This is a genomic window from Stenotrophomonas sp. STEN021 (genome assembly GCF_056760175.1).
This window is the reverse complement of sequence record NZ_JBRREH010000017.1, coordinates 1-55,866: the sequence shown is the minus strand read 5'-3', so window position 1 is coordinate 55,866 and position 55,866 is coordinate 1. Positions and strand designations below refer to the sequence as shown.

53 protein-coding genes and 1 pseudogene are annotated in these 55,866 nt (G+C 63.5%); 17 read left to right on the top strand and 37 right to left on the bottom strand.

Annotated features, from left to right (window positions below; all coding sequences use genetic code 11):
- Positions 1–17: 17 nt before the first annotated feature.
- Positions 18–1,319 carry a tryptophan--tRNA ligase gene (locus ACVOL0_RS05630; RefSeq protein ID WP_481548251.1) on the bottom strand — a complete coding sequence of 434 codons (1,302 nt, stop codon included), beginning with the start codon at positions 1,317–1,319 and terminating at the stop codon, positions 18–20.
- Between the two features lie 121 nt (positions 1,320–1,440).
- On the opposite strand from ACVOL0_RS05630, the gene ACVOL0_RS05625 reads away from it, so the two are divergent.
- Positions 1,441–2,268, top strand: a complete 828-nt coding sequence (locus ACVOL0_RS05625) for a hypothetical protein (protein WP_481548250.1) — start codon at positions 1,441–1,443, stop codon at positions 2,266–2,268.
- Between the two features lie 201 nt (positions 2,269–2,469).
- Here the strand turns inward: ACVOL0_RS05625 and ACVOL0_RS05620 are convergent, their stop codons facing one another.
- The 5 genes from ACVOL0_RS05620 to ACVOL0_RS05600 form a co-directional block, all read right to left on the bottom strand.
- Positions 2,470–2,691 (bottom strand): CsbD family protein, encoded by a 222-nt coding sequence (locus ACVOL0_RS05620; protein WP_481548249.1) that lies wholly within the window; start codon positions 2,689–2,691, stop codon positions 2,470–2,472.
- Positions 2,692–2,881: 190 nt separating this feature from the next.
- Positions 2,882–3,019, bottom strand: a complete 138-nt coding sequence (locus ACVOL0_RS05615; RefSeq protein WP_062170399.1) for an entericidin A/B family lipoprotein — start codon at positions 3,017–3,019, stop codon at positions 2,882–2,884.
- Between the two features lie 54 nt (positions 3,020–3,073).
- Positions 3,074–3,226: an entericidin A/B family lipoprotein gene (locus tag ACVOL0_RS05610; protein ID WP_282269037.1), complete on the bottom strand. Its 153-nt coding sequence runs from the start codon at positions 3,224–3,226 to the stop codon at positions 3,074–3,076.
- A 144-nt stretch (positions 3,227–3,370) separates the two neighbouring features.
- Complete coding sequence (gene rocF, locus ACVOL0_RS05605; RefSeq protein WP_481548248.1) at positions 3,371–4,291, bottom strand: arginase; 921 nt, start codon at positions 4,289–4,291, stop codon at positions 3,371–3,373.
- Between the two features lie 184 nt (positions 4,292–4,475).
- The gene (locus ACVOL0_RS05600) at positions 4,476–6,119 is read right to left on the bottom strand and encodes a mechanosensitive ion channel family protein (protein WP_481548247.1); all 1,644 of its coding nucleotides are present in this window, start codon (positions 6,117–6,119) and stop codon (positions 4,476–4,478) included.
- Positions 6,120–6,328: 209 nt separating this feature from the next.
- Between ACVOL0_RS05600 and ACVOL0_RS05595 the strand changes: the two genes are divergently transcribed.
- Positions 6,329–7,537 carry an NnrS family protein gene (locus tag ACVOL0_RS05595; protein ID WP_481548246.1) on the top strand — a complete coding sequence of 403 codons (1,209 nt, stop codon included), beginning with the start codon at positions 6,329–6,331 and terminating at the stop codon, positions 7,535–7,537.
- Positions 7,538–7,546: 9 nt separating this feature from the next.
- On the opposite strand, the gene ACVOL0_RS05590 is transcribed toward ACVOL0_RS05595, so the two are convergent.
- The 19 genes from ACVOL0_RS05590 to moaA form a co-directional block, all read right to left on the bottom strand.
- On the bottom strand, positions 7,547–8,212 hold the full coding sequence (locus tag ACVOL0_RS05590; protein ID WP_481544662.1) for a sulfate/molybdate ABC transporter ATP-binding protein: 666 nt from the start codon (positions 8,210–8,212) through the stop codon (positions 7,547–7,549).
- Entirely contained in the window at positions 8,202–8,885 is a 684-nt protein-coding gene (modB, locus tag ACVOL0_RS05585) for a molybdate ABC transporter permease subunit (RefSeq protein WP_481548255.1), read from the bottom strand. Before modB ends, ACVOL0_RS05590 begins: the two co-directional genes overlap by 11 nt.
- Before the next feature lie 2 nt (positions 8,886–8,887).
- On the bottom strand, positions 8,888–9,628 hold the full coding sequence (modA, locus tag ACVOL0_RS05580) for a molybdate ABC transporter substrate-binding protein (protein ID WP_481548245.1): 741 nt from the start codon (positions 9,626–9,628) through the stop codon (positions 8,888–8,890).
- A gap of 21 nt (positions 9,629–9,649) precedes the next feature.
- Positions 9,650–10,426 (bottom strand): helix-turn-helix domain-containing protein, encoded by a 777-nt coding sequence (locus ACVOL0_RS05575; protein WP_481548244.1) that lies wholly within the window; start codon positions 10,424–10,426, stop codon positions 9,650–9,652.
- Between the two features lie 7 nt (positions 10,427–10,433).
- Positions 10,434–11,645: an oxygen-independent coproporphyrinogen III oxidase gene (locus ACVOL0_RS05570; RefSeq protein ID WP_481548243.1), complete on the bottom strand. Its 1,212-nt coding sequence runs from the start codon at positions 11,643–11,645 to the stop codon at positions 10,434–10,436.
- Between the two features lie 44 nt (positions 11,646–11,689).
- Positions 11,690–13,021, bottom strand: coding sequence for an MFS transporter (locus ACVOL0_RS05565; protein WP_481544659.1), 1,332 nt, complete (start codon positions 13,019–13,021; stop codon positions 11,690–11,692).
- A 23-nt stretch (positions 13,022–13,044) separates the two neighbouring features.
- A complete protein-coding gene (locus ACVOL0_RS05560) occupies positions 13,045–13,935 on the bottom strand; it encodes a peptidylprolyl isomerase (RefSeq protein WP_481544658.1) in 891 nt (296 codons plus the stop codon).
- A gap of 3 nt (positions 13,936–13,938) precedes the next feature.
- Complete coding sequence (narI, locus tag ACVOL0_RS05555; protein WP_481548242.1) at positions 13,939–14,643, bottom strand: respiratory nitrate reductase subunit gamma; 705 nt, start codon at positions 14,641–14,643, stop codon at positions 13,939–13,941.
- Complete coding sequence (gene narJ / locus ACVOL0_RS05550) at positions 14,640–15,320, bottom strand: nitrate reductase molybdenum cofactor assembly chaperone (protein WP_481548241.1); 681 nt, start codon at positions 15,318–15,320, stop codon at positions 14,640–14,642. The genes narI and narJ overlap by 4 nt, the downstream gene beginning before the upstream one ends.
- Entirely contained in the window at positions 15,317–16,861 is a 1,545-nt protein-coding gene (gene narH / locus ACVOL0_RS05545; protein WP_481548240.1) for a nitrate reductase subunit beta, read from the bottom strand. The genes narJ and narH overlap by 4 nt, the downstream gene beginning before the upstream one ends.
- Entirely contained in the window at positions 16,861–20,604 is a 3,744-nt protein-coding gene (locus ACVOL0_RS05540) for a nitrate reductase subunit alpha (RefSeq protein ID WP_481548239.1), read from the bottom strand. The genes narH and ACVOL0_RS05540 overlap by 1 nt, the downstream gene beginning before the upstream one ends.
- 69 nt (positions 20,605–20,673) lie before the next feature.
- Positions 20,674–22,092: a NarK family nitrate/nitrite MFS transporter gene (locus ACVOL0_RS05535; protein ID WP_481548238.1), complete on the bottom strand. Its 1,419-nt coding sequence runs from the start codon at positions 22,090–22,092 to the stop codon at positions 20,674–20,676.
- 148 nt (positions 22,093–22,240) lie between these two features.
- The gene (locus ACVOL0_RS05530) at positions 22,241–22,615 is read right to left on the bottom strand and encodes a DUF7009 family protein (protein ID WP_481544652.1); all 375 of its coding nucleotides are present in this window, start codon (positions 22,613–22,615) and stop codon (positions 22,241–22,243) included.
- The gene (mobA, locus tag ACVOL0_RS05525; protein ID WP_481548237.1) at positions 22,612–23,181 is read right to left on the bottom strand and encodes a molybdenum cofactor guanylyltransferase; all 570 of its coding nucleotides are present in this window, start codon (positions 23,179–23,181) and stop codon (positions 22,612–22,614) included. Before mobA ends, ACVOL0_RS05530 begins: the two co-directional genes overlap by 4 nt.
- Positions 23,159–23,659, bottom strand: a complete 501-nt coding sequence (locus tag ACVOL0_RS05520; RefSeq protein ID WP_313494060.1) for a molybdenum cofactor biosynthesis protein MoaE — start codon at positions 23,657–23,659, stop codon at positions 23,159–23,161. The genes mobA and ACVOL0_RS05520 overlap by 23 nt, the downstream gene beginning before the upstream one ends.
- Position 23,660: 1 nt before the next feature.
- On the bottom strand, positions 23,661–23,921 hold the full coding sequence (locus tag ACVOL0_RS05515; protein ID WP_481544649.1) for a MoaD/ThiS family protein: 261 nt from the start codon (positions 23,919–23,921) through the stop codon (positions 23,661–23,663).
- Entirely contained in the window at positions 23,918–25,180 is a 1,263-nt protein-coding gene (locus ACVOL0_RS05510; RefSeq protein ID WP_481548236.1) for a molybdopterin molybdotransferase MoeA, read from the bottom strand. Before ACVOL0_RS05510 ends, ACVOL0_RS05515 begins: the two co-directional genes overlap by 4 nt.
- Positions 25,177–26,175, bottom strand: a complete 999-nt coding sequence (gene moaCB / locus ACVOL0_RS05505; protein ID WP_481548235.1) for a bifunctional molybdenum cofactor biosynthesis protein MoaC/MoaB — start codon at positions 26,173–26,175, stop codon at positions 25,177–25,179. The genes ACVOL0_RS05510 and moaCB overlap by 4 nt, the downstream gene beginning before the upstream one ends.
- An 8-nt stretch (positions 26,176–26,183) precedes the next feature.
- Complete coding sequence (gene moaA, locus ACVOL0_RS05500) at positions 26,184–27,164, bottom strand: GTP 3',8-cyclase MoaA (RefSeq protein WP_481548234.1); 981 nt, start codon at positions 27,162–27,164, stop codon at positions 26,184–26,186.
- 195 nt (positions 27,165–27,359) lie between these two features.
- Between moaA and ACVOL0_RS05495 the strand changes: the two genes are divergently transcribed.
- Positions 27,360–27,764 carry a ribonucleotide reductase subunit alpha gene (locus tag ACVOL0_RS05495; RefSeq protein ID WP_481548233.1) on the top strand — a complete coding sequence of 135 codons (405 nt, stop codon included), beginning with the start codon at positions 27,360–27,362 and terminating at the stop codon, positions 27,762–27,764.
- A 44-nt stretch (positions 27,765–27,808) separates the two neighbouring features.
- Here ACVOL0_RS05495 and ACVOL0_RS05490 read toward each other — a convergent pair whose 3' ends face one another.
- Together ACVOL0_RS05490 and ACVOL0_RS05485 are read right to left on the bottom strand one after the other, a co-directional pair.
- Positions 27,809–28,135 (bottom strand): hypothetical protein, encoded by a 327-nt coding sequence (locus ACVOL0_RS05490; protein WP_282269085.1) that lies wholly within the window; start codon positions 28,133–28,135, stop codon positions 27,809–27,811.
- Positions 28,136–28,338: 203 nt separating this feature from the next.
- Positions 28,339–28,959: a TetR/AcrR family transcriptional regulator gene (locus tag ACVOL0_RS05485; protein ID WP_481548232.1), complete on the bottom strand. Its 621-nt coding sequence runs from the start codon at positions 28,957–28,959 to the stop codon at positions 28,339–28,341.
- A gap of 151 nt (positions 28,960–29,110) precedes the next feature.
- Between ACVOL0_RS05485 and ACVOL0_RS05480 the strand changes: the two genes are divergently transcribed.
- Complete coding sequence (locus tag ACVOL0_RS05480; RefSeq protein ID WP_481548231.1) at positions 29,111–29,956, top strand: universal stress protein; 846 nt, start codon at positions 29,111–29,113, stop codon at positions 29,954–29,956.
- A gap of 583 nt (positions 29,957–30,539) precedes the next feature.
- Positions 30,540–30,971, top strand: coding sequence for a CBS domain-containing protein (locus ACVOL0_RS05475; RefSeq protein WP_481548230.1), 432 nt, complete (start codon positions 30,540–30,542; stop codon positions 30,969–30,971).
- A gap of 209 nt (positions 30,972–31,180) precedes the next feature.
- Here ACVOL0_RS05475 and ACVOL0_RS05470 read toward each other — a convergent pair whose 3' ends face one another.
- From ACVOL0_RS05470 to ACVOL0_RS05450, 5 genes are all read right to left on the bottom strand, one after another.
- Positions 31,181–32,446 carry a glutamate carboxypeptidase gene (locus ACVOL0_RS05470; RefSeq protein ID WP_481548229.1) on the bottom strand — a complete coding sequence of 422 codons (1,266 nt, stop codon included), beginning with the start codon at positions 32,444–32,446 and terminating at the stop codon, positions 31,181–31,183.
- Between the two features lie 162 nt (positions 32,447–32,608).
- Positions 32,609–34,201 carry an alkaline phosphatase D family protein gene (locus ACVOL0_RS05465; RefSeq protein ID WP_481548228.1) on the bottom strand — a complete coding sequence of 531 codons (1,593 nt, stop codon included), beginning with the start codon at positions 34,199–34,201 and terminating at the stop codon, positions 32,609–32,611.
- 11 nt (positions 34,202–34,212) lie between these two features.
- Positions 34,213–37,146, bottom strand: a complete 2,934-nt coding sequence (locus ACVOL0_RS05460) for a TonB-dependent receptor (RefSeq protein ID WP_481548227.1) — start codon at positions 37,144–37,146, stop codon at positions 34,213–34,215.
- A gap of 136 nt (positions 37,147–37,282) precedes the next feature.
- Positions 37,283–38,320: a FecR family protein gene (locus tag ACVOL0_RS05455; RefSeq protein WP_481548226.1), complete on the bottom strand. Its 1,038-nt coding sequence runs from the start codon at positions 38,318–38,320 to the stop codon at positions 37,283–37,285.
- Entirely contained in the window at positions 38,317–38,832 is a 516-nt protein-coding gene (locus tag ACVOL0_RS05450) for an RNA polymerase sigma factor (RefSeq protein WP_481548225.1), read from the bottom strand. Before ACVOL0_RS05450 ends, ACVOL0_RS05455 begins: the two co-directional genes overlap by 4 nt.
- Positions 38,833–39,191: 359 nt before the next feature.
- Between ACVOL0_RS05450 and ACVOL0_RS05445 the strand changes: the two genes are divergently transcribed.
- A complete protein-coding gene (locus tag ACVOL0_RS05445; protein ID WP_481548224.1) occupies positions 39,192–40,727 on the top strand; it encodes a TerC family protein in 1,536 nt (511 codons plus the stop codon).
- Between the two features lie 207 nt (positions 40,728–40,934).
- Positions 40,935–41,420: a TspO/MBR family protein gene (locus tag ACVOL0_RS05440; protein ID WP_481548223.1), complete on the top strand. Its 486-nt coding sequence runs from the start codon at positions 40,935–40,937 to the stop codon at positions 41,418–41,420.
- A 42-nt stretch (positions 41,421–41,462) separates the two neighbouring features.
- Here ACVOL0_RS05440 and ACVOL0_RS05435 read toward each other — a convergent pair whose 3' ends face one another.
- From ACVOL0_RS05435 to ACVOL0_RS05425, 3 genes are read right to left on the bottom strand one after another with little or no spacing between them, the layout of a single operon-like run.
- Positions 41,463–42,146 (bottom strand): Rossmann-fold NAD(P)-binding domain-containing protein, encoded by a 684-nt coding sequence (locus tag ACVOL0_RS05435; protein WP_481548222.1) that lies wholly within the window; start codon positions 42,144–42,146, stop codon positions 41,463–41,465.
- A gap of 20 nt (positions 42,147–42,166) precedes the next feature.
- The gene (locus ACVOL0_RS05430) at positions 42,167–42,841 is read right to left on the bottom strand and encodes a ChrR family anti-sigma-E factor (protein ID WP_481548221.1); all 675 of its coding nucleotides are present in this window, start codon (positions 42,839–42,841) and stop codon (positions 42,167–42,169) included.
- Positions 42,838–43,461, bottom strand: a complete 624-nt coding sequence (locus ACVOL0_RS05425) for a sigma-70 family RNA polymerase sigma factor (protein ID WP_481548220.1) — start codon at positions 43,459–43,461, stop codon at positions 42,838–42,840. The genes ACVOL0_RS05430 and ACVOL0_RS05425 overlap by 4 nt, the downstream gene beginning before the upstream one ends.
- A gap of 132 nt (positions 43,462–43,593) precedes the next feature.
- On the opposite strand from ACVOL0_RS05425, the gene ACVOL0_RS05420 reads away from it, so the two are divergent.
- From ACVOL0_RS05420 to ACVOL0_RS05380, 9 genes are all read left to right on the top strand, one after another.
- Positions 43,594–44,361, top strand: a complete 768-nt coding sequence (locus ACVOL0_RS05420; RefSeq protein WP_481548219.1) for a hypothetical protein — start codon at positions 43,594–43,596, stop codon at positions 44,359–44,361.
- Between the two features lie 83 nt (positions 44,362–44,444).
- Positions 44,445–45,401 carry an acyl-CoA desaturase gene (locus tag ACVOL0_RS05415; protein ID WP_481548218.1) on the top strand — a complete coding sequence of 319 codons (957 nt, stop codon included), beginning with the start codon at positions 44,445–44,447 and terminating at the stop codon, positions 45,399–45,401.
- Between the two features lies 1 nt (position 45,402).
- Entirely contained in the window at positions 45,403–46,680 is a 1,278-nt protein-coding gene (locus tag ACVOL0_RS05410; protein WP_481548217.1) for an NAD(P)/FAD-dependent oxidoreductase, read from the top strand.
- Positions 46,677–47,444, top strand: a complete 768-nt coding sequence (locus tag ACVOL0_RS05405; RefSeq protein ID WP_481548216.1) for a DUF1365 domain-containing protein — start codon at positions 46,677–46,679, stop codon at positions 47,442–47,444. Before ACVOL0_RS05410 ends, ACVOL0_RS05405 begins: the two co-directional genes overlap by 4 nt.
- Entirely contained in the window at positions 47,441–48,700 is a 1,260-nt protein-coding gene (locus ACVOL0_RS05400; protein ID WP_481548215.1) for a class I SAM-dependent methyltransferase, read from the top strand. Before ACVOL0_RS05405 ends, ACVOL0_RS05400 begins: the two co-directional genes overlap by 4 nt.
- Before the next feature lies 1 nt (position 48,701).
- Positions 48,702–49,250: a DUF2878 domain-containing protein gene (locus ACVOL0_RS05395; RefSeq protein WP_481548214.1), complete on the top strand. Its 549-nt coding sequence runs from the start codon at positions 48,702–48,704 to the stop codon at positions 49,248–49,250.
- Entirely contained in the window at positions 49,247–50,032 is a 786-nt protein-coding gene (locus tag ACVOL0_RS05390) for a DUF1295 domain-containing protein (protein WP_481548213.1), read from the top strand. The genes ACVOL0_RS05395 and ACVOL0_RS05390 overlap by 4 nt, the downstream gene beginning before the upstream one ends.
- Positions 50,029–51,105: an SAM-dependent methyltransferase gene (locus ACVOL0_RS05385; RefSeq protein ID WP_481548212.1), complete on the top strand. Its 1,077-nt coding sequence runs from the start codon at positions 50,029–50,031 to the stop codon at positions 51,103–51,105. Before ACVOL0_RS05390 ends, ACVOL0_RS05385 begins: the two co-directional genes overlap by 4 nt.
- Before the next feature lie 38 nt (positions 51,106–51,143).
- The gene (locus tag ACVOL0_RS05380) at positions 51,144–51,653 is read left to right on the top strand and encodes a lipocalin family protein (protein ID WP_481548254.1); all 510 of its coding nucleotides are present in this window, start codon (positions 51,144–51,146) and stop codon (positions 51,651–51,653) included.
- Between the two features lie 334 nt (positions 51,654–51,987).
- Here ACVOL0_RS05380 and ACVOL0_RS05375 read toward each other — a convergent pair whose 3' ends face one another.
- The gene (locus ACVOL0_RS05375) at positions 51,988–53,601 is read right to left on the bottom strand and encodes a CsgG/HfaB family protein (protein WP_481548211.1); all 1,614 of its coding nucleotides are present in this window, start codon (positions 53,599–53,601) and stop codon (positions 51,988–51,990) included.
- Between the two features lie 556 nt (positions 53,602–54,157).
- Between ACVOL0_RS05375 and ACVOL0_RS05370 the strand changes: the two are divergent.
- Positions 54,158–54,391, top strand: a pseudogene (locus ACVOL0_RS05370) (lipocalin family protein); the annotation flags it as partial.
- A gap of 20 nt (positions 54,392–54,411) precedes the next feature.
- Here ACVOL0_RS05370 and ACVOL0_RS05365 read toward each other — a convergent pair.
- A complete protein-coding gene (locus tag ACVOL0_RS05365; RefSeq protein ID WP_481548210.1) occupies positions 54,412–55,233 on the bottom strand; it encodes a hypothetical protein in 822 nt (273 codons plus the stop codon).
- Positions 55,234–55,866 lie beyond the last annotated feature (633 nt).

Genomic DNA, 55,866 nt, shown 5'->3' with positions numbered 1-55,866 from the left:
GTGCTCCTCCACAGGGTTTATTCCTTTGCCGCAGCCTCGCGCAGTTCACGCAATGCAGCCAGCACCGGCTCTACTTCCACTTCGACCTTGAACAACTCGCTCTGCAGCGCATCGCCCTGCTCGGCCTGCTTGAGCACGGCGATCAGCTGACCGGCATCACGCGGTGAATCGAAGCCTTCGCTCTGGATCAGCAGTGCGCCTTCGCCATCGAGCAGCTTGAAGTAGAAGCGACCATCCTTCTCGCGGTACTGCTTGAACAGCGGCAGCGCCGCCTTGGCAGCAACGGTCGCCTTGGGCTTGTCACCGGCGGCAGACAGGTCACGCAGGCCGACGGCGTGGCGCAGTTCCTTCAACAGCGGAATGGCGAACTGCTCGCGCAGCTGCTGGCCACGCTTGCGCAGGATGGCTTCAATCTTCTCGGGCTCGGCCATCAGCGCGTTGTAGCGCTCGCGCAGCGGCGACAGCTCGGCGTCGATGCGTTCGAACAGCTGCTGCTTGGCATCGCCCCAGCTGATGCCCTCGGCAAAGGCCTTGGCGAAGCCTGCGGTCTGCTCCGGGCTGGCGAAGGCCTGGTACATCTGGAACAGCGCCGAGCCTTCGGTGTCCTTGGGCTCGCCCGGCAGGCGCGAGTCGGTGAGGATGGAGAACACCAGCTTCTTCAGCTCCTCGCGCGGCACGAACAGCGGGATGGTGTTGCTGTAGCTCTTGCTCATCTTGCGGCCGTCCAGGCCGGCCAGGGTGGCTACCTGTTCGTCGATGATCACTTCCGGCAGAGCAAAGTATTCCTTGCCGTAGACGTGGTTGAAGCGCTGGGCGAAATCGCGCGCCATCTCGATGTGCTGGATCTGGTCACGACCCACCGGCACCTTGTTGGCGTTGAAAATCAGGATGTCCGCAGCCATCAGCACCGGGTACATGAACAGACCGGCGCTGACGCCTGCATCGTCGTCCAGCTGCTCCTCGCGGTTTTTGTCCACCGCGGCCTTGTAGGCATGGGCGCGGTTGAGGATGCCCTTGCTGGCGACCACGGTGAGGAACCACATCAGCTCGGTGGTTTCCGGGATGTCGCTCTGCCGGTAGAACCACACCTTGTCCGGGTCCAGGCCGCAGGCCAGCCAGCTGGCGGCGATCTCCAGGGTCGAACGCTGGGTGCGCTCGGGCTCCTGCGCCTTGATCAGGCTGTGCAGGTCGGCCAGGAAGAAGAAGCTCTCGATATCCGAGGCCTGGCTGGCGGCAATGGCCGGGCGGATCGCGCCGACGTAGTTGCCGAGATGGGGGGTGCCGGAGGGGGTGATGCCGGTGAGGACGCGGGTAGTCATGTAAACCAAGCTGACGAGCGGATGAACCAGGCCAGTGTAACCGCCCCAGCCTGTCCCCGCCCTCAACCCCGTTGCCCGCGCCTAGCCGTTTCAAGCCACGTACCCCGCCAAGGAGCCTGCCATGTACCGTTTTCTAGCCAGTGTGTTGTCGGTTGTCGCGCTATGCGGGTTCAGCCCGGTACGGCCGGCAGATGAGGGTCCGGTGCAGCTGTCGGTGATCGACCGCGACGACGGACAGGAGCTGGACCTGCACCCGCACCGGGGCCAGCAATGGGTCGCCGGCAGCCCGGGCCACCGTTACAGCGTGCGCATGCAGAACCGCAGCGGCCAGCGCGTGCTGGTGGTGCTGTCGGTGGACGGGGTCAATGCGATCACCGGCCAGACCGCCTCGCCCAGCCAGTCCGGCTATGTGCTGGAGCCCTGGCAGAGCAGCGAGATCACCGGTTGGCGCAAATCCAATGCAGAGGTCGCGCAGTTCGTGTTCACCAGCTCCAGCGACAGCTACGCCAGCCGCACCGGCCGCCCGGCCAATGTCGGGGTGATCGGCATCGCCGTATTCAACGAAGCGCGCCGGCCGGTGTACGACGTGCGCCCACTGCCGGCGCCAAGGCCCATGCCGCGGCCGATGCCGCAGTACGAGGACCGTGCCGAGGCCAGCGCCAACGCCAGCGGCCGCGCCGCCGAAGCCGCCGCGCCCAGTGCGATGGCCAAGAGCGAATCGCGGCAGCGCTTGGGCACCGGTCACGGTGAGCGTGAATGGTCGAGTTCGTCGTTGACCAGCTTCGAGCGTGCCAGCCGCGACCCGGTGCAGGTCAGCGAGGTGCGCTATGACTCGCGGCAACGGCTGGTGGCAATGGGCATCCTGCCGCGCGGCTATCCGCGGGTGGACAACTCGCCGCAGGCATTCCCGAATGGCTTCGTGCCGGACCCGCCGGCACGTGGGCGCTGATCGCAGCGCCAGCCATCGCTTGTATGTAGGAGCGGCGTAAGCCGCGAAGCTGACGCCGCTCAAGCTTTCAACAACCATGTCATCTGATGATGCCCTTGCTTCGCGGCTTGCGTCGCTCCCACAAAGGCAAAAAGAAACCGATGCCAAAGATCTGGCATCGGTTTCTGATTGAGGAAAATAGCTTCCCTCAATCACCCCACATCAGTGGTAATCGGGGTATTCCTTGTGCAGCGCCTTCTGGAAGTCGCGCACTTCGGTTTCGGCACGATCCTTGGCCCAGCCATAGCGTTCCTGCAGGCGACCTGCCAGGTATTCAGCGTTGCCTTCCGCCACCTTCAAATCGTCGTCGGTGATGTCGCCCCACTTGGCCTGCACCTTGCCCTTGAGCTGGGTCCACTTGCCGGAAATGATGTCTTTGTTCATTACGCTGCTCCTTCGGGGGATACGCGCTTGATTCGCGTGGGACCACCTTCGCTGCAGTGCTGTTGGCATCAGGTCCATGATTCGTTGTGAGTTGCTGACCTTGGTGAACATCGCTTCAGCCAAGCGCACGCGCGCATGAAAAAAGGCCGGCAAAGCCGGCCTTTTCATTCATCTGGATGATGCCGCCGGATCAATGCCCTTTGGCAGCACCCTCAACCTTCTCGCCAGCCTTCTGCACGTCCTTACCGGCACCAGCAACCGTGTTGCAGCCAGACAGCACCGCGACCGAGAACAGCGACAACAACATCAGGGCGACCAAACGCTTCATGTGATTCTCCTGTGGTGGTTCCATCGGTGCGGCCCACAATGGACCGCGTGTTCATCAGCACTTGCCGTCTTTACAGTCCTGCGCCTTGTCTTCGACCTTTTCCCCAACCTTCTGCATGTCCTTGCCAGCGCCGGCTACGGTATTGCAGCCGCTGAGCATGCCAACCGAGAACGCGCCCACCAGGGCCAGCATCAACAGTCGCTTCATCATTCGTCTTCTCCTCCCTTTCAAGGCAGATGCCGTGGCCGGTGACCGGCGGCGGGCACTTCGTGTGTGAAGACGAATCTGGCGGCTGGGCCGTGTGCTCCGCGTGAAGCCGCGCAGCACACGTTCAGCGATGTCGGCCGATTGTTAATCGCGCATCAGGGTGGACTTGCCGAACAGGCTCTCCACCAGGTCCACGGCCAGCTCGGCGGTGCGGTTCTGGTGGTCGAGCAACGGGTTCAGCTCGACGATGTCCAGCGAGCCCATCAAGCCGGTGTCGGCGATCATCTCCATCACCAGCTGCGCTTCACGGTAATTGACGCCACCCGGAACCGTCGTGCCAACGCCCGGCGCGATGCTGGGATCGAGGAAGTCCACATCGAAACTGACATGCAGGTGGGTATTGGCATCGATGCCATGCAGCGCGGCTTCCATCGTTCGCTTCATCCCTGCTTCGTCGATGTAGCGCATGTCGTAGACATCCACACGGTGCTGCTTGATCAGGCGCTTCTCTTCCGGGTCGACCGAGCGGATGCCGATCTGGTGCACCTGCCACGGTGCGATCGCAGGGGCGCTGCCGCCCAGGTGGGTCAGGCCTTCCGGGCCGAGGCCGCACAGGCAGGCCACCGGCATACCGTGGATATTGCCCGATGGGGTGACGTCGGAGGTGTTGAAATCCGAGTGCGCGTCCAGCCACAGCACGCGCAGCTGCTTGCCCTGCTCACGGCACCAGCGCGCAACGGCGGTGATCGAACCCACGCCGAGGCAATGGTCGCCGCCAAGCATGATCGGCATGCGGCCTTCCTTCAGCTCGGCGTAACTCGCCTCCATCAGCGCATGGTTCCATGCGACCACTTCGTCGAGATGACGGTAGCCCTGCACCGGGCCGGTCCACGGATTGCGCGGGCCATCCAGGTTGCCGATGTCGCGTACATCCACACCGCGCTCAGCCAAGGCCTCCGGCAGGCCAGCGATGCGCAGCGCCTCCGGCCCCAACCGCGCACCACGTGCGCCCGCACCCACATCGGTAGGCACGCCAATCAGCGACACCGGACGAAAACTGCTCATACCACCTCCGTTGCAAATGAAATCAGTTTAGCGAGCGACCGCAGAAAGACCTTGCGGCAGCGCGTCAAACCCGGAGTCCGATAACCCCCTACGCCTACTGCGCCAAGCCTTCTGGCCAGCGTACGCCCACCACATGTCAGCTGTTCGCACTGTCCGGTTCAGGCTGCCGCTGCCTGTACGCCAATCAGGGTGCTGGGGCTTTTGGATCCCAGTCCGCGGGCGCAACGATCTTGGGCAATTCAGGGTCGGCGATGTAGTTGGGCGACATGATCTGCACCCCGGCGGCGTTGAACGCATCCTGGATGTTGGCATGCAGCTCACTGAGTATCTGCGCGCGCAGCGGCAACTGAATGATGTGCACGCGCACCACATAGGCAACGTAGAAATCGTTGAGCGCGGTCTGCAGCACATGCGCGGCCGGGACCCGCTGCACATGCGCGGTCTTGCCCGCAGCCTCCAGCAACAGCCTATGCACCTGTCGCCAGGGCGTGTCGTAACCGATGGTGATGCTGGTCTCCAACCACATGCCCGCTGCCTGTGGGTCGCGCGAGTAGTTCAGCAGCTTGCCGCTGAGCACATGCATGTTGGGGAGACTGACCTCCACCCCGGTAAGGGTGCGGATGCGGGTGGTGAACAGGCCGATCTGCAGCACCTGGCCTTCGACATCGGCAACCTTGACCAGATCACCGACCGACATTGTCCGTGCATAGAGCAGGGTGAAGCCGGCCGCGGCCTGGCCCACGATGCTGGAGCCGCCAAGCGAGATCATCACGCCCAACAGTACGCTCAAACCCTTGAACGCGTCGCTGCTGGAACCGGGCAGATACGGATAGGCCATCGCCAGTGCGAACAGCCAGATACCTGCCACTGTGAGCTTGCGGCTGGGCTCGGCCAACTGGCGGTCAATGCCGAAAATCTGGAAGCGCCCGTTCTGTACGCCGCGGAACAGCATGCCAACGATCTGGCTGGCCAAGCGCGCCAACAGGAAAATGATGACCGCGGTGACCAGTCCCGGAATCGCTGCCACACCGGCCCACAACCAGGCCTTGGCCTGGGCGGCGATCCACACCGTCATCGCCGTGGCCCAGGGTTGGGTGTAATCGAACTGATGGAACACGTAGCGCAGCCATTCCTCTGCCAGCACCAGCACCGCCACCAGCAGCACCGCACGCGACAGCCAGTCGGCCAAAGCATTTGCCCCGTGCAGCATCTGCTTGACCGGTGCGCTGTGCAACGCACTCGCCCGCTTTCCAACCCATGCCAACATCGCCGCACGCAGCCTGCGCGCAGCCCATGCCAGCAACCAGATCAATGCACCCGCCAACAGCGTGGCGACAAGGCTGTACAGCACACCGCGGAGCACCCGCCCAGGTGCCCGCTCGCGTTCGGCAGCGGCAACCGCATCACCCAGCCGGCTGCGCACTTCCTCACGTACCTGGCCCAGACTCTGGCCCTGTGCGGTATCCACGTCGGCAGGGATGATGATGGTAACGACCTCGCCACCGAGCAGCAGGATCGCGCCATCGGCGGTGTCGTTGAAGCTGACCCCGGGCACGCCGGGCTCCTCAACGATCCGCTTGATGTTGAGCTCGGTGACCTGCGCCCGCTGCAGTGGCGAGCGGCCCATGAAAGCGCCGCGGAAAGTAAGGATGTCGCGGTTGTAGTAACGCGCCGTCGCCGGAACCGGCCCTTCAACCTGCGCCGCGTCATCGGCGGCGACCGCCGTGCCTGGCAAGGCGAGCCCGGCCAGCGACGCGAGCGCGACTGCCAGAGCGAGCGAAGCGAACCGGCGTACAACCGAGCGGACGACGACGCGGCTTCGGAACATGATTGCGCTTCCCCGCAGGAACAGGTGGCTGCCCAGTGCAGTGTTGCCGCAAGAGCGGCACAAAGGGAAGCCCATCCTCCGCACAGGAGACGCTGAATGTCTCCGACCGTCATGTATCGCGAACCAGCGCTCGCCAAACTCTCCCCGCAGTACCGCCCCGCTTGATATTGGTCAGTACCACCGACCAGGCCTGCTCGGATACTCACCCAATGAACAGCCCCGCCTCCACCTTGACTGTCCTCAATGCGCCGCACCGGCTGCTGTTCTTCATTGGTGTCTGCAACCTCGGCCTGGCGATGGGCTGGTGGGCGCTGTGGCTGGGCGGATTGCAGCTGGGCAATCCCCTGCCCGCACTCGCCTTGCCGCCGGCCTGGCTGCACGGGCTGTGGATGCAGTATCTGGTGTTGCCCAGTTTCATCTTCGGCTTCCTGTTGACCGTGTTCCCGCGCTGGATGGGCCTGTCGGCGCTGCCGCGATGGCAGTACGCCGGGGTCGGCGGCGGCCTGTTCGGCGCGCAGATCACGCTGCTTGCGGCCAGCCTCGGCTGGCAACCGGGAGTGTGGCTGGCCCTGTTGTTGGGATTGCTGGGTTGGGCGTTCGGCCTGGTCGCACTTGGCCGTTTGCTGCTGCAGGAGAAAGGTCGCACCTGGCATGCGTGGTCGTGCTGGTCCGGCTTGCTGCTGGGCTGGATAGGCCTGCTCTGCTTCGCGATTGCTGCCGCAGGGGGCGATGTCCGCTGGCAGGCACTGAGCGTGTCGATCGGCACCTTCGGACTGTTGCTGCCGATCTACACCAGCGTCGCCCACCGCATGTTCCCGTTCTTCGCAGGCAATGTGGTGCCGGGTTACCAGGCGTGGCGGCCACCGCAGTGGCTGGCGACGCTGTGGGCGCTGTGCCTGTTGCACCTGCTCGGCGAATCGCTGCTGCTGCCACTGGTCACACTGCTGGTCGACGCCGGCCTGCTGCTGTTGTCACTGTATTCGCTGTGGCGTTGGTGGCCGCGCGGACCAAAGCCGCCGCTGTTGAGCGTGCTGTTTTACGGGCTGGCGTGGTGGCCATTGGCGATGCTGTTGTATCTGCTGCAGGACATCGCCGCCCTCGCCGGCCACGTTGGCTGGCTGGAACGCGCGCCGCTGCATGCCTTGGTGATCGGCCTGTTCGGCAGCCTGCTGGTGGCGATGGTCACCCGCGTAACCCAAGGCCATTCCGGGCGGGCGCTGGTGATGCCGGTGGTGGCCTGGATCGCCCTGCTCGGCCTGCAGCTGGTCGCAGTGCTGCGCGTCCTCGCACCGCTGCTGGACGATCCCTGGCGTTGGCATGCCGTTGCCGCCGCAGGCTGGCTGTTGGTGCTTGCACCGTGGTTGCTGCGGTTGGGGTGGATCTACTGGCGCCCGCGTGCGGATGGAAAACCGGACTGAGCGCTGCGCTCAGACCTGTACACGACCGTCAGCCAGATGCACGACCTGCTGGCCGAACATATCCACATCTTCGGGATCATGGCTGATCAGCAGCAGCGGGATGCCGGTCTGGTCCAGCACGGTCTCGAGCTCCTGCCGCAGATGCGCACGCAAGGCGTGGTCGAGGGCTGCGAATGGCTCATCCAGCAGCAGCGCCTGCGGCTTGGTTACCAACGCCCGCGCCAAGGCGGTGCGCTGACGCTGGCCGCCGGAGATCTGCGACGGCAGCAGGTCACCGAGGTGATCGATACGGAACGCCTGCAGCCACTGCTCCACCGCATCGATGCGGCGACCACGCGGTGGGTTCAACAGACCTTGCTGCAGGCCGAAGCCGACGTTCTGCCGCACCGTCAGGTGCGGGAACAAGGCGTAGTCCTGGAACACATAGCCGATACGGCGGCGCTGCGGTGACAGGTTGATGCCTGCCGCAGCGTCGAACAGCGCCTGTCCGTGCATGCGGATCACACCGGCATCTGGCCGCAACAGCCCGGCCACCGCCTTCAAGGTCAAACTCTTGCCGGCGCCGGATGGGCCGAACAACACAACATTGGGCTGCGTGCAGCGCAGCGCCGCATGCAATTGGAACTGCTGGCCTGCTGCCTGCAGCTGGCGACGGATATCCAGTTCAAGCCACATTGCGTGCCCCCTCCTGTCGCCGCCCCACCAAGCGTGCGGCAAGCAGCAGCACGCTGATGCAGACCAGCGAGGACAGCAGCACCAAAGCATTGGCACGACCGTCGTTGCCGGCCTGTACCGCCTCGTAGATGGCGATGGACAAGGTCTGGGTGCGGCCGGGAATACTGCCGGCGACCATGATGGTGGCGCCGAACTCGCCCATCGCGCGGGCAAATGCCAGCAGCAGGCCGGCAAGAATGCCGCGCCATGCCAGCGGCAAGGTCACACGGAAGAACAGCGCCAGCTCCGACACACCCAAGGTGCGCGCAGCCTGTTCCAGCTGCCCATCAACGTCTTCAAATGCCGCACGTGCCGGTTTGAACACCAGCGGAAACGACGCGACTGCGGCAGCGATCACCGCTGCCTGCCAGGTAAACACAAGATTGATGCCGAAGCTGCTCTCCAGCCATGCGCCAAGCGGGCCCTTGCTGCCGATCACCACCAGCAGGTAATAGCCCAGCACCGTCGGCGGCAGCACCATCGGCAAGGTGAATATGGTGTCCAGCAACTCACGGCCGGGAAAGCGCCGCCGCGCCAACAAGGCACCAAATCCGACACCGAGCACGAGGTTGATCGCGGTCGCCCAGCCGGCCACCTTCAGCGACAACCACAGCGCGCTCCAGTCCAGATCCACCATCAAGGGCTACCGAAGCCGTGCCTGTGCAGGATGGCCTGGCCCGGCGCCGAGCGCACGAAGGCGATGAAGCGCTTGGCTTCGGCGGCATTGCGACTGGTCTTCACCATTGCCAGCGGATACGCGATATCACCGGCAACCGGCACCTGGAAGGCACGCTGCACGCGCTCGCTCATCGCCTGCGCGTCGGTGGCGTAGACGAAGCCTGCGTCCACTTCTCCGCGCGCCACGTAGTCCAGTGACTGGCGCACATTCTGGGTGCTGATCATCTTGGCCTGCACCGCCGGCCACAAACCGGCCTGCTGCAGCGCGCCGCGTGCATAGCGACCCACCGGCACGCTGTCGGGGTTGCCAATGGCAACGCGCTTCACATCAGCCTTGGCCAGTGCCGCCAACGTGCTCGGTTTGTTGCTGGCCTGCGGCGGCACCACCACCCACAGGCTGTTCTGTGCGAATACATGCTGTGTCGTTGGATCAATCAGACCTTCGGTGTTGGCCTGCGCCATCGTGGCCTGGTCGGCCGAGGCCAGCACATCGACCGGCGCACCGCGCGCGATCTGCTGCAGCAGCGTCCCGGACGCGGCAAAGTTCAGATCAACCTTCGTGCCCGGGTTGGCCTTCTCATACGCAGCGGAAATCTCGCGAAAGCTTTCAGTCAGGCTGGAAGCAGCGGAGACCGTCAGTTCAGCCGCGCTTGCCGGCAGCGTGGCGGCCAGCAACAACAACGCCCACAGCTTGTTCATGCATGCATCCTCGGTTGGGCATCATTCGCTTGCGTCATCGGTGGCCGCCATCAGCGCCAGACGCTCCGGTTGCAGCAGGATGATCTCGCGCTGCTTCACCGCGATGACTTCCTCGTCACTCAACCGGCGCAGTACCCGGCTGGCGGTTTCCGGTGCCATGCGCAGGTAGTTGGCGATCTCGGTGCGGGTCATGGTCAGGTTGAAGCGGTGCGCCGAAAATCCTCGCCGCGCATAGCGGCTGGAGATATCCAGCAGGAACGCGGCCATGCGTTCCTCGGTACGGTAATTGGCGGCCAGCAGCGCCGCCTTGCCGATCTCGGCACTGAGCAGGCTGAACAGCTTGGCCTGCAGGCCGGGCATGCGGCTGGCCAACATGCTGATACGCGGAAACGAGATACGGCACAGATGCACGGTATCCAACGCCACCGCATTGCAGGGATAACGCGAGCCGTGGATGGCGTTCAAGCCGATCACTTCGCCGGGCAAGGCGAAGCCCAGCACCTGCTCGTTGCCCAGGCTGTCGTCGACGAAGGTCTTGACCATGCCAGCGCGCACTGCAGCGATGGAATCGAAGGGCTCGCCCGCACGGAAGATGTAATCGCCCGCATGGTAGGGCCCAACGTGATCGACCATCACATGCAGCTCGTTCAGCGCGGTCTTGTCATAGCCCTGCGAGCTGCAGGCATCGGAAAACGCACAGGTCGTGCAGAAATGCAGCGCGTCACCGTCGTCGGCAGCGGCTGGATTCGGCGTCGCAGTGCCCAAGGGGCCGCGCGGTGGGGGTGTAGGTGACGTCATTCCGTTTTCAAGCAACAGCGGCCAAGGGGCGGAAGCACGCTGCGATCATACGCCACAGCAGCTCACCTTCGTTCTGGATCAACAGCATGTCACCGTCGCGGCGCAGCCAGCCGCGCTCGATGAACATGGCGACGCGGCTCCAGGCGTGCTCGAAACAGGCGTCGAACGGCTGTGCGTTGCGCCATTCGAAGGCGCGCATGTCCAATGCGTGGTCGCAGGCCAGGCTCTGCACCACCTCGTCGGTCATGCGTTCATGCTCTGAAAGAATAAGCCCGGACGATATGCCCGGCTGGCCAACCACCAGACAGGCGCGCCAATGGCTCGGCTCGGGCTCGATGCGGCAGATGACATCACCGATCTGGCTGCAGGCGCCCACGCCTATGCCGAGCAGGTCATGGCGCTCGCGCCGCGGCACTCCGAGCAGGTCGCAATGACGCTGGCCGTCGCCGTTGCGCAGCGGCATTGGCAGGTCCGGCCGCTGGTAGTGGTCGCCGCCCAGCGGCAGGTAGCCGCCTGCACGCAGCAGCCGCCATGCCTGCAGCCAGTCCGTCGGCAATGGGTACTCGGGCAGCAGGGCTGGCGACGGCAGGACGATACGCTCGGGTGCCAGCTCCACTACCCGCTGCAGCCGCTGCAGGAACGACACATCGGCGTAGCAGGGCACACGCAGCTGGTAATAGCAGGCGGTGAACCCGGCCTGCTGGGCGTGCGCCAACATTGCCGGCCCGTCGACACCGGCGTGGTCGATCACCGTCATCCGGGTACAGCCGACCTCACGCAAGGACGCCGGTGCGACATCGCTGGCCGCATCCAGGCGCACCTCGACCTGCGGCCGGGCGATGGTGCACAGCTGCTCCGGCACCGCGTCCAACAGGCGGCCCAGCAGGGCGGGCGGCAGATGCTCGACGATGCCCGGCTGCAGCACCATCGCCGCCACTTCGCGGTCGCTGGCCAGCATGTCGGCGTGCAGGCGCAGGCATACCAGCAGCGCATCGAGGACGTTCTCGGCGCGCTCCAGGTCATGCGGCGGCGCACAGAAGCCCAAGGTCAGCGCACGTGGAATCAGATGCTCGTTGCTGGCCTGCATGGCTGCACGCCAGCCGGCTTCGGCGAAGCCCGGGCTCAGCTCCGCCGGCGCCGGGAACAACACGTGCGCGGGTTGCTGCAGCAGTGCAACATGCAATGTGGCGTCATCCATCCCGGCGGTCTCTACTGACATGCAAGCATCCTCGCGTAGCGACCGCCGGTTTTCACTGATCTGGATCAAGCGCGGCGCTGTTTCTCCGCTGCTCCGGCATCAATGGCTTCGGGCAGATCGGTCTCGCGATCGAGCTGCGGGAAGTTGCGACGCTCCATCCGCCGGATGGCGAAGTGCATCCAGGCCAGGGAGATGCTGACCAGCACGAACAGCAGCATGAAGCAGCTGCTCCAGATGCCCAGCGCATCATTGAGCGCGCCGAACACGATGGGCAGGATGAAGCCGCCAAGGCCGCCAATCATGCCGACCACGCCACCCACCGAGCCCACATGCTGCGGGTAATAGACCGGGATGTGCTTGTAGACCGCGGCCTTGCCCAGCGACATGAAAAAGCCGAGCACGAACACCAGCACAGTGAACAGGGTCACGCTGATCGCCAGATGGAAGCTGATCTCGCCGTGTATGCCCTGCACGATGTAGCGGGTATCCGGGTAGGCGAGGATGAAGGTGCAGATCACCGATACGCCCAGCGTCCAGTACATCACCCGACGTGCACCGATGCGGTCTGACATCCAGCCGCCCACCACCCGGAACAGGCTGGCCGGGATCGAGTAACACGCCGCCAACACGCCGGCCGTGCCCACGTCCATGCCATAGGCGCCGACCAGATAATGCGGCAGCCACAGTGCCAGCGCGACGAAGCCGCCGAACACGAAGAAGTAATACAGCGAGAAACGCCACACCTGCAGGTTCTTCAGCGGCGCCATCTGTTCGGCGAAGGACATCGGCTTGACGCCGCTGCGGCGGCGGTCTTCCAGCGAGGGATCTTCCTTGCTGAACAGATAGAACAGGATGGCGGTGACCGCCAGGCCGACGGCCCACAGCTTGGCCACCATCATCCAGCCCGAGGCCACCATCACCAGCGGCGCCAGCAGCTTGGTCACCGCCGAGCCGATGTTGCCAGCTCCGAAGATGCCCAACGCGGTGCCCTGCTTCTCCGGCGGGAACCACTTGGACACATAGGTGACGCCGACCGAGAAATTGCCGCCGGCGATGCCGACGAACAAGGCCGCCAGCAGGAACTGCGGATAGGTCTGCGCATAAGTCAGCAGCCAGGTCGCCACCGCACCACACAGCATCACCAGGGTCATCACCTTGCGCCCGCCGAACTGATCGGACCAGATGCCGAGGAAGACGCGGATCACCGAGCCGGTCAGTACCGGGGTGGCGATCAGCAGACCGAACTGGGTGTCATTCAGACCCAGCTGTTCGCTGATCTGGATGCCGATGATGGCGAAGATCATCCACACCGCGAAACACACGGTGAAGGCGAAGGTGCTCAGCCATAGCGCACGTTGTTGTTCGCCGCTGCTGATGTTCTGTAGATTCTGGCTCATTGCCGCTCCTGGGGGATTACGTCTTACTCAGCTTGTGCTTCGATGTCTTCCAGCCCGCGTACCGGGTAGCGTTCGCGCAGCTCCAGCAGGAACTGCTGCACGTCACGCTGGCGCACCTGCAATTCAAGGTAATCGCTGATCTGCGGCTGCACCTGCTCGAAGCTCAGCGCTACGCCGGCTTCCAACACGTCAACGCTGACCACGTGGTAGCCCCAGCGCGATTCCACCGGAAAACCCGCCAGGCCTTGCCGCAGGCGGAATACCTGGCGATCGAATTCCGGCGTGGTCTGGCCGCGTTGCAGCCAGCCCAGATCGCCGCCCTCGCTGCTGGACGGGCATTGCGAGTGACGCGCAGCCAGATCGGCGAACAGATGCGGCTGCTCCAACAGCTCGGCGATCAACTTTTCGGCCTGGGTGCGGGCTTTCAGCCGGCCGGCGATATCGTCGGCCGGTGCCGCCAGCAGGATGTGGCGTACACGGATGCGGTCCGGTGAGCGGAAGCGCTCGGGGTTCTGCGCGAAGTAGCGCTGGCAGTCGTCCTCACTTGGCACCCGGTCTACCAGCGTCTGTTCGATCAGTTGCTGGATGCGTGCTTCCTCGCTGGTCTCCTGGCCAACGCCGGGGGCGTCGGCCAGGCCAAGCCGCTCGGCTTCCAGCCGCAGCAGCTCGCGTACCACCAGCGCACGCGCCGCATCGGCACGTGACTGCTCCGGGCGCATCGCCCGGTGGTATTGCATCTCGCGGGCGATGTCAGCCTCGCTGATCGGCGTGTCCTGCACGTACAGACTGCACGGTGCCGGTTGGCCCAGACTACGCGGACCATCATCGGCGTCGTGATGGTGGCCGGCCTCGGCCGGCACCGGTGTCTGCGAGTCGATGACGGTGATTGGAAGAATGCGTGGCAGGCTGCCCATGACTTACTCCCGCGGACCGTAGCGCAGCGTGGCTTGGCGGCGACGCACCACCTGGTACGGGCGCCACAGGTAGCTGATCGGCACGCTCCACACATGCACCAGACGGGTGAACGGGGCGATCAGCACCAGCGTCAGGCCGAGGAAGATGTGCGTCTTGTAGACCCAATGCACGCCTTCGACGTAGTCGGCAGCGCCGGCACGGAAGGTGACAATGTGCTGCGCCCACTCGGCCAGCATCACCATCACCCCGCCATCGAGATGGCCGGCGGAGACCTTTATGCTGTACAGGCCAAGGCAGAGCTGGGCGAACAGCAGCACCAGCACCAGCGTGTCACCGAAGCTGCCGATCGCACGTACCCGCGCATTGGTCAGGCGACGCACCAGCAGGATGGTGATGCCGACGAAGCACAGCGCGCCGAAGAAGCCGCCAACCACCATCGCCAGCAACTGCTTCTGCGAGGAAGTAATGAAGGGCTCGTACAGCGCATGCGGGGTCAGCAGGCCGACGAAGTGGCCGCCGAGGATGGCGATGATGCCGATGTGGAAGCAGTTGCTGCCAAAGCGCATGCCACGGTCGGACAACAACTGGGTGGAGCCGGTGCGCCAGCTGTACATGGCCTTGTCATAGCGCGCCCAGCTGCCGATCAACAGCACCGCCACCGCGATGTAGGGATAGAACTGGAAGGCGAACTGATTGAGGTAATTCATGGCTGGATCTCCCGCGGCTGCGCGCGTGCCGGTGAACGATGGGGTGGATCGCAATCCTGCGAAGGTGCATCGGCGCCAAAGCGCACCGCTTCCTCTTCCCACAGGCGGTCCATGGCTTCGACGGTGTCGTCGCGCACTTCTTCGCTGGCCCGCTGCCGCAGCACGGCCAGGTTGACCTTGCCCTCGCCCGCCTCGACCAGGATCTCCAGCAGCACCGCATGCGGCAGCTGCCGCTCGGCGGCACGCGCGGCGAGCATGCCGGCGATGTGGCCGATGTGGTGCAGCCAGTCCTTGGCCTCGGCCTGCGGCCGGTGCGAGAGGTATTCCAGCAACAGCGGCAGATAGTCCGGCAGCTCCCGCGCATCCAGCTCGAAACCGTTCTTGCGATAGGCGTCGATCAGGTCGACCATGGCCTGGCCACGATCACGCGACTCGCCGTGGATGTGTTCGAACACCAGCAGGCTCATCGAGCGGCCACGGTCGAAGGTGGCCAGCCAGCGGTCCTGCGCGTCCAGCGGGTCCGTTGCAAGCAGGTCACGGACGAAGGCCTGCAACTGCCTGCGACGGGCCGGCGACAGCGCCGGATCGTCGCAGGCCTCAAGCAGCTCCTCGCCATGCTGCCAAAGCTCGTCGCGCGGGTAGTCCAGCAATACGCCGATCAGCTTGAGCACACTCATTTCACCACCTCATGCCGATGCTGGCGGTTGGGATGCACCGCGAAGGTGGTGCTCTTGCGCTGGGTGAACAGATCCGCCGGGCTGTCGCCGTTGCAGCCATTGCCGAAGGTGAAGCCGCAGCCGCCGCGTTCGCCGAAGGCGTCATTGGCGTACTCACGGTGCGCACTCGGAATGACGAAGCGGTCCTCGTAGTTGGCAATGGCCAGGTAGCGGTACATCTCTTCCACCTGCGCCGGAGTCAAACCAACCTGTTCGAGCACGCGCATGTCTTCCACGCCGTCCACGTTCTTGCCACGGCGCCAGGCGCGCATCGCCATCAACCGTTCCAAGGCGCGGATAACCGGCGCTTCATCACCGGCCGTCAGCAGATTGGCCAGGTAACGCACCGGGATGCGCAGCGAGGCGATGTCCGGCAGCTCGCCGCTCATGCCGACGTGGCCACGCTCGGCCGCCGACTGGATCGGCGACAACGGCGGCACGTACCAGACCATCGGCAAGGTGCGATATTCCGGGTGCAGCGGCAGCGCCAGCTTCCAGTCGATGGCCAGCTTGTAGACCGGCGACTGCTTGGCCGATTCCAGCCAGCTGTCGGGGATGCCTTCGGCACGCGCGGCGGCGATCACCGCCGGGTCGAACGGATCAAGGAAGATGTCCAGGTGCGACTGGTACAGGTCCTTCTCCGCCGCCACCGATGCGGCTTCAGCAATGCGGTCGGCGTCGTACAGCATCACCCCGAGGTAGCGGATACGGCCCACGCAGGTTTCCGAGCACACGGTGGGCTCGCCCATCTCGATGCGCGGGTAGCAGAAGATGCACTTCTCGGACTTGCCGCTCTTCCAGTTGTAATAGATCTTCTTGTACGGGCAGGCCGACACGCACATGCGCCAACCACGGCACTTGTCCTGGTCGATCAGCACGATGCCGTCTTCCTCGCGCTTGTAGATAGCGCCGGAAGGACAGGCCGAGACGCAGGCCGGGTTGAGGCAGTGCTCGCACAGGCGCGGCAGGTACATCATGAAGGTCTTCTCGAAGGCGCCGTAGATCTCCTTCTGCACCTTGTCGAAGTTGTAATCGCGCGAACGCTTGGAGAACTCCGAACCAAGGATTTCCTCCCAGTTCGGGCCCCACTCGATCTTCTCCATGCGCTGGCCGGTCAGCAGCGAGCGTGGACGCGCGGTCGGCTGGTGCTTCAGCTCCGGTGCGTCATGCAGGTGCTGGTAATCGAAGTCGAACGGCTCGTAGTAGTCGTCGATCTGCGGCAGATCGGGGTTGGAGAAGATCTTGGCCAGCATCCGCCAGCGGCCACCGGCGCGCGGCACCAGCTTGCCGCTGCCGTTGCGCACCCAGCCGCCGTTCCACTTTTCCTGGTTTTCCCATTCCTTGGGATACCCGATGCCGGGCTTGGTCTCGACGTTGTTGAACCAGGCGTACTCCACGCCTTCGCGCGAGGTCCACACGTTCTTGCAGGTGATCGAGCAGGTATGGCAGCCGATGCACTTGTCCAGGTTCAACACCATCGCAATCTGGGCACGTACTTTCATCACACCACCTCCCGTGCGGCGACAACCGACTCTTCACCATCCAGCCAATCGATCTTGTCCATCTTGCGCACGATCACGAACTCATCCCGGTTGGTACCGCAGGTACCGTAGTAGTTGAAACCCCAAGCCAGCTGCGCGTAGCCACCGATCATGTGGGTGGGCTTGAGCACGATGCGGGTCACCGAGTTGTGGATGCCGCCGCGGGTGCCGGAGATCTCCGAACCCGGCACGTTGATGATGCGTTCCTGGGCGTGGTACATCATCGCCATGCCCGGCATCACCCGCTGGCTGACCACTGCACGCGCGGCGATCGCGCCGTTGACGTTGAACAGCTCGATCCAGTCGTTGTCCTCGATGCCGGCGTTGCGTGCGTCGTCCTCGCTCAACCAGACGATGGGGCCGCCACGCGACAGCGTCTGCATGATCAGGTTGTCGCTGTAGGTGCTGTGGATGCCCCACTTCTGGTGCGGGGTGATCCAGTTCAGCACGATCTCCTTGTTGCCGTTCTGGCGCTTGTTGAGCAGCGGTTCCACCGTGCGTGTATTGACCGGCGGCCGGTAGCTCATGAAGGCCTCACCGAAGTCGATCATCCACTCGTGGTCCTGGTAGAACTGCTGGCGGCCGGTGACGGTGCGCCACGGAATCAGCTCATGCACATTGGTGTAGCCGGCGTTGTAGCTGACGTTGTCGTCTTCCAGCCCGGACCAGATCGGCGAGGAAATGATCTTGCGCGGCTGCGCCTGGATGTCACGGAAGCGGATCGCCTCGTGTTCCTTGCCCACCGCCAGATGCGTATGCTCGCGGCCGGTGAACGTGCCCAGCGACTCCCACGCCTTGACCGCGACATGGCCATTGGTTTCCGGTGCCAGGTGCAGGATCACTTCGCAGGCATCGATGGCGGTATCAATCGCCGGCCGGCCCTGGCTGATGCCTTCGTCCAGCACGGTATGGTTGAGCTTGCCGAGGAATTCCACCTCATGCTTGGTATCCCAGCTCATGCCCTTGCCGCCGTTGCCGAGCTTGTCCAGCAACGGGCCCAGCGAGGTGAACTTGCGGTAGAGGTTGGGATAGTCGCGCTCGACCACCGCCATGCTCGGCATGGTCTTGCCTGGGATGGCCTCGCATTGGCCCTTCTTCCAGTTGGCGACGCCGAACGGCATGCCCAGTTCGTTGGGCGTGTCGTGCAGGGTCGGTACCAGCACCAGGTCCTTCTCGACACCGAGCACGCCCGGCGCCATGTCACTGAGCGTGCGTGCGACGCCCTTGAAGATTTCCCAGTCGCTGCGCGATTCCCAGGCCGGGTCCACCGCCTTGGACAGCGGGTGGATGAAGGGATGCATGTCCGAGGTGTTGAGGTCGTCCTTCTCGTACCAGGTGGCAGTCGGCAGCACGATGTCCGAGTACAGCGCGGTGGTGCACATGCGGAAATCCAGCGTCACCAGCAGGTCGAGCTTGCCTTCCGGTGCCTCGTCACGCCACCTCACGTCCTCGGGCTTGACTGCGCCCATCTCGCCCAGGTCCTTGCCCTGCAGGCCATGACGGGTACCGAGCAGATGCCGCAGCATGTACTCGTGGCCCTTGCCGGAGGAACCGAGCAGGTTGGAGCGCCAGATGAACATCATGCGCGGGTGGTTCTGCGCGGCATCCGGATCGGCGAAGGCGAAGTCCAGTGAGCCGTCCTTGAACTTGGACAACGCGTAATCGGCCGGTGCGATGCCAGCCTGTTCGGCCTCGCGCACCAGCTGCAGCGGATTGCGGTCCAGCTGCGGTGCACTCGGCAACCAGCCCATGCGCACTGCGCGCAGGTTGAGATCGGCCAGGCTGCCGCTGTACTTGGAGGCATCGGCCAGCGGCGACAGCAGTTCGTCGACCTGCAGCTTCTCGTAACGCCACTGCCCGGTATTGAAGTAGAAGAACGAGGTGCCGTTCATCTGCCGCGGCGGTCGGCTCCAATCCAGGCCAAAGGCCAGCGGCTGCCAGCCGGTCTGCGGCCGCAGCTTTTCCTGGCCCACGTAATGCGCCCAGCCACCACCGGTCTGGCCGACACAACCGCACATGACCAGCATGTTGATCAGGCCGCGGTAGTTCATGTCGTTGTGGAACCAGTGGTTCATGCCGGCGCCGACGATGATCATGCTCCGACCATGGGTCTTGTCGGCGGTGCGGGCGAACTCACGGGCGATCTCGATCACCTCGGCGCGTGACACGCCGGTGATGCGTTCCTGCCACGCCGGCGTGCCCGGCACATTGTCATCGAAGCTCTTGGCAACATTGCCGCCGCCGAAGCCGCGATCAACACCGTACTGTGCAAGCAGCAGGTCGTAGACCGTGGCCACCAGCGCTTCGCCACCATCAGCCAGTTGCAGGCGGCGCAGCGGGATATTGCGCTCCAGCACTTCCTCGGCCGGTGCGGCGGTCCAGCCGTCGCTCTCGATGCCACCGAAGTATGGGAAGCTCACCGCCTCGATGCCGTCGTGGATATCGGCCAGGCTCAGGCGCAGGCGCGTGTCATGGCCATCGCTGGCTTTTTCTTCGATGTTCCACTTGCCCTTTTCGCCCCAGCGGAAACCGACCGAGCCATTCGGCACGGTGATGTCGCCGCTGTTCTCGTCGAACGCCAGCGTCTTCCATTCCGGGTTGTTGCTCTCGCCCAGCCCACCCAGCTCACTGGCACGCAGGAAGTGGCCCGGCACCAGCCGGCCATCGGCGCGGCGCTCGATGCGCACCAGCATCGGCATGTCCGAGTATTGGCGGCAGTAGTCCTGGAAGTACTGCGAGGGCGTGTCGACGTGGAACTCGCGCAGGATCACATGGCCGAAGGCGAATGCCAACGCGGCATCGGTGCCCTGCTTGGGATGCAGCCAATGGTCGGTGAGCTTGGCCAGCTCGGAATAGTCGGGGCAAATCGACACCGTCTTGGTGCCGTTGTAACGCGCCTCGGTGAAGAAGTGCGCATCCGGCGTACGCGTCTGCGGCACGTTCGAGCCCCAGGCGATGATGTAGCGGCTGTTGTACCAATCGGCCGATTCCGGCACGTCGGTCTGCTCGCCCCATACCTGCGGCGAGGCTGGCGGCAGATCGCAGTACCAGTCGTAGAACGACAGGCAGGCACCACCGAGCAGCGACAGATAGCGCGCACCGGCCGCGTAGGACACCATCGACATCGCCGGAATCGGCGAGAAACCGACGATGCGGTCGGGGCCGTATTCCTTGGTGGTGTAGAGGTTGGAGGCGGCGATGATCTCGTTGGCCTCGTCCCAGTTCAGGCGCACGAAACCGCCCATGCCGCGGCGACGCTTGTACTCACGCGACTTGGCCGGGTCCTGCACGATGCTGGCCCAGGCATCAACCGGCGACAGGGTCTTGCGGGCCTGCCGCCACATGCGCAACAAGGTGCCGCGGATCAGCGGGTACTTGAGCCGGTTGGCGCTGTACAGGTACCAGGAATAGCTGGCACCGCGCGGACAACCGCGCGGTTCGTGATTGGGCAGGTCCGGGCGTGTGCGCGGGTAGTCGGTCTGCTGGGTTTCCCAGGTGACCAGGCCGTTCTTGACGTAGATCTTCCAGCTGCAGGAGCCGGTGCAGTTCACGCCGTGGGTGGAGCGTACGATCTTGTCGTACTGCCAACGGGCGCGATAACTGTTTTCCCAGTCCCGCCCTTCGCTCTTGCTGAACCCGTGGCCATCGGCAAAGGGTTGTGGATCACGCTTGAAGAACTGCAAGCGATCAAGGAAATAGCTCATGGTGAATCTCCGTTCGCAAACTGCTGCATCGTGGCTATGTGTGGAATCTGGCTGCGGTGCGTGTGTAACTCAGCAGGGGGTTTCAGCCCCGCGCCGGTAGTACCACCACCAGGTCACGACCAGGCAGGTGATGTAGAACGCAATGAAGCCGTACAGCGCCATATCCGGGCTGCCGGTCAAGGTGATGGACGAGCCATAACTCTTGGGGATGAAGAAACCGCCATAGGCACCGATGGCGCCGGAGAAGCCGACAACGGCGGCGGATTCGATGCTGGCCTGGTGGGCAGCAGCCTTCTTGCCTTCGGCACCTTCATTGGCCGACAGGCGATCGTGCAGGGTGCGGAAGATCACCGGGATCATCCGGAAGGTGGTGCCGTTACCGATGCCGCTGAGCACGAACAAGGCCATGAACGAGAGCAGGAAGCCAACGAAGTTGCCGCCCTGGCCATTGCTCGGCAGGAAGTGCAGCACGCCGAACACCGCTGCGATCATCAACGCGAACACCCAGAAGGTCAGGCGTGCACCGCCCCAACGATCGGCCATGCTGCCGCCCACCGAACGCATCAACGCACCCAGCAGCGGGCCGATGAAGGCATAGGCCAGCGGATTCACATCCGGGAACTGGCTCTTTACCAGCATCGGGAAGCCGGCGGAAAAGCCGATGTAGGAGCCAAAGGTGCCGATGTACAACCAGCACATCAGCCAGTTGTGCTTGCGGCGGAAGATCACTGCCTGTTCGGAGAACGAGGAGCGGGCGCTGGTCAGGTCATTCATGCCGAACCAGGCGGCAATCGCGAAGAACGCAATGAACGGCACCCAGATGAAGCCTGCGTTCTGCACGAACAGCGGCGAACCGCCATCCACCACCGCTTGCGGCGCTCCGCCCATGGCGCCGAACACGCCAACGCTGATCACCAGCGGAACGACGGCCTGCGATACCGATACGCCGACGTTGCCCAGACCCGCATTCAAACCCAGCGCCATGCCCTGGCGTTGCTTGGGATAGAAGAAGGAGATGTTGGACATCGACGAGGAGAAGTTGGCGCCACCGAAGCCACAGAGGATGGCAATCAGCACGAACACCCAATACGGCGTGGCCGGGTTCTGCACCGCAAAGCCCAGCCACAAGGTCGGCAGCAGCAAGGATGCGGTCGACAGCGCGGTCCAGCGGCGGCCGCCGAAGATCGGGATGACGAAGGAATAGAAGATGCGCAGCGTGGCACCGGACAGGCTGGGCAGGGCCACCAGCCAGAACAGCTGATCGGTGGTGAAGGCGAAACCGATCTTGGGCAGGCTGATGGTCACTGCCGAGAACAGCACCCATACCGAGAACGCCAGCAGCAGTGACGGTATCGATATGACCAGATTGCGGGTGGCGACCTTCTTGCCGGTGCGTTCCCAGTAATCAGGATCCTCCGGCCTCCAATCGTTGATGACGCGACCGGGACCGGAACTGCTCTGCTTTGCTACATCGCGACTGGCACTCATGCATCGCTCCAAGGCTGTTTGATACGGCGCTGGCTTGCTGTGCTGTTGCTTGCCCAGTCGCCACGGCGTCATTAGGCCCGGCGCCCCCTGGGGCAGTCTTGATCTTGATCAATCCAACGGCGCTCTCGCACCGACTACCTGACAAATATCAACTGATGCTTACGGCGTCGGCCGGATTGCGGCGCTGCACGCCGCGTTGACGCACGCTGTCACGCACATCCACATCAAATTGAAGCTGCAGCGGCGGCAGTGCCTGCGTTGGCAGCATGAAACCCAGGCCGTCACGGCATGGCAAACGCGCCTGCAGCGCCAGCACGTCTTCGCGCGGCAGCTTGATCATCAACGTGGTTGCATCGCCATCCAGCAGCGCCTCCGCCATGTCGTGCAGCTGCAAGCGCTGCGACAGGGCTCCGGGCGTGCCAAGCCAGGTCTGGTTCTCCAGCACCTCGCCAGCGAGCAGGCGTGCCAGCTCGCTTTCATCAATGCGCAGCCGTAGCGACTGCGACTGGATCTGGACTTTCATGACGCAACTTCCTCCCATTCGCGGGGGGTATTGCAGTTCACAAGGCGGGCTTCGGCACCGGCTGGCAGCGGCAGCTCCAGGCCACCGAGGCGGCGTTGGAACATCCGTAGCGAGCGTGGCCCGTCTGTACCCGTGACCATTTCATACAGCAGACTGCGACAAGTGCCGTCGATGTTCAAGTACATCGGCACCGGTTCCCCGCAAAAAGTTGCACACGACGCGGCTCCCGCCCCAGCCAGCTGTCGCAGCAATGTCACATCCAACAAGGGCATATCCACCGGCACTACCCATGCAGGCCCGTCATCCAGGGTTTCCACCACGCTGTGCAGGCCGCCCAGCGGGCCGCAGCGCGGCACCGCATCGGGCACCGAATCGAAGCCTGGATAGTCTCCACTCACCTTTACTGGATGGGCATCAAGTGCACTCAGCAGCGCACAACTGTGTTCGAGCAGCGTGCGCCCACGCCACCGCAGCAGCGCCTTGTCCTGGCCCATGCGGCTGGACAGCCCGCCGGCCAGCACGATGCCGGCCACCGGCGCCGGCTCAATGCGAGTGGTCGTGGACATGTCCGTCGATGTGCGCGTGCTCGGTGTCGGGTTGGCACAGGCTGCAGCCCTCGCTCCACTCGCTGTCGCCGTCCTGGTAATGCTCCTGCTTCCAGATCGGCGAACGGTGCTTCACCCCCTCGATCAACTGCCGGCAGGCGCGGAACGCCTCATCACGGTGCGGGCTGCCAGCGGCTACCACCACGGCGACATCACCGACTGCCAGTCTGCCTTTGGCATGTGCCACATACAGTTTGATGCGTGGGCCGAAGTCGGCGGTGATTTCGGCAATCTGCCGCTGGAACTCATTCAATACCAGCGGCTCGAACAAGTCGTAGGTGATGCCCAGCACCGGCCGGCCCTGGTTCAGGTCACGCACCTTGCCGATGAAGACATCGATGCCGCCGAAACCCGGGTCGGACACGGCGGCGATGCCTTCCGCAGGATCAATCGCCGCATCGGCACGGTCCACCACTTTCCATACACTTTCGAAGCTCATCTCAGCCTCCACTTACCGGTGGCAGGATCGCCACCCGCCCGTCGCCGGGCAGCACATCGTTGTCGCGCAATACGCGTTGTTCGTCGGCGAATGCCGAGTAATCGACCAGGCCGGCACGGAACTGCGGGTAGCGCTGTTGCAGCAGCGCGCGCAGCGCCCTGCGCAGGTCGATGACCTGCCCGCCTTCGACCGGCACACTGAGCTCGCGCTGCGGGTCCAGCTCCGAAAACGCCCCAAACAACTGCACCACTATCTCTTTCATGACATCTCCTGCGGGCTGAGCTGCACCGGCTCGCGGTGGCCCCAGCCCTGTACACGTACCAGACTGCCGGCGGTGGCCAGATCATCGTCACCTTCCAGCACCACCCACGCATTGGCGCGCAACATGGTCTTGAGGCGGAAGGACTCCTGCCCGGCCAGCACACTCACTCGCAACTGTCCGCTCGCATCTGCCTGCACGCGTGCGCGTGCATGGAAGCGCAGGCCCGGCGGCTTCCGCACGTCGGCCTGCAGTGGCAACTGCAATACATGTTCTTCTGCGAGGCCAAGCATCTTTCGCAACACCGGCTCGACGAAGAAACGCAGGCCAACCGCAGCAGAAATCGGGTTACCCGGCAGGCCGAAGTACAACGTGCCATCGGCCAGCCGCGCGAACAGCAGCGGCTTGCCCGGACGGATCGCGACCTTGTGGAAAATGATCTCGGCACCGCGCGCACGCAGCGCATCGGGAATGAAATCGTAGCGGCCTTGCGATACCGCGCCGGTACTCAGCACTACCCGCGCACCCGCAGCCAGCGCTGAATCCAGAGCGGCATCAAAGGCGGCAACGTCATCACTGACCACGCCGTTCCAGACCACGTCCGCACCTGCAGCACGCAGGCGGCTGACCAGGAACGGGCGATTGCTGTCGCGTATCTGCCCGGACTGCAGCTCTGCGGTCGCATCGCTGATCAACTCCTTGCCGGTGCTGATCACCGCAACCTGCGGCTGTTGTTGTACCTGCACCGTGGCAACGCCGAGTGCATGCAGCAAGGTCATCGCATTGACGTCCAGGGCCGAACCCGCAGCGAGCACGGTTTCGCCCTGTTCTACATCCTGGCCGCGCAGTCGTACATGCTGGCCGGGCTTCACCGTTGCCTGCAGGCGCACGCGGGTGGGACGGCCTTCCACGGCCTCCAGCACCTCGACCTGTTCGATCGGCACCACGCTGTCCAGACCCGACGGCATGCGTGCGCCAGTCATGATTTCCCAGGCCTGTGCGGAATCGCCGTCTGCAGCGGCGGTGTCGCCTGCGGCCTGCCAACCCTGCACCCGCAGCACGCTGCCCGCTGCCACCGGTTGCCCGTTCGCGCACAGCGCGAAGCCGTCCATCGCAGCGTTGTCGAACGGCGGCAGGTCCTGCGCGCTGTTTACCGGTGCGGCCAGTATCCGTTCGGCGGCCGCATCGATGGAAACCTGTTCACTGCGCGCCGCCGGTGCGGCCGCCAGCAACTGCTGCAGCGCCTGCGCATAACTGATCATGCGTGCGTGCCCCCGTCCATCATTGCCAGCGCATGGCCGAGCACGGGGGTGAGGATGTTCATGCACTGTGCGGCGGCGCGCGGGCTGCCTGGCAGGGCGATGACCAGCAGATCGTCCAGTTGCACGACTTCTGCGCGGCTCAGCCAGGCCATCGGTGTGTGCTGGGCACTGAGCCCGCGCAGCATCTGTGCCAGTCCCGGTACCGGGCGTCCACCCAATGCCTGCAAGGCCTCGGGCGTCAGATCACGCGAGCCCAGGCCAGTGCCGCCAGTGCACAGGCAGAGGCGCACACCGTCGGCGGCCAGCGCGCGCAGGCGCGCGACCAAGGGCTCGATGCCGTCTGCCAATACTTCATTGCTGACCACGTCACCGCCCAAGGCCTGCAGGCCCTTGACCAACACCGGTCCGGATTCGTCGACGTAATCGCCGCGGCTGGCACGATCGCTGAGGGTGATCACTGCACAGCGCGCGGCCCCCAGGGTCTTGGGTGGGCGCGGGCGGAAACGTTCAAGTTCGCCGGCATCCATGCCTTGCGGGTGTGTCCACACGCCACTCTTGCCGCCTTCCTTGAACAGCAGGCGGATGGCACTGATTTCCAGTGCCGGCTCGACCGGCTTGCTCAGGTCGTACAAGGTCAGCAGGGCGGCATTGACGCCGGCCAGCGCTTCCATCTCGACGCCGGTACGCGCTTCGCTGGCGCACTCGCACCAGACCCGGATCGCCTGCCGCTCCGGCACCGGCGCGCAGTACACGCGCACCAGCTCCAACGGCAGCGGGTGGCACATCGGCATCAATGCCGAGGCCATCTTTGCGCCTTGCAGACCGGCAATCTCAGCCATCACCAGCGCATCACCCTTGGGCAGGCGGCGCTCGACGATCAATGGATAGGCAACAGGCCCGGCGATCAGTTCACCCACCGCCACCGCGCGACGGCGGGTGATGCGTTTGTCGCGTACATCGGCCATATGGAATGCCGCACTTATCTGCCCACTCATTGCTTGTTTCATCCTCCAATCGAGGCCAGGTGCGGGGTAAGCCCGGTCTGGCCGAAGTGCAGTCCATGCCCGGCCGCCTTGAGCCCAAGCTGGGTGGTGATGCGCGCCAGCAGCGCATCCTGGTCCTCGTCGGACTGCAGCAGCGGCCTCAGCGCCACGCCGAAGTCGCCGAACAGGCACAGGCGCAGATCGCCACGCGCAGTAACCCGCAGGCGATTGCAGCCTTTGCAGAAATCCTTTGAATACGGGGCAATGATGCCAATGCTGCCGCGATGCTCTGGGTGGCTGAACTCACGTGCCGGGCCGGCATCGGCAGCGCGCTTGCGCTCGCTCCAACCGGCAGCCAGCAGCTGTTCGATAACCACGTCGGCGCGCAGGTGATGGCGCTCGTAGTACTCGCGGTTGTCGCCGGTGCGCATCAGTTCGATGAAACGCACACTGATTGGGCGCTCGCGCAGGAACTCCATCCATGCCGGCAGCTCGTCATCGTTGAGCCCGCGCAGCAACACCGCATTGAGCTTGATCGACTGCAAGCCCAGGGCCTGCGCCAGGTTGAGACCTTCCATGATCTCGGGCAGCCGATCGTGGCCGGTGATGGCGTGGAAGCGATCACGCTGCAGGCTGTCCATGCTGACATTGAGCGCAGTGAGCCCGGCGCGGTGCCAGCCGGGCAGATGCCGCGGCAGCAGGCAGCCATTGGTGGTGATGGCCACTTTGCGGATACCCGGCACCTGCGCCACGGTAGCGATGATCTGCGGCAGGTCCTTGCGCAGGCTGGGCTCGCCGCCGGTCAGGCGGATCTTGTGCATGCCCAGCGCAGCAAACCCGCGCACCAGCCGTTCGATCTCATCCACCGCCATGAACTGCGGCCGGCCATCGGCCTGATAACCGTCGGGCAGGCAGTAGCTGCAACGGAAGTTGCAGGCCTCGGTCAGCGACAGACGCAGGTATGGAAAGCTGCGACCGAAGCCGTCGGTGAGTTGGCTCATGGCTGTTTCACCTTCTGACTCCACGTTTGCACGCTCGCCCGGCATGCCGGGATGCCCTCGCCTTTGTTGACAGGCTGCCAGCCTACGCGGGGCATTGCGACGATGGCATGACTTAAATCAATTCAGACCCCAGCCAGACCCTGGTCAGCTGTGGCAGCATGGCTTCTCAATGGCTTCCTCCTTGTGAAAACAATCATGATGCTGAGTGATTTCGACGATCTACTGCGTGCCGCTTCGGAGCAGACCGAGCCACAACGCCTGTTGTTCGTGTTCGTCAAAGCCGACCTGCCTGAATCCCCGACCGCCGATCAACATGCCCGCCATGACAGCGGTGAAGGTGGCACCCTGAGCCCGGTGCTGTGCGTGGACAAGGCCCCGCAGGAGATCGCTTCGTTCGCTGCACTGGCCGCCGAATCTGCCAACACCGGCTTGGCCTGGGACCTGGTATTCGTCGCCTCGCTGGATGGCCGCGCCGGCATTGCTCCCTCCAGTGATGAAGCCGCGCAGCCGCTGCGCCTGATGGTCAATGCCGTCAACAATGGTCAGATCAGCCGCTTCGCCGCGTTTGACCGCGACGGCGCGCCGGTGCAGTTCTACTAGCGCGCAGTTCCGGCAGCACGCAGCGTTGCCAGCTGGCACCCCGCTCAGGTCGCAAGCTGCAGCAACAGGAAGAAGATCACCAGCACGGTGTTCAGCCCCCACGCCACGGTGAGGCCGCGTGCGGCCAAACCATAGTTGGGGTTGTGCGCGCTGGGCGCGGCCCGCCACACCGTGGGGATGATCCATCCGGTGTAGAGCAGCAAGACGGCAAACAGGCCGAGCAGCAGGCTGGTCCTGCCTTGCATCAGCGCCCATAGCGCCGCGGCCCATAACAGATTGCTGGGGATCACCCCCTGCAGCCAGAACACACGCCACAAATGTGAGGGCGGCGACTTGTCGCCCGGGGTACTCATCGAACCGACAGCAGTCATGATCGGGACTCCTGAGTTGCGCAGCACTGTACCCGAGCTTGCACCTGCCAAGCGGGCGGGTCAAATCCGCTGGCAGTCATCGCGGTAAGTGCTATCGCCTTGCCCGATCAGCAAGCTTGCCGCGCCAGCACATAGCCGGCATCCGGATGCTGCCATGCCGGGTTTCCCGGCAGTGCTCGGGCGGGGCACCTCGCCAGCCCTCTTCAATCCGCGTCATCCAGCAGACAGCGCACCAGCTTCTCGACCAGACGGCTGACCTGCTTGCGGTCGATATCCGCGCCCACCGCGCCACGCACCATCACGCCGTTGAAGATTGCCGAGATCATGTTCATCCGCAGCTCAACCTCGGCCGCGTCCAGCCCCTCTGGCAAGCCGACCCGATTGGACAAGGCCATGAATTCGCCGGTCACTACCTTGTCCGATTGCCGAAGGATGCGCTGGATGGCCGGATTACGTGCGGCTTCGGCGGCCAACTCCAACTGCAGTTCCAGATGCGCGGGATCCAGGCAGCGGTCCACCGAATCTGCGACCTGCCGCGTCACCCGCGTTGCCAGGCTGCCACCGCTCTCGTCTTCCTGCAGCTTGCGGGCGAGTTCGGCGATGTTCTGCTCCTCGCGCTTGGCGATGGCCTCGACGATGGCTTCCTTGTTCTCGAAGTAATGATAGATGTGTCCCGGACTCATCCCTGCCGCTCTCGAGATCTTGGCGATGCTGGTGCCATGGAAGCCATTGCGGCCGAAGCAGGCACTGGCCGCGTCCAGCACCTGCTGGCGACGTGCCTCACCTTTGTCCTGACCAAGCGCGGCGCTGTTGCTCGCATTCATGAAGTGAACCTGGAGATGTGCAGATCGGATTGGCGCATGACCGCGGCCGGGTTGTGTAGTACGATCATTCTAACTAGAACGATCATTCTAATTCTGGTTGAACGCCCGGATGGCCACCCCGCCGCCGAGCCGAGCACAACGGAGCACGCCCATGACCACCTTGCTGAAAGACATTGCGGTGCTGTTCGACGCCAGCGAACCAGGCCAACAGATCCTGGATACCGCAACCCGGCTGGCCGGCGGCCACGCCTCGCACCTGATCGGCATCACCGCCCTGGCCCAGCAGCCGGCAACCCTGCAGGCGGGGTTTGCCAAGGGCGAGGCACTGCATGAAGTCATCGTGCGCCACCAATCGGTGATGGCCGCACGCGCGCTCCAACTTGGGCAGAGCTTGAACGACGCCTTGAATCGAAACGGGGTGAGCGGCGAGCTGCGGGTGATTTCGCATGCCGAGTCCAGCAGCGAATCCTCACTGCATGCGCTGTACTGCGATCTGCTGGTGGTCAGCCACCCGAACATCCCGGCTTCGCCACTGACCTGGTCCGCGCCGCAGATCCTGCAGCAATCCGGCATCCCGATCCTGATCGTGCCGCGCGACTGGGGCGACAAGCCGGTCGGGAAGAAAATACTGGTCGCATGGAACGGCAGCAGGCAATCACGGCGTGCCATCGCCGATGCGATGCCGATGCTCGTCAACGCCGAAGAAGTCACATTGCTGATCATCGATGCAGAGCGCAAGGCGGAATTGCACGGCGACGAACCCGGCGCGGACATGGCGGCCTATCTTGCCCGCCACCACGTCAAAGTCGATCTGCAACAGGTTGGCTCGGCGGGAACCCCGGTGGCGGACGTGATCGTCGCGCATGCCAAGGCCGCGCACAGCGACATGGTGGTGTTTGGCGCCTATAGCCGCCACAAATTGAGTGAAGCCTTGTTTGGCGGCGTAACCCGGACCCTGCTTTCGGAGGTTCCCGTTCCGCTGTTTGTTTCCCAATGACTGCAACACACAGGCACAACAACCGCCTGGCGCACGCGACATCCCTTGTGCGTGAGGCAGAACGAATCTCCTGCTGACTCTCCTTCAGCAGAGATGCCTCCCGGTCTCTCCCCCGACCGCGGAGTCCTGCAGTCCATCGGACTGCACGAACGTCGCGATGACGTCCGCGCCGGGAGGCGGTAGAGCCCCGCCTCCCGGCTTCTTGCCCGGAGTGTTGTGGACCGGCACAGGCACGCCCGTTGAAGCCGCCGCTCCAACCAGACCCGCACTGGCATGGCAGCGTTCAAACGCGGCGCTGGCATCGCTGAACAAACGCCGGCACATCACCGGAGCAACAGGCAAAAGCAGGTCACGCCGAGCACGGGAAAACGGCGCGGGCACAGTGTCATACGCAACCTTCACGGCTAAACCGGAACGGAATGAATCACCCGTAAATCCGCGACGAACCGTCTCATTTACGCAAATACATCGGCACTGGCTGACTCGTAGAATCGAAGCGCCGAGGACATCGCGGCACCACGGCTACCGGCACAAGTAGCCAGGCGAACTATTCCGTTTGAGTAACCTGCAACAGGAAACATCAATGAACGTCCGCGAACTCCTGCAGTCCAAGAAACAAACCGTCGTCACCATCGATGCGGAAGACACCATCGGCGCCGCCGCGCACAAAATGAGCGCACACAGGATTGCCGCGCTGGTGGTAATGAAGGATGACGCACCGGTGAGCATCATTTCCGAAAAGGACATCGTGCGCTGCGTGGCCGACGACGGCCCACAAGCGGGACGCCGCGTCATCTCCAGCCTGCCGTCCACTGGCCTGGAAAGCATCGCACCGGAGGCAAGCCTGAAGCAGGCGATGGCGCTGATGACATACTCGCGCCACCGTCATCTGATGGTGACCGAAGACTCCAAGCTGATCGGCATCCTCAGCCTCGGCGATATCGTCAAGAACCTGCTCAGCGAGCTGGAACTCGAAAAAGCCGTATTGCAGGACATCTACACCGCCGCACATTGAGCTGTAGGCTCACGCTGAGCCTGTGCATCACACATGCACAGGCGTCAGTTCGGTCATTCGCATGGAGTCCACAACAGCCGCAGGACAGCAACTGCGCATGCTTCAATAAGCGACGCACGACGTTTGTTGGATCACGACTCGATCTTTCGCACGCATCAAGCATGGTGCACCGGTGGCCTCCGGATGAGGCCACTTGATCCACCAACAACTCAGTGCGGAGTGCGCTTGGCGAGCTCGATCAGCATCCGCGATGCCAGGTAAAGACGTGGCGGGATCGAATCAATCTCGATGTACTCGTTGCGGGCGTGGTAACCCCAGCCTGCAAGCCCAAGGCCTTCCAGCACCGCGGCATGGCCGGAGCGCCCGGCAAAGCCGGCATCGGTGCCACCGTTGGTGGTGGGATGCATCAGCAGCTTGCGGCCATCGAGTTCGGCGTAGATCTGCTGCGCCAGATCCGCCAACGCACGGCCACGCTCACCGGCCACGTAGATCGGACGCAGTGGCTCCAGCGTCACCGTGGTGGTGGTGTCCGGTACTGCGTGGCTTTCCTTGACCTTGGCCTGCAGCGCGGCCAGCAGATTGGCGTTGCTGTCGGCCTGAGTGACACGTGCATCGCCACCGACTTCCGCACGTTCCGGAATCTGGTTGCGCGCCGTGCCGGCATTGGCCGTGGTCCAGTTGAGCTGCGCACCCGGAACCCCGGCGGCGACATCCTTGGTCTGGATGATCTGATGGGCCAGTTCGACCAATGCGTTGCGGCCTTGCTCCGGTGCCGCGCCCGCGTGCGCGGACAGGCCCTGCACTGTCATCCGCACCTGCGAGGTGCCGGCCGCACTGAGCAGCACGCCCTCGCTTTCGATCACGGCCTTGGCCGGCGATGGTTCGAAGGACAGCACCACGTCGTGCTCGTCCGCCAGCTTGGCGATGGTTTCGCCCGAGCCCGGCGAACCGATTTCCTCATCCGGGTTGAACAGCACGGTGACCATCGCGTAATCATTCCAACCACGTGCCTTGAGCAGGGCCAGCGAATGCAGGATCACTGCGATACCGCCCTTGTCATCAGCGATACCCGGGCCGTATAGCAGGTTGCCCTTCTGGTGGAAGGGTTCCTTCTCAAGGATGCCGCGGTCGTAGACGGTATCGGCGTGGGCGATCAGCATCACCTTCAACTTGCCGTTGCCGGTGAAGCTGCCGCGGACCAGATCCGGGCCGCCGGTGGCCGAAGCAACCCGCTCGACCTTGGCATCCAGGGCGCGCAGTCGCTTGTCCAGGTAGTCCATCAGTTTGGCGACACCCTCATGATCGGTGGAGCCCGACTCCACCGTCACCAGCTCGCGCAGTGTCTCGATCACCGCCGGTTGCTGGGCCGTGGCCGCTGCCTGCAGCTGCGTATCCAACTGCGCCGCCTGCGCCTGCGCTGCGAAAGAACCTGCAGCCAGTAATCCGCTGAAAATCGCCGTGCGTGAAATGCTCATGGCCTGCTCCTATGGTTGCCGCCGTAGCCTATCAGCGCCACGGCGGCAATGGGGAGCGCGGGCGCACAGGAGCCGGTCATCCGCTGGAGCCACGACTTCGCACACTCCACGTGCATTGCTTGAAGAGAGATGATCCGTGAGTTTCAGCGGATGACGGCGCCCTCAGACCTCCTGCAGGCCCGGTCGACCATGCGCCACTGCATAGCGCTGCCAGCTTTCGAGCTTGCCGTTGGGCTGCATTACCTGGTCGATCGTCTTCATGTCACCCACCCAGCTATCGCGGGTCACGTCGCACAACACATAGCCGCGCTTGTCGGTGGTGGCCTTCAGGTGCGGGCTGTGTTGCAGCGTATTGCGTGCCATCGCGTCGACGCCCTGGCCATCGGCGCCGGAGCTGATCGAGGTGGCCAGGAACTCGCTGGAAATCACCCCGGAGTCGACGTTGTCCTGCACCAGGTCGCTGGCGTAGTGGCGGTGCGCGTCACCGCATGCGGTGACCACGTTGTTGAAGCCCAGCGTCTGGATGTGGTCGAGCAGTCGCCGGCGGCTGTCCAGGTAACCGGACCATTGGTCATCCGATGACACTACCTGCCCATCCTTCTCGCGTGCGTAATTGCCCAGCGATACCTGGTGGGCAATGGTATGCCAGCGTGGCGTCGCATCCGCGAGCCCATCGAACAACCAGCGCTCCTGCTGCGTGCCGACGATGCTGCGTGCCGGCGACTCGACCTGCGCACGCGACGCCATGTCCGCCTGCTTGCTGCGGTATTGGCGAGTGTCGAGCAGATGCAGGTCCATCAGGTTGCCATAGCGTGCGCGGCGATACAGCTGCATATGCCCGTTGACCGGGAATGCCGAACGGCGCAGCGGCATGTTCTCGTAATAGGCCTGGAAGGCCTGCGCGCGTCGCAACAGGAACACCTCGCTTAGGGTTCCATCCTGGTCCTCCGACCCCGCCCAGTTGTTGTCCACTTCATGGTCGTCGAAGGTCACGAACCAGGGTGCGGCCGCATGCGCGGCCTGCAGGTCGGCATCACTCTTGTATTGCGCATAGCGGCGGCGGTAGTCATCCAGCGTGTAGATCTGCGGCCCGACGTGGTTGCGCAGGTTGGTGAAAGGCTGGCCATTCATCCGCCGCACACCCGGCTGGCTCTCGCCCTCGTAGATGTAGTCGCCATAGTGGAAGACGAAATCCAGTGGCTCCCCGGCGATGCAGCGCCAGCCGGTGAAATGCCCTTCCTCGAAGTGCTGGCAACCGGCCACCGCGAAGCGGATCCTGTCCACCTGTGCCGTTGCCGCAGGCAGGGTGCAGGTGCGGCCTACCGCGCTTTGATGGCCGCCAACGCTGAAGCGGTACCAGTATGGTCGGCCGGACTCCAGCCCTTGCAGCTCCACGTGCAAGGCATGGCCGAGCTCGGGATGCGCAAGTGCGGAACCCTGCCGCAGCACGCGACGGAAGCCATCGTCGGCCGCCAGCTGCCACTGCACCGGCATCGGCCGCGGCGTGATGCCGCCGCCGAATGCGAGCGGCTCGGTCGCCAGCCGCGTCCACAACACCATGCCATCGGGGCTGGGATCACCGGATGCCACCCCAAGGGTGAACGGTGTGCTGGCAAAACGCGGCGATGCCAGCAGGTTGCGCGGATTCAGCGCGCTGGCATCGGCCCGTGCGGCCAGCGACGCGGTGCCCATCCACGCGCCGAACGCCGACAGACCCGACAACGCGAGGAAGCGCCTGCGATTGAAGTTGTCCACGGGCCGCGTCCTCAGTTGTAGATGATGTGGAAGTAGTAGAAGCGGCCGTAGTCATCGATCTCGGTACGGAAACGCCCGTTGGGACCAGTGCTGTAGGTCGGCTGCGTGTTGAACAGGTTCTTGGCCTCGTACTTCAGCGTGACGTGCTTGCTGATCTTGTGGCTGAAGGCCAGGTTGAAGGTCATGCAGGGGTCGTAATAGGAATCAAGCCACTCGGTATCACCGAAGTCGACCAGCATGCGGCTGCGGTAGTTGCCGGAAACCCGCAGCTGGGCGCTTTTCCACGGCATGCGCCAGATCGCCGAACCATTGACCGACCAGTCAGGCTGATACAACAGGCGATCAAGCCGGCGCGGGGTACCGTCACTGATCTTGTAGTTGGTCCGCCCATCCAGGCCGGTGGCATTGAAGAACATGTCGAAACGGTGACGACCCCAGCGCAGGTTGCGGTTGGCGATGGCGAACTCGACGCCGCGCAGCCGCGATTCATCGGTGTTCATCGGCTGGGTAACCCGGTAGGTGGTGTCGCCGATATCCTCGAAGGTGGTCAAGGTGTAGATATCGTCCTTGATCACCTTGTCGAACAAGGCAACTGAAACGATGCCGTTGTTGCCGTTGAAGTACTTCTCCCAGGCCAAGTCCAGGTTCGTCGAGCGGCGCGGATCCAGCCCGGCATTGCCTTGCTTGATGCTGCAATATCCCCTGCCCTCATCATCGTCCGCACAGCTGCTGTTGGTGGCCTGGGCGATGTTGCTCGGGGTCGGGCGGCCCAACGTCCGGCTCGCCGAGAAACGCAGCCGCTGGTTCTCGCTGAGTCTGAAACTGGCATTCAGCGAAGGCAGCAGGTCGCTGTAACCGCCGCTGGTCTTCAGGAAATCAGCCGTATAGGTGCCGCCGCCGTTGTTGCTGTAGGGGCTGAACGCATCGAAGCGGGTGTGGTCGTAGCGCAGGCCGCCGATCAGCAGCAGACGATCCCATGCATAGTGAGCAGACACGTAGGCATTGGCGATGTCCTCCACGTATTTGTAGTCGCTGGTGAAGTTCGCGTTCGGATAGGCCGCATTGTTGTTGCCCAGGGTCGGCAGCAATTCCTCGGTGAGCTTGCTGTTGTCGATCAGCGGAAAGCCCGGCACCGAACCAAGCAGCGTCGAGCCCGGGTACAGGTAGTCATTCAAGGTTGCGCTGGTCTTGTAGTAGTTGAAGTCGATGTCCTGCCAGATATTGAGGTGGCGGTATTCGGCACCGGCAGCAACGCCGAAGCCACGCGCGTCGGCATCGATGTTGTGGCTGAAATCCAGGCGCAGGTTGTCGATGGTCTCCTTCGCGTCGCGTGGCGAGATATAGGCCTGGGCTGGATTGAGCTTGAAGCTGGAACTGGTCAGCAGGCTTGGATCGGACACGCCCACTGCGTTCGGGAAGCCATGCTTGTCATTCGCGTAATCCACGAACAGATTGCTCGGGTAGGCGCGCACGCCCCAGTAGACCTGGGTATTGTCGAAGGTTTCCTCGGTGTGGCCGCCGCGCAGGGTCAGCCTGGTCAGCGGACCGATGTCCCAGTTGAAACTGGCGATCGCACCGCGGTTGTTGCGGTCCCAGCGATCGTGGCGGTTCTTGATGTAGATGCTGTTGATCTGGGTGGTGCCGCCGTCCGGTGTCTGCTCGCGGATCGTGAACTTCGCGTTGGAGTACAGATCGGTCTTGTTCATCGTCGAGTTTTCGTAGAAGCGGTACGAGTACAGCAACAACGACGCATAGAACGGATCGTCACTGGGTTTCCATTCCAGCTTGGCCGAGCCACCGAAATTGGTGATGAAGTTGGTATAGGTGCCGGTGCTGAAGTTGCCAGGTGCGCGCAGGCCGTTCCAGCCAGTCGCGTCGGTAGGCGCGGTGGTGCCATCGGTCAGGTACTTGCCCGCATCGTTGAAGTAGTAATTGGACTCGACCCAGCGCTTGATGCTGTTGCGCGAGCGCTGCTCATAGCGGGCCACCGCGACGATGCCGAACTGCTGGTCGGCGCCAAACTGGTTGGAGAACACCATCTTGGCACTCTTGCCGAAGTGCCCCAGCGTCTTGTGGTCACCGCCTGCGCTGCGGCCAACATCGGTCTCCGCGGTGGAGTAGATGCCAGCCACGTCGGCGAATACGTATTTCCCCGAGCGATCGAACGCACTGCGGCTGATGATGTCGATCACGCCACCAATGGCATCCGGTGCCTGCTCGGCACTGAAGCTCTTGTAGATATCGGTACGGGTACCGATGTCGCTGGGGATCAGCTGCAGATTGTTCATCCGCTCGCCGGAACCGCTGCCACCCACGCTGGCAATGGCGATGCCATCGATGGTGGTGTAGTTGAGATTGGCCTGCACACCGCGCACGGTGACGTAACGCGGCTCTCCGGCATCTTCCACCGCGCTGACGCCCGGCGCGGCCATCAGGCTCTCGGCCAGCGTCTCATCGCCATAGCTGTCCATCTCGTCATAGATCACCGAATCCTTGATCACTGGCGACTGTTTTTTCTGGTCGATGACCTCGTGTGCGGCAATCACCATCACCGTTCCCAAGGTAGGCGCGGCGGCGGCCGCCGGGGCGCGTGGTACGGCTGGCGCGGGCGGCACGGCAGCCGGCTTGGCGGGCGCGGGGTCGATGGCGATCACGTTGCCATCCACCACGCTGTAGCTCAGCCCGCTACCGGCCAGCAGTACATCCAGCGCCTGCTTGACGGTGGCGCCGCCCGGCACCGCCGCAGCCATCCGCGGCGCACCGCTTGGCGAATAGAGGAACTGCACGCCGGCACTGCGCGACAACTGCTCCAACGCATGCCCCAGCGACTGCGCCGGGATCGCGGTCGTCACCTTCGCTTCCAGTCCATCCGTGGCGGCCAATGCGGGCACGGCAATGCAGGGGGATAGTGCGAGAACGACCGACAGGTAGAGCTTCTTCCGCATCACGGTTCCTAGAGGAGGGAGATTGCATGTGCCGCGTCGGCAGGTGACGTCGGCTTCCCCTAGTAAGAGCGGTGCTGCGGCGAAGTGGAGAACGCTGATTCGATGAATTTTTTCTTACAGGCCCAAGCCGCTGCCTTCAGCGGCCATGGACATGCACGGTGTCACCACGGCGCTGCACCTTGAAGCGCGGGTCACGGGCAAGGAATGCCTGCAACGCCACTATCCGGTCCGCATCCAGGCTGCCGGACAGGCGCATGGCCGCCGCTGCATCGTCCTCGATCACGACCTGCACGCGGTTATGGCGATTGAAGGCCGCTGCCACTTCATCCAGACGCTCGTCCAGGAAGGAGACCTTGCGCTGCTGCCAATCCAGCAGCATCGACGCAGGCATGTCCAGGGGCTGTACCGCGCCGGTATCGTTGTCCACCAGCACCACTCGGCCGGCAAGCAGGCGCGCCAGGCGCTGCTGATCCGCCCCTCCCCTCCAGACCTCGACTTCGCCGGATACCACGCCGATACGGGTGTTCTGCAACCGCCGCGACACGTCGAACACGGTGCCGATATCGCGCACCCGCAACTCGCCTACCTGCACCTCGAACGTGCGCCGGTCCGGTGCCACGTCGAAACTCGCCTCACCGCGCAGCAGCTCCACATGTCGATCCAGCCAGCCCATGCGCACGCGGATCGCGCTGTCCGCGTTGAGCCGTACCTGGGTGCGATCCGCCAGTACCAGCTGGCGCAGTTCACCGTGCCCTGCAGCCAACACCTGCTCCTGCGGCCACAAGTGCGACAACGAGGCCCCAAACAGCAGCACCAGGCAGGCAGCAGCGGCCAAGGCAACCCAGCGGCGCCGTCCACGTCGCGCTGGAGCGACCTTGTGTGCCGAGGCCTTGGAGAACAAGGGCACGACCTTGGCCATTGGCCGGCGTGCGCCAGCAACCACCAGGTCGCCTTCGAGCAGGTCGGACGATGCAGCCGGCATCGCCTCGCCTACCTGCCGGTGCAGATCCAACGCACGCAGATAGGCACGCACATGCTCCGGCGAACGCCGCAGCCAGGCCAGGAATGCGCGCCGCTGTACGTCGTTCAGCGCCCCGTCGCGGTTGATCAGGAACCACTGCACGCCCTGCTCGGCAACACTTCCGTCCATGCAATCGGTGGTATTCGGGTTCATGCACCCTCCCTGGTGCCAAGCGCCTGCCGGCAGGCTTCCAGTCCCTTGCCTATATGCTTGCGCACCATGTGCACCGACACATCAAGCTGCGCGCTGATCTGCAGGCACTCCATGCCGTCGCGATAGTGCAGCTCCATCACCCGGCGGGTGGTGGCAGGCAAGCGCGCGATGGCGCTGCGGATGTCACTCCAACGCTGCACCTGCTCGAACTCGCCCTCGATGTCTTCCTCGCTCTTCAGCACCTCGGAAAGCAGATCAACGTCGTCCAGCGGCGGCCGCGTGGATTGCGTGCGCGCGTGCTCGCGCGCAAGGTTGGCGGCGACCGCGAAGAGGTAACCCTCTGGATTTGCGATGGCTTCGGCATCGTCGCCACTGCGACGCAGCAGCCGCAGGTAAACCTCCTGCGCCAGGTCCTCGGCATCATCGGCATGGGAGCCACGGCGCAGGAAGAATCCCCGCAGCAAGCGGCGGCGCAGCTCATAGCCCTGCTCCCAGATCCTGGCGCTTTTCACGACAACCCAAGGTCCCGCCGCCGATAAAGCGGCAGATGGTGGCGCGGGATGATGACAGCAGCATGTCATCGGCCGGCGACGGGCGCCTCAGCGGTGCGCTCGCGATGCATCAATTCCTGGCGGAAGAAAGCCTGTGATTGATTGGCAGGGGAAGGTGCGCCGGCCGAGCCTGCGGTGGCATCCCGGTCAATCCACCTGCGTCACGCTTCACCAGAACTTCCTGCGCGCGGCTGCAGCTGCGGGATGCAGCAACGATTCCATGAACAGGAAAGTGAACAAAAACAGCGGCATCGTCCAAAAAAGGAAGCAAGCCATTCGCGCATGCGATGATCGGGGCTCCTCCGCTACCCCAACACTGCATGGAATGGTTATCCGACCCAACAATCTGGATGGGTCTGTCTACACTGGTCGTGCTGGAAATCATCCTCGGCATCGACAACCTCGTCTTCATCGCGATCCTCGCGGACAAGCTTCCTCCCCATCAGCGTGACAAGGCCCGCCTCATCGGATTGAGCCTGGCGCTGTTGATGCGACTGGGCCTGCTGGCCACGCTGTCCTGGATCATGCGGCTCACCGCACCGCTGTTCTCCGTATTCGACCACGCCTTCTCCGGCCGCGACCTTATCCTGCTGGTCGGCGGTCTGTTCCTGTTGTTCAAGGCGACGATGGAACTGCATGAGCGGCTTGAAGGGCGCTCACATGAAGCTGGCGACAACAAGGTATATGCCAGCTTCGGCCTGGTGGTGACGCAGATCGTCATCCTCGATGCGGTGTTCTCGCTGGACTCGGTGATCACCGCGGTCGGCATGGTCGACAACCTCGGCGTGATGTTCGCCGCGGTAACCATTGCGATGGCGGTGATGATGTTGGCCAGCAAGCCGCTGACCAGTTTCGTCAACCGTCATCCGACGGTGGTGATCCTGTGCCTTGGCTTCCTGTTGATGATCGGCTTCAGTCTGGTGGCCGAAGGCCTGGGCTTCAAGATTCCCAAGGGCTATCTATACGCTGCGATTGCGTTCTCGGTGCTGATCGAGGGCTTCAACCAGTGGACGCAGTTCAACCGCGAGAAACATGCACGAAACTTCTCTTTCCGGCAGCGCACCGCCAATGCGGTGCTCAAGCTGCTTGGATCGCGTCCCGCGCAGACTGCAGCCGGGGACAACCCCGAGCTGGAAGATTCACTGCCATCGGGCCTGGCCGCGTCCGAGCACGACATGATCCGCGGCGTGCTGGCCCTGGCCGACCGCTCGGTCGCAAGCGTGATGACCGTGCGTGCCGATATTCAGTGGATCGACCTGGGCAAGGGCCCGGAGCACACCATCGCGCAGTTGATGAGCTCGCCGCATACCCGCCTGCTGGTGGCCGATGGCGAACTGGATAATCTGCAAGGTGTCGTGCAGAGCCGCGACCTGTTGGCAGGCGTGCTTGCTGGCAAGCCCCTGGTGCTGGCCGACTACCTGCGCGAACCGCTGACGCTGCCCGAAGGCGCAACCGCGTTGCGGGCGCTGGAACGGATCAAACAGCACCCGCTTCCGTTGGCGGTGGTGGTTGACGAATACGGCAGTGTGCAAGGCCTGGTCACCGCCAACGACCTGCTGGCGGCGATTGCAGGCGATCTTGCCGATACCCGCGACGCCGACTTCGGCGCAGAGCAGATTGACGGCAGCTGGATCGTGGATGCGTCCATGTCGATCGAAGACGTTGAGCGCATCACCGGCATTGCCCTGGAACGAAGCCCACTGTATGTCAGCCTGTCGGGCTTGCTGCTGCATGCATTGGAGCGGCTGCCAGTGGTTGGCGATACCGTTGATTCGTCTGGCTGGCGCCTGCAGGTAATTGACCTGGAAGGCAGAAGAATCGGCAAGACGCGGATTTCCGCGATCAACAAGCAGTAACCACTGCGCTTGGCATCACGGCTGCCACGTGCAGCCGTGATGCGCTCTGACAACGGTCCCTGTTCAAGCAACGATGCAGCGGGGGCGGATCGGCCTGCTGGATTGATCCAGGCATCGATGCGTCACTGGCTGCTGTCACTGCATCCGGATCCCGCACTTCTGCGTACAAGCGGCAACTGATCACGCCGGAAAGGACGAGCAAGCACCATGCAGATACCGAGACAGCTCCTTGGTTTTTCCGGCTGGCTGCTGGTCACCTTCCTCGCCGCAGCGCTTGGTGCCCGCGCTTCCATCTCCGCCTCCAGTTTCTACGCCGACCTTGTACTGCCCGCATGGGCGCCACCGGCGAGCTTGTTCGGGCCGATGTGGAGCGCCTTGTATGCGCTGATGGCGCTGGCGGCATTCCTTGTCTGGCGAGCGCGCGGCTGGCGGGCGGCGGCAACCGCTTTGCACCTGTACCTGCTGCAGCTTGGCATCAACGCGCTGTGGAGCTGGCTGTTCTTCGGCTGGAAACAGGGCGCGTTGGCTTTCGCCGATATCCTGCTGCTACTGGTGTTGATCGTCGCCACGCTGATTGCGTTCTGGCGTATCCACAAGGTCGCGGCCTGCATGTTGCTGCCCTATCTTGCCTGGGTGGGCTTTGCCAGCGTGCTCAACTACGCGGTCTGGCAGGCAAATCCCGGGTTGCTGTAAACGCAGCACGCCCCCTGCGTCCGCGGTGCCGCAGCAGCAGGCTTACGCCGCGTCGGCACTCCCAAGCTGATTGATCTGCGCGCATTCCACCACGGCAGGCGGGGCGCGCATGCGTGCCAAGGCGATCATCGCGCGGCCAAGAATCAGATTGCTGGTGAACACCGACGGCAACGCAGCAGCTGTCAGCTGCATCAGTGGCCCAGCAAGCACATAAAGTGGCTTCAACGATCCATGCCGTGTGCCTGTTCCCGCTACAGGGCGCACCCCGCCTGGCCGCAGCATCACCGTGCGCCCCGGCAGCTGGGCCAGTGCCCGCTCCGCCTCGCCTTTGATGCGCAGGGGCATGAAGTGGCTCTCGGGATTGGCGTGCGCGCCCGAGATATACAGGAACATTGCCTGTGGATTGGCCGCGAACCAGGTCTGCGCAACTGCCAGTGTGGTGTCGAGCGTGACCCGTCGGTACTCGTCTTCCGCTGTGCCCACCGGCGGCGCGCCCGCGCAATAGAAACAGGCATCGAAGCCCACCAGGTCGGCCTGGCGGCGATGGGCCTGCAGGAAATCCTCCAGCACCAGTTCCTGTGTTGCCGTGACCAGACCGCCTGCGCGCCGCACCAGCGCCACCGTGCGTTTGACATGCGTGGACCCTGCGCAGGCAAGCGCGACACCTTGCCCAACCAAACCACTTGCCCCGGTCAGCACGATCTTCAGGCGTCCAACATCGTTCATCATCGGCCCCTCAGTGCGAACTAGAGTTTGACGAAACGCTGGACCTTGCGTGCCAACCAACCACTGAATACCAGTGGTGCATCCAGCGCCGAGACACAGATGCACGGGACACCGGGCGCGGTCACCGGCTGGTGCTCCACCTCGGCATCCAGATCCGCCACATCGCCGGAAGCGAACAGCCCCAGCGCGTCGTTGTACGAACCACGCAGGACCTGGGTGAGTTCACTGCGGCCATGGCTGTGCATGGGCAGGCACTTGCCCGGCGCGATCTTCAGCATGATCAGCGACGGCATCTGCTGCGCGCGGATGCAGTGCACGCCCGGCGCCATCCAGCGCCAGCGCAGCTTGGCCAGCGAGTCGCCGAAATACGGATGCAGCGATGCAGGCAGATACTCCGGGTCGGCCTGTGGTCGCTCCGGCGGTGCCTGCCGCGCCGGTGGCGGCATCGCTGGCGGGTCCACGTCCATCAGCTGCGCCAGCATGGCGGCGCGCAGTGTTTCGCGCCGCGTATCGTCGAGCACCGGCTGGGTCTGCTCCAGCAACGCAGAGCCGACCGCCTCGGCGTCACGCAGGCGCTGCCGACAGTGCGGGCACTGCTCGAGGTGGGCACCGGCAACAATGCTCAGCGGTGCCTGCAGCGCGCCGGCGGCATAGCTCATCAAGGTGGACTCGTGCAGGTGGTGGTGCGGATTCATGCCCCACCTCCGACCTTGGACTGCAGCAGCAGGAAGGCCCGCCGCAGGTGCGACTTGACCGTGCCCAACGGCATTCCCAATGCCTGCGCGATCTCGCCGTGGCTCTTTGCTTCGAAATAGGACATCCGCACCAGCCGCGCCTGCACCGCTGACAGCTCGTTGATGCGCTGGCGCAGCCTTGCATGATCGGCGAACTGCTCGGCGCTGCTACGGTCCAGGACATCAGCCGCGGCGGCGTTCTCCACCGCCGCCTGCACCAGCGTCCAGCTACGCTCATGGCGTACACGGTCGATATGCAGGTTGCGCGCGATGCGATACAGCCAGGTACTCAACGCGCCCTGGGCCGGATCGAATTCCGCGGCCCGCAACCACAGGCGCAACAGGCATTCCTGCGCCAATTCTTCGGCAACCGCGTCAGGTGCGCCCAAGCCGCGCAGGTACACACATAGGCGTGGCAGGAAGTGATCGTAGATGCGCATGAAGCAGTCGCGATCGCGCAGCCGAGCCACCCCGTCCATGTCACCGGCCCAGTTGATTGGCTCTTTGCTCAGCTGCGTTGAACTGGACACGATCCGGGCGGTGTCGAATGGAGAAGGGAGGTTGCGGGGATCAGGGTACATCTGCGTAGGCGCGGTTGCAGTAAATGTGTTGTCCTTCCTACGCGCGCCAGCGTCGTTTGGATGCACTGGCCTGCCTGCATCCAGCAGCCAGCCGCGTCCGTAGGCAAGGGACGATCATTCCGTGATGCCACCATGCGCACAGCCTGCCTGTTGTTGTCCCTCCCCCTGGCGGCGTCGGCGGCGCCGCTGTTGCGCAGTGAAGGCACTGCTACGACCCGGGACGGGAAAGTGGCCTACCGCGAGCTGCATTGGCAACGCGGAGCCGGGGATGCAGCGGAGCGTTGGGTGCACTACTTGTGCCCCGACGGCCAGCCCTTCGCGCGCAAGCAGATGCAGGTCAACGGTTCCGCTCAGACTCCCAGCTACCACTGGGAGGACCGGCGCAGTGGCCAGGCCGCCAGCGTGGCAACGGGTGAAGGCGTCATACAGCTGAACTGGAAAGAGGATGCGGCAGCGAAAGCACGGACGCTGCGGCTGCCGCTACCGGCCGAGGCGGTGATTGATGCCGGTTTCGACGCCGCCGTACGCGCGCATTGGCAGCAGTTGATGCAGGGCGAGCGACTCCGCCTGCGGTTTCTGGTGCCCAGCCGGCAGCGCTACTACCCGGTGCAGGTGCAGCGTGTCGGCGCCGTCCGCTGGCAGGGAATGGCCGCCCAGTCCATTCAGGTGCAATTGGACGCCTGGTATGGAGTGGTCGCGCCGCGCCTGGCACTGGTCTATGCCGATGCGGATCGGCGTCTGCTGGAGTTCCACGGCACCAGCAATCTGCGCGATGCCCAAGGGGACTACCCCGTGGTAACGGTGCGCTTCGCGCAGAAGGCGGTGGAACGCCCGCTTGCCCAATGGCAGGCCGAGCTACAGCAGCCGCTGGTAGCGCGCTGTGCGTCTGCGCCGGACTGATTCCGATGAAATCTTCATTACGCTGCATCCATTCGCTGCCGCGCTGCGTAGAGAAGGATGGAAAATCTCTCGAGATACGCTCCATGGCATCCGCAGCGCCCCTTCCCCGCCGACGCATGGCCCTGCTGCACACGCTCCAGCGCTGGTTCGATACCGCCGGCGGCGGGGAGTCCGCTGGCACGGCGCAGGCAGGCGATCGCATCGACTGGCTGCGCGCCCTGCCCTTCGCACTGCTGCACCTCGGCTGCCTTGGCGTGATCTGGGTAGGTGTGTCGTGGACGGCGGTTGGTGTCGCGCTGGCCTTGTATGCGGTGCGCATGTTCGCCATCACCGCCTTCTATCACCGCTATTTTTCCCATCGCACCTTCCAGACATCGCGCGCGGTGCAGTTCCTGTTTGCCCTTGTCGGTGCATCCAGCGTGCAGCGCGGCCCGCTGTGGTGGGCGGCGCACCACCGGCATCACCACCGCCATGCCGACCAACCGCTGGACCCGCATTCTCCCCAGCACAAAGGCTTCTGGCGCAGCCATGTCGGCTGGTTCCTGACCCGTGAAGCCTTCGCCACCGACCTGCAACGCGTGCCGGATCTGGCCCGTTTCCCGGAACTGCGCTGGCTGGACCGCTTCGACACCGTGGTGCCGCTGCTGCTGGCCGCAGCCCTGTACGCGCTGGGCGCGGCGCTTGAACGCTGGGCACCCGGCTTGCAGACTTCCGGCATGCAACTGCTGGTGTGGGGATTTTTCGTCTCCACGGTGCTGCTGTTCCATGCCACCGTCACCATCAACTCACTGGCACACCGTTTTGGTCGCCGCCGCTTCGACACCCTCGATGACAGCCGCAACAACCTCTGGTTGGCACTGATCACCTTTGGCGAGGGCTGGCACAACAATCATCACTTCTTCCCTGGTACGGCACGGCAGGGATTCCGCTGGTGGGAGATCGACCTGACCTGGTATGGGCTGCGGGTGATGGCGATGCTCGGCCTGGTAAAAGAACTCAAACCGATTCCGGCGTGGGTGCTGGCCAAGGCGAGGAACTGAGATGCGCATCGCGATCATTGGCTCGGGCATTGCCGGCCTGGCCAGCGCCTGGTGGCTGGATGGCGAACACGAAGTCACCTTGTTCGAGGCAAACAGCCACTTCGGCGGCCATACCCACACCCATGATCTACAGGTGGATGGGCGGCGAATGGCAGTGGACACCGGCTTCATCGTCTTCAACCCACTGCATTATCCGCTGCTGACCACGCTGTTTGATGAGCTCGGTGTTGCCTCACAGCCGACCACGATGAGCTTCTCGATGCGCAGCGAGCGCAGCGGCGTGGAATACAACGCCACATCACTCGATGGCCTGTTCTGCCAACGCCGCAACCTGCTGTCACCACGCTTCTGGGGCATGCTGCGCGACCTGCGCCGCTTCTACCGTGAGGCCCCGGCGCTGCTCGAAGGCGGCGCTGGCCCCACGCTGGGCGAGTACCTGCACAGCCAGCGCTATGGCGAAGCCTTCGTCGAGGAGCACCTGCTGCCAATGGCATCGGCCCTGTGGTCATCGCCGACTGCAACCGTGCGCGATTTCCCGGCGCGCTACCTGGTCCAGTTCATGGCCAACCACCAGATGCTGCAGATGCGCGGGCGTGCACCGTGGCGGGTTGTGAAAGGCGGTTCGGCGCGCTACGTCGACGCCCTGCGGGCGCGCTGGCAGGTACGTGAGCGGCTTGCGTGTCCCGTATTGGCGGTCGAGCGGACGCCATGGGAGGCCAGGGTGCACAGCACCGCAGGCGTTGAGAGCTTCGATGAGGTGATCATGGCCTGCCACAGTGACCAGGCGCTGAAGCTGCTCGCCGATGCGAGCCCCCTGGAACATGATGTGCTGGACGCCATCAGCTACCAGCGCAATGAAGTGGTACTGCATACCGATGCGTCACTGCTGCCACGCAACCGCAAGGCGTGGGCAGCGTGGAACGCGCAGGTGCCGCAGGATCGGGCTGCACCATGCACGGTCAGCTACTGCATGAACCTGCTGCAGGGCCTGCCCGGTGATACGCCACTGGTGGTGACGCTCAACAACAGCACCCGGATCGATCCGGCCAAGGTGCTGCGTCGCATGCAGTATGCGCACCCGGTGCACAACCACGCGGCCATCGCCGCGCAACAGCGCTGGGCCGAGCTGCAGGGCCGGCGCCGCACCTGGTTCGTGGGTGCCTATTGGGGCTGGGGCTTCCATGAAGATGGCATCCGCAGTGCCCGCCGCGTGGTTGATGTACTGGCTGAGCACAGGACGAATGCGCCGCGGCGCTCAAAACCGGCACTGACAACATGAGTACCAGCGCCATCTATATCGGACATGTGGTGCATCGCCGGCATCGGCCGCATCCGCATGCCTTCCGCTATCCCATCGCCCAGCTGCTGCTTGACCTGGACGAGCTGGAGCGGATCTTTGCCGGGCGCTGGCTGTGGTCGGTGAACCGTCGCAACCTGGCCGAGTTCCGCCGCAGCGATTACTTCGGTGACCCCGCGCTGCCATTGGCGGATGCAGTGCGGGAGCATGCGGCATCCGTGCTGGGCCATCGCCCGGCCGGACCGGTGCGCCTGCTTACCCATCTGCGCGTTGCGGGCCATGTGTTCAATCCGGTCAGCTTCTACTACTGCTACCAGGCCGATGGCGTCACCCTGGACTGCATCGTGGCGGAAATTACCAACACGCCATGGAAAGAGCGCCACGCCTATGTGCTGCCAGCTGAAACAGCAGAGCACTCCGGCCGAGCGCTGCGCTGGCAGTTCGACAAGTGTTTCCACGTTTCGCCGTTCATGGCGATGGACTGCCGCTACGACTGGCGCCTGACCGCGCCTGGTGCAGACCTGCGGATACATATGCAGGTATGGCGCGAAGGCCTGCGCCAGTTCGATGCTATCCAGTCCCTGCAGCGCCACCCGCTCGATGGTGCAGGCTTGGCGCGGGTCCTGGCCTGCTACCCGCTGATGACCCTGCAGGTAGTGGCCGCCATTCATTGGCAGGCACTGCGGCTGTGGCTGAAGCGCAACCCGGTCCATGACCACCCTTCCCTTGCCGAGAAAACGCGATGAACCAGATGACCTCCTCGGTAGCCCTGCCGCAACCGGGTGCGCTGGATGCGCTGCTTCGACGCCGACTGCTGGCCGAACTCGCACCACTGCGCGATGGTTGCCTGCGTGTGCGCGACGCGCTGGGCGAGGTGGTGCTCGGCGATGCTTCAACGCAGCTGCAAACCACGGTGACCATCGACGACCCCGCGTTCTACCGCAAGGTAGCCGCACAAGGCAGCGTCGGCGCCGGCGAAAGCTATATCAATGGCGACTGGCGCTGCGATGACCTGGTGACACTGGTGCGCATATTGGTGCGCAACCGTGACCTGCTCGATGGCATGGAGCGCGGCCCTGCACGTATTGGCGGCTGGCTGCTGCGTTGCTGGAACCGGCTGCGCCGCAACAGCCGCGAAGGCAGTCGCCGCAACATCGCCGCGCACTATGACCTCGGCAACGATTTTTTCTCGCTGTTCCTGTCGCCGGACCTCATGTATTCGCCCGCCCTGTTTGCAGACGAAAACACATCGCTTGAGCAAGCCTCGCAGCGCAAACTCGACCGCATCTGCCAGCAACTGCAGTTGCAGCCGGGCGACCGGGTGATCGAGATCGGTACCGGCTGGGGTGGCTTCGCCGTGCACGCGGCGCGCCACTACGGCTGCCATGTAACTACAACCACCATCTCGGCGGAGCAGCACGCACTGGCTGCCCAGCGCGTGAGTAAGGCCGGGCTGCAGGATCGGATCACCCTGCTGATGCAGGACTACCGCGATCTTGAAGGCCAGTACGACAAGCTGGTCTCGATCGAGATGATCGAGGCCATAGGTGCCGAGTACCTGGACACCTACATGGCCACCCTGCAGCGGCTGCTCAAGCCCGATGGCGTTGCCCTGCTGCAGGCGATCACAATCGAAGACCATCGCTACGAGCAGGCCCGGCGCAGTGTGGATTACATCAAGCGCTTCGTATTCCCCGGTAGCTTCATTCCCTCGATCAATGCAATCCTGGCGGCGAAGACGCGGGCCAGCGATCTGCAGCTGGTGGCCCAGCACGACTTCGGCTACTCCTATGCATTGACCCTGCGTGCCTGGCGCCAGCGCTTCATGGCACAGCTGCCTTCAGTGCACGCACAGGGCTTCGACCCGCGTTTCTGCAGGCTCTGGGAGTTCTATCTAGCCTACTGCGAGGGTGGCTTTCTGGAGCGCTCGATCGGCGTATCGCACCTGTTGCTGGCCCGGCCCGGCTATCAACCCGCAGCCAACGCCGGGCAGATCAGCTGACATGCGCCGGACCCTGCTCAACCTGCTGGGCAACCAACTGGTCTGGCTGTGCGCCGTGGCTGGTGCCGGGCGCGGTTGGCAATGGCCGGCCCTGCTGGCCGCGGCGCTCTACATAGCCAGCCAGTTTTGCAGCGCCGCCCAGCCACGAACCGAGTGGCGCTTGCTGCTGCTGGCGCTGGTCTGTGCCTGGTTGGTTGACGGGCTGGCGGCGGCAAGCGGCCGAGTCGACTACGCCGCTGCACCATTTGGCAGGGCACCGCCGCCGTGGATCATGGCGTTGTGGGCGGCGTTTGCGATGACCCTGACCTCCTCGATGGCCTTCCTGCAACGGCACTGGCTGCTGCCGGTGACGTTCGGACCGCTGTTGGCACCGCTGGCCTATCTGTCCGCCGCACGCGGTTTCGACGCCGTGCATTTTGCTGCACCAGCGTGGCAAGGATTGCTGTTGCTTGGCATCGGCTGGAGCGTCGCACTGACACTGCTGGTCACGAGCGCACGCCGCTGGTCCCACAGGCCCACCCAAGTTCCACTGACAGGTGCTTCCACATGAGCAATCTAGGCTGGGTGTTGTTGTACGCCGTGGCGATCATGCTCTGGGGCTGGGCTTGGCAGCGCCGCCATCGCAATATCGGCGTCGTCGATGTGCTCTGGGCCAAAGTTCTGGCCGCTGCCGCCTTGTTGCTCGCATGGCTGGGTGACGGCGCAGCCTTGCCGCGCATCAGCTTGGCGGTTCTGGGCGGATTGTGGGGAGGTCGCCTCGCCCTGCATTTATGGCAGCGCGTGCGCCACGAGTCCGAGGATGGTCGCTACAAGTACCTGCGCGAACATTGGCGCAGCCACCAAGGCAAGATCTTCGGTTTCTTCATTGTCCAGGCACTGTTGGTAGTTCTGTTCGCGCTGCCGTTTGTCGCGGTAGCCGGCAATCCGCGCGCCGATGGCTATGGCTGGGTCATCGCAGCTGCATTGGTTTGGCTGCTGAGCGTGCTGGGCGAGTCCGTTGCGGACCGTCAGCTCGCACACTTTCGCGCAATCCCAGCCAACAAGGGCCGTACCTGTCGGCAGGGGCTGTGGCGCTACTCGCGACACCCGAACTATTTCTTCGAGTGGCTGCACTGGTTCACCTACGTGCTGCTTGCCGTTGGTTCACCGCTGTGGTGGCTGGCGTGGACCGGCCCGGTGCTGATGTATCTGTTCCTGCGCTACCTGAGCGGCGTTCCGTTCACCGAGAAACAGGCGCTACGCAGCCGTGGCGACGACTACCGCGCCTACCAGCGCAGCACCCCGATGTTCTTCCCGTGGTTTCCTCGCACCAGCAAGGAGCAATCGCCATGAACGCAGCCACGCCACTGGATTCTGCCATCTATGCCGAACCCGGACTGACCGGTTGGGCAGAGCGCGGCTGGCTGCCGGATGCCGCCCTGCGTTGGGGTATCCGCCGCCTGTGCGCACAGCGCCTGCAAGAAGAATCGGAAGAAGGCCTGCAAGCGCAGTCGGACCGCTTCAGCCGGCGCATTGCCGAGTTGTCCAACAGCCCGCTCGCGCTGCATGCAGATGCCGCCAACCGCCAGCACTACGAAGTTCCCGCGGCGTTCTTCCAGGCCTGCCTTGGCAGCCGCTTGAAGTACAGCAGCTGCTATTACCACACCGGCACTGAAACCCTGGATCAAGCCGAGGACGCGATGCTGGAGCTGTACGGGCAACGCGCCGCGCTCGCCAATGGCCAGCACATCCTGGAGTTGGGTTGTGGCTGGGGCTCGCTGACCCTGTGGATGGCCGAACGCTATCCTGGCGCCCGCATCACCGCCGTCTCCAACTCGCACAGCCAGCGCCAGCACATCCTGGCCCAGTGCAGGGCACGCGGGTTGGAAAACGTCGAGGTATTGACCATCGACGTCAATCAGCTGCAATTGCCCGCCGCAACCTTCGACCGTTGTGTATCGGTGGAGATGTTCGAGCACATACGCAACTACGAGCGCCTGCTTGCACGCATTTCCCGCTGGCTGAAGCCCGACGGTGCGCTGTTCGTGCACATCTTTGTCCATCGCACGCATATGTACCCGTTCGACACGATCGGCGAGGACAACTGGATGGGCCGCCACTTCTTCACCGGCGGCCTGATGCCGGCCGCCGATACCCTACTGCATTTCCAGCGCGACATGCAGCTGCAGCAGCGTTGGCTGCTGGATGGCCGCCACTACCAGCGCACCGCCAACCATTGGCTGCAGCGCCAGGACGCCGCACGCGAACAGATCATGCCGTTGCTGGTGCAAACCTACGGCAGCGACATCGCTGCACGCATCTGGTGGCAGCGCTGGCGCATGTTCTGGATGGCCTGCGCGGAGCTGTTCGGATACGACGATGGCCAGCAATGGCTGGTAGCACACTACCTGTTCCGCCCAAGCTGAAGGCAGGCCCGAGCATGCGAACCCTTCCGTTTCTGTCGATGCTGTCCATTGCCTTGTTCGGCACTGGTTGCAGCAACCTGGACACGCGCCCGATCCCGCGCCCGGCATCGGTGGATGTACCGCGCTTCATGGGCGACTGGTATGTGATCGCGCATATTCCGTCGCGCCCCGAGCGCGAAGCCTTCGATGCAGTGGAAAGCTACGCATTGCGCCCGGATGGCCGGATCCAGACCACCTTCACCTACCGCAAGGGCAGCTTCCAGGCACCGCTGGAATCCATGCACCCCATCGGCAAGGTCGAAGCCGAAGGCAAGGGCGCAGTCTGGGGCATGCAGTTCATCTGGCCGATCCAGGCCGAATACATCATCGCCTGGGTGGACGAGGGCTACAGCCAGACCATCGTCGCCCGCAGCAAACGTGACTACGTCTGGTACATGGCGCGCACCCCGCAGGTTTCAGCAGCGGACTACCAACGTGCAGTGGAGCGCATCAAGGCCATGGGCTATGACGTGAGCAAGCTGCGGCGGGTGCCGCAGTCGGTGCGTTGATCACAATGGACATTGATCATGGCCTGGCGAAGCTAAGCCCTGGAAAGCGTCCAGAGCGGCGCCAATAGCGCGCCCGTTCATTGTCACGATCCGGCCGATGGCGATAGCCTGCCGCGGCCAAGAGCATTGCAACCGCTGCGTAGGCCCGGCGTGCGCGGCGGCGATAACAGCCCTGCAGCCACTGCAGGAGTGTGCGCTTGTGTGCCGGGGCTACAGTGGCTGCAGCGTGGCGGGAAGTCGTGCGGAACTGCAACGCACCAGAGTGGCATAGCTGGCGCAACCGGCGCCTGGCACGGACCAAGGATCCGTGCCAGAACGCCCGGCCAGACGTGGATTACTGCTTGACGCCAAGCACTGCCGACGGCAACCAACCACGATTGCCCATTTCGTCATCGACTTCGATCATTCCGCCATTTCGCCCCCCGGTGGGATAAGCGAGCATGCCCGGCTTGAGTTCAGCCACCACAGTCGCCTGGCTGTCCGGCTGGGCCAGCAGTCGCGCCATGCGATGCAACATCATGGTCCCCGCAGCGGCGGCCACCTGGCTACCGGCGGCCAAATTCTGGCTTGCTACCTGCTGCGCCACCTGCCCCGCTGCCGCCACCATGCCGCCCTGCTGGGCGGCCAAGCCCATCGCAGCCTGCGCCACACCCGCGCCGATGCCCTGGCCGGCAACCTGCTGCGCCACCTGCCCAGCTGCACCGACCATTCCGCCCTGCTGGGCTGCCAGGCCCATCGCAGCCTGCGCCACACCTGCACCGATGCCCTGACCTGCAACCTGCTGTACCACTTGGCCGGCAGCGCCCAGCATGCCGCCCTGCTGCGCCACAGCCCCCATCGCAGCCTGCGCCACACCGGCACCCACGCCCTGGCCTGCAACCTGCTGCAACATCTGGCCCGCAGCGCCAGCCATGCCGCCGGAATCAGGCAACGCGCCCATTGCGGCCGGTGCCACAGCGCCGTCAACAACGAGATTCACGCCATGCTGCATGGCCTGGCCCGGCAGGCTGCCCATTGCACCGGCGTGCGCTGCGTCGGCATGTACCGCCATCGGCACCGCAGGCCGTTCCTGCAACCTTGCTGCGGCGGCATTGGCCAGCCTCGCTTGCGATGCGGCCAAGGTCTGGTAGGCATCCGGTGGCGCTACCGGCGCCACTCCATGGGTTGCCTGCGGCACATTGCGATTGGCCAACACACCGCGCTTTTTGCTGACCTCCTCAACCATCCGCTCATAGGCCTCTTCGTAGGCCTCCTTGATGACCTTGCCGATCTCGGTGTTGTCCCAGCTGCCAGCATTTACTCCCGCGCTGCCCTGCACGTTCGAGGCAGACACCGCTGCCGCCCACGCCTTGTCGGTGATTTTGGCTTCGCCGGTCACACTGACAAGCTGCTCGGACGTGCGGACATCCACCAGGGTCAGCACCACTTCGGCGGTCTGCCTTTTCGTCGACAGCTTGCCTGCCACGCCCAAGGTGGCAACGTTCATCATCGCCCCCATCAAGCCGCGCTTGCTGCCGCCATTGGATGCGCCTGCACCGATGCTCATGCCACCGGCATTGGGATTCTGCGAGACGATATCCGGCACCAGCACGAAGTCCGCGCCACGCATCTGCCCACCGCCGATATTCTGACCTTCCTGCAAGTGCCCGCCCATGGCCAGCTCACGCTCAGCCTGCGCTGCGGTGAACCCGGCGCCGCGATCAAGCACGGTAAAGCACTTGGAGTCGTTTACCAGCACCCGCAGCATGCGCGTAGGTGCGGGCAGGCCGTACGTAGCCCAGATTCCCATGCCGTCATCCGGCTCGACGATACGCAGGGTTCCCCGCGCCTCTTTGCATTTGTCCGACGACATGCCCAGAAAAGCGTGGCTTGGAAAGCTTGCCGTCGCTGACACGAACGCGATGAAACCGGCTGCCAGAACGGCAGGCCGATGGATGGTGATCTTCATGTTTTTCCCCCTGTTACCGCACTCCATGCGAAGTTGCGGATATGAAACTTCCGAACCAATTGAGACGCCGCTTCATCCTGCGGCTTCACATCTTTATCACATATATTAACAACTAACAGCTATTGATGAGTGCGAGCAAAAATTGCAAAGCTCTGAATTCAAACTTTGCCTGGCACTCTTACGATCTGATCCAGTGCAGGACGCTGCTGTCGTTGCGTTGCCATCGCCATACTCGGCAACCTTGTCTGCTGCTGATTGAACATCGCGCACACGCACTGCCATAGACCGCAGGAAAACGCGCATGTTGATCGGTCCATCTGCGCGCAACGACTTGAACGCGACAGACGCGTCAGCAATGAACTGGGTGCTGCCTCGCAGCAGAAAACGACTACAGGCGAGCGTCCGAAAGCGAGCCAACCCAGATACGTAAAAATCGTGCGCGGCATGCAGCCAATTGAAAGGCAAGGACACACCGCTGATGAATCTGCGCACCGACAATTGCCGCAGCGGCGATAGGTGTGGGGCAAGCTCAATCCAGCATCGATCACGTCGAAAGGGCGCAGTCTGGGGCGTGCAGTTCATCTGGCCGATCCAGGCCGAATACATCATCGCCTGGGTGGACAAGGACTATAGCCAGACCATCGTCGCCCGCAGCAAGCGTGACTACGTCTGGTACATGGCGCGCACCCCGCAGGTTTCGGCGGCGGATTACCAACGCGCAGTGGAGAGCATCAAGGCAATGGGCTATGACGTAAGCAAGCTGCGACGGGTGCCGCAGTCGGTTCGGTGATCACGCAAGCACCAAAGCAGCTATGGAACTTCAAATTCAAAGCCCTTCTTTCTCTCGCCAACCACAGCAACTTCGCGAAAATTCAATTCCGAATCGACTTCGCAAACTCTTCGTCCCCACCTTTCCCTCTCACTACCATCGTGCCAACGAATGACAACCTGCAGGCGGCCATCTTCGGTAAATTCAGCCGATTGAAATTTCATCAGTGCAACCCACGGAGACGGCCAGAAATTCAACAACCGATACTTGACCTCTCTCGCCACATCCAGCAGAACAAATCGCACCGATTCAAACTCCGTTTCCAACGAAAGTACAAATCTTCGGCCATCAGTGCCTCTGCGAAATTTTCTCACAACATGAGAGTAGACAAAATTCGTAGATAGAACCTTTTCCTCGACCTTTCCCACACAAAGGCGATCCATACAACCGGCGGAAGATAATTTATACAGAGCATTGGCAATTACATCGCTCAGTGACCGCTCAAAAAACTCCCACCCACTGTCAATTGCACTTGGAGAAAACTTCTCCTTGATCCCAGTTATCCCGCCGATGACCTCCCGGTCCCACGGATGGTCATGGGCTCCAAGATAGATGTTCAATTTTGCGATCCCGGCTGCTTTTATTTTCTCCTGATAAACAACACATGAGTAGATGAAATCAACGTTGTTTGAGAGCCAAATCCATTCAGCATCTCGATCGTAGTCAACGGTGTGGAAATTGATATCCCTGAAATATCTCATCTTCCTTTCGGCCCCCCTCGATGATTTCGGTCCGGCGCTTTGCCGCCATTCGCAACGGCATGCCGCGTAACCGCGTCCTGTTCGATGTTGAAAATATTTCATCGAACAGCCGGTTATCCCGGAACGATTCCGCAATGACCCATCTGCTGCTGCCCTGGTCACGCGTTTAATGTAACGGCATATGCCACATCCAGGGTCATCGTCTTCAGCGCTTGCCTTGGCGGTATGCGACAGCTGCCAACCCAATAGTTACCGGGCATGGCAGTCGATCACCAATGCCAAACTCAGCCTGCCGTCGTCGCCACCCCAGATACCGCACAGATGTCCGTGGACAAGCTCGGACCAAGATGCACAAAAGCCCGCATTTCTGCGGGCTTGGCATGAATTTTGGACTTGCCTGGACGCCATGGGATCAGGCGATGGTGCTTATCTGACCCAAATAGTCGATACAACCACTTGTTTTTGATTCAATAAATATAAATTCAAAATTAAAAATACCCCCATTTGTACCCCTTAGTTGATTGGATGCGGTTGGACTTACTTGGACAGCAGCGCCGTTTGTCGCGCCCCCTTGGCAATAGATCTCCTGCTACATGGAACTGTCGCTCGGAATCCTCAAGGCATTCCTAGGGAAGGTCTGATCAAAGCGCTCTGATACTTGGATTTCAGCGTCAAGGCGCCAAGTCGACCTCGATATGATCGATTTTGCGCCGTTTCTGACGCTTTTCGACGGGT

What these genes read in the sequence shown, in the direction of transcription:
- ACVOL0_RS05630 (WP_481548251.1), bottom strand. Translation starts at nt 1,319, where the DNA reads ATGACTACCCGCGTCCTCACCGGCATCACCCCCTCCGGCACCCCCCAT.
- ACVOL0_RS05625 (WP_481548250.1), top strand. Translation starts at nt 1,441, where the DNA reads ATGTACCGTTTTCTAGCCAGTGTGTTGTCGGTTGTCGCGCTATGCGGG.
- ACVOL0_RS05620 (WP_481548249.1), bottom strand. Translation starts at nt 2,691, where the DNA reads ATGAACAAAGACATCATTTCCGGCAAGTGGACCCAGCTCAAGGGCAAG.
- ACVOL0_RS05615 (WP_062170399.1), bottom strand. Translation starts at nt 3,019, where the DNA reads ATGAAGCGTTTGGTCGCCCTGATGTTGTTGTCGCTGTTCTCGGTCGCG.
- ACVOL0_RS05610 (WP_282269037.1), bottom strand. Translation starts at nt 3,226, where the DNA reads ATGAAGCGACTGTTGATGCTGGCCCTGGTGGGCGCGTTCTCGGTTGGC.
- rocF (WP_481548248.1), bottom strand. Translation starts at nt 4,291, where the DNA reads ATGAGCAGTTTTCGTCCGGTGTCGCTGATTGGCGTGCCTACCGATGTG.
- ACVOL0_RS05600 (WP_481548247.1), bottom strand. Translation starts at nt 6,119, where the DNA reads ATGTTCCGAAGCCGCGTCGTCGTCCGCTCGGTTGTACGCCGGTTCGCT.
- ACVOL0_RS05595 (WP_481548246.1), top strand. Translation starts at nt 6,329, where the DNA reads ATGAACAGCCCCGCCTCCACCTTGACTGTCCTCAATGCGCCGCACCGG.
- ACVOL0_RS05590 (WP_481544662.1), bottom strand. Translation starts at nt 8,212, where the DNA reads ATGTGGCTTGAACTGGATATCCGTCGCCAGCTGCAGGCAGCAGGCCAG.
- modA (WP_481548245.1), bottom strand. Translation starts at nt 9,628, where the DNA reads ATGAACAAGCTGTGGGCGTTGTTGTTGCTGGCCGCCACGCTGCCGGCA.
- ACVOL0_RS05575 (WP_481548244.1), bottom strand. Translation starts at nt 10,426, where the DNA reads ATGACGTCACCTACACCCCCACCGCGCGGCCCCTTGGGCACTGCGACG.
- ACVOL0_RS05570 (WP_481548243.1), bottom strand. Translation starts at nt 11,645, where the DNA reads ATGTCAGTAGAGACCGCCGGGATGGATGACGCCACATTGCATGTTGCA.
- ACVOL0_RS05565 (WP_481544659.1), bottom strand. Translation starts at nt 13,021, where the DNA reads ATGAGCCAGAATCTACAGAACATCAGCAGCGGCGAACAACAACGTGCG.
- ACVOL0_RS05560 (WP_481544658.1), bottom strand. Translation starts at nt 13,935, where the DNA reads ATGGGCAGCCTGCCACGCATTCTTCCAATCACCGTCATCGACTCGCAG.
- narI (WP_481548242.1), bottom strand. Translation starts at nt 14,643, where the DNA reads ATGAATTACCTCAATCAGTTCGCCTTCCAGTTCTATCCCTACATCGCG.
- narJ (WP_481548241.1), bottom strand. Translation starts at nt 15,320, where the DNA reads ATGAGTGTGCTCAAGCTGATCGGCGTATTGCTGGACTACCCGCGCGAC.
- narH (WP_481548240.1), bottom strand. Translation starts at nt 16,861, where the DNA reads ATGAAAGTACGTGCCCAGATTGCGATGGTGTTGAACCTGGACAAGTGC.
- ACVOL0_RS05540 (WP_481548239.1), bottom strand. Translation starts at nt 20,604, where the DNA reads ATGAGCTATTTCCTTGATCGCTTGCAGTTCTTCAAGCGTGATCCACAA.
- ACVOL0_RS05535 (WP_481548238.1), bottom strand. Translation starts at nt 22,092, where the DNA reads ATGAGTGCCAGTCGCGATGTAGCAAAGCAGAGCAGTTCCGGTCCCGGT.
- ACVOL0_RS05530 (WP_481544652.1), bottom strand. Translation starts at nt 22,615, where the DNA reads ATGAAAGTCCAGATCCAGTCGCAGTCGCTACGGCTGCGCATTGATGAA.
- mobA (WP_481548237.1), bottom strand. Translation starts at nt 23,181, where the DNA reads ATGTCCACGACCACTCGCATTGAGCCGGCGCCGGTGGCCGGCATCGTG.
- ACVOL0_RS05520 (WP_313494060.1), bottom strand. Translation starts at nt 23,659, where the DNA reads ATGAGCTTCGAAAGTGTATGGAAAGTGGTGGACCGTGCCGATGCGGCG.
- ACVOL0_RS05515 (WP_481544649.1), bottom strand. Translation starts at nt 23,921, where the DNA reads ATGAAAGAGATAGTGGTGCAGTTGTTTGGGGCGTTTTCGGAGCTGGAC.
- ACVOL0_RS05510 (WP_481548236.1), bottom strand. Translation starts at nt 25,180, where the DNA reads ATGATCAGTTATGCGCAGGCGCTGCAGCAGTTGCTGGCGGCCGCACCG.
- moaCB (WP_481548235.1), bottom strand. Translation starts at nt 26,175, where the DNA reads ATGAGTGGGCAGATAAGTGCGGCATTCCATATGGCCGATGTACGCGAC.
- moaA (WP_481548234.1), bottom strand. Translation starts at nt 27,164, where the DNA reads ATGAGCCAACTCACCGACGGCTTCGGTCGCAGCTTTCCATACCTGCGT.
- ACVOL0_RS05495 (WP_481548233.1), top strand. Translation starts at nt 27,360, where the DNA reads ATGATGCTGAGTGATTTCGACGATCTACTGCGTGCCGCTTCGGAGCAG.
- ACVOL0_RS05490 (WP_282269085.1), bottom strand. Translation starts at nt 28,135, where the DNA reads ATGACTGCTGTCGGTTCGATGAGTACCCCGGGCGACAAGTCGCCGCCC.
- ACVOL0_RS05485 (WP_481548232.1), bottom strand. Translation starts at nt 28,959, where the DNA reads ATGAATGCGAGCAACAGCGCCGCGCTTGGTCAGGACAAAGGTGAGGCA.
- ACVOL0_RS05480 (WP_481548231.1), top strand. Translation starts at nt 29,111, where the DNA reads ATGACCACCTTGCTGAAAGACATTGCGGTGCTGTTCGACGCCAGCGAA.
- ACVOL0_RS05475 (WP_481548230.1), top strand. Translation starts at nt 30,540, where the DNA reads ATGAACGTCCGCGAACTCCTGCAGTCCAAGAAACAAACCGTCGTCACC.
- ACVOL0_RS05470 (WP_481548229.1), bottom strand. Translation starts at nt 32,446, where the DNA reads ATGAGCATTTCACGCACGGCGATTTTCAGCGGATTACTGGCTGCAGGT.
- ACVOL0_RS05460 (WP_481548227.1), bottom strand. Translation starts at nt 37,146, where the DNA reads ATGCGGAAGAAGCTCTACCTGTCGGTCGTTCTCGCACTATCCCCCTGC.
- ACVOL0_RS05455 (WP_481548226.1), bottom strand. Translation starts at nt 38,320, where the DNA reads ATGAACCCGAATACCACCGATTGCATGGACGGAAGTGTTGCCGAGCAG.
- ACVOL0_RS05445 (WP_481548224.1), top strand. Translation starts at nt 39,192, where the DNA reads ATGGAATGGTTATCCGACCCAACAATCTGGATGGGTCTGTCTACACTG.
- ACVOL0_RS05440 (WP_481548223.1), top strand. Translation starts at nt 40,935, where the DNA reads ATGCAGATACCGAGACAGCTCCTTGGTTTTTCCGGCTGGCTGCTGGTC.
- ACVOL0_RS05435 (WP_481548222.1), bottom strand. Translation starts at nt 42,146, where the DNA reads ATGAACGATGTTGGACGCCTGAAGATCGTGCTGACCGGGGCAAGTGGT.
- ACVOL0_RS05430 (WP_481548221.1), bottom strand. Translation starts at nt 42,841, where the DNA reads ATGAATCCGCACCACCACCTGCACGAGTCCACCTTGATGAGCTATGCC.
- ACVOL0_RS05425 (WP_481548220.1), bottom strand. Translation starts at nt 43,461, where the DNA reads ATGTACCCTGATCCCCGCAACCTCCCTTCTCCATTCGACACCGCCCGG.
- ACVOL0_RS05420 (WP_481548219.1), top strand. Translation starts at nt 43,594, where the DNA reads ATGCGCACAGCCTGCCTGTTGTTGTCCCTCCCCCTGGCGGCGTCGGCG.
- ACVOL0_RS05415 (WP_481548218.1), top strand. Translation starts at nt 44,445, where the DNA reads ATGGCATCCGCAGCGCCCCTTCCCCGCCGACGCATGGCCCTGCTGCAC.
- ACVOL0_RS05410 (WP_481548217.1), top strand. Translation starts at nt 45,403, where the DNA reads ATGCGCATCGCGATCATTGGCTCGGGCATTGCCGGCCTGGCCAGCGCC.
- ACVOL0_RS05405 (WP_481548216.1), top strand. Translation starts at nt 46,677, where the DNA reads ATGAGTACCAGCGCCATCTATATCGGACATGTGGTGCATCGCCGGCAT.
- ACVOL0_RS05400 (WP_481548215.1), top strand. Translation starts at nt 47,441, where the DNA reads ATGAACCAGATGACCTCCTCGGTAGCCCTGCCGCAACCGGGTGCGCTG.
- ACVOL0_RS05395 (WP_481548214.1), top strand. Translation starts at nt 48,702, where the DNA reads ATGCGCCGGACCCTGCTCAACCTGCTGGGCAACCAACTGGTCTGGCTG.
- ACVOL0_RS05390 (WP_481548213.1), top strand. Translation starts at nt 49,247, where the DNA reads ATGAGCAATCTAGGCTGGGTGTTGTTGTACGCCGTGGCGATCATGCTC.
- ACVOL0_RS05385 (WP_481548212.1), top strand. Translation starts at nt 50,029, where the DNA reads ATGAACGCAGCCACGCCACTGGATTCTGCCATCTATGCCGAACCCGGA.
- ACVOL0_RS05380 (WP_481548254.1), top strand. Translation starts at nt 51,144, where the DNA reads ATGCTGTCCATTGCCTTGTTCGGCACTGGTTGCAGCAACCTGGACACG.
- ACVOL0_RS05375 (WP_481548211.1), bottom strand. Translation starts at nt 53,601, where the DNA reads ATGAAGATCACCATCCATCGGCCTGCCGTTCTGGCAGCCGGTTTCATC.
- ACVOL0_RS05365 (WP_481548210.1), bottom strand. Translation starts at nt 55,233, where the DNA reads ATGAAATATTTTCAACATCGAACAGGACGCGGTTACGCGGCATGCCGT.